The organism is Peribacillus sp. N1 (assembly GCF_054600815.1).
Genome location: NZ_BAAHZO010000006.1, coordinates 115,344 through 173,014 on the forward strand (window position 1 = coordinate 115,344; position 57,671 = coordinate 173,014).

General features: G+C 42.3%; 58 protein-coding genes (2 of these 58 cut by a window edge). 1 reads left to right on the forward strand and 57 read right to left on the reverse strand.

The annotated features are described in order from the left end of the window. The 40 genes from fliG to ACYP5M_RS21515 form a co-directional block, all read right to left on the reverse strand. Positions 1–17 carry the start of a flagellar motor switch protein FliG gene (fliG, locus tag ACYP5M_RS21320; protein ID WP_459735504.1) on the reverse strand. Its footprint begins 1,003 nt before the window's first position, so 17 of the gene's 1,020 nt are visible here — the first part of the coding sequence; its start codon is at positions 15–17; its stop codon lies off the left edge, out of view. A gap of 13 nt (positions 18–30) precedes the next feature. After that, a complete protein-coding gene (fliF, locus tag ACYP5M_RS21325; protein ID WP_434169065.1) occupies positions 31–1,629 on the reverse strand; it encodes a flagellar basal-body MS-ring/collar protein FliF in 1,599 nt (532 codons plus the stop codon). A gap of 93 nt (positions 1,630–1,722) precedes the next feature. Next, positions 1,723–2,031 (reverse strand): flagellar hook-basal body complex protein FliE, encoded by a 309-nt coding sequence (fliE, locus tag ACYP5M_RS21330; RefSeq protein WP_459735505.1) that lies wholly within the window; start codon positions 2,029–2,031, stop codon positions 1,723–1,725. A 23-nt stretch (positions 2,032–2,054) separates the two neighbouring features. Beyond that, entirely contained in the window at positions 2,055–2,513 is a 459-nt protein-coding gene (flgC, locus tag ACYP5M_RS21335) for a flagellar basal body rod protein FlgC (RefSeq protein WP_076366538.1), read from the reverse strand. Next, positions 2,513–2,911, reverse strand: coding sequence for a flagellar basal body rod protein FlgB (gene flgB, locus ACYP5M_RS21340; RefSeq protein ID WP_434169064.1), 399 nt, complete (start codon positions 2,909–2,911; stop codon positions 2,513–2,515). The genes flgC and flgB overlap by 1 nt, the downstream gene beginning before the upstream one ends. Before the next feature lie 755 nt (positions 2,912–3,666). Then, positions 3,667–4,446 carry a GTP-sensing pleiotropic transcriptional regulator CodY gene (gene codY / locus ACYP5M_RS21345; protein ID WP_057278408.1) on the reverse strand — a complete coding sequence of 260 codons (780 nt, stop codon included), beginning with the start codon at positions 4,444–4,446 and terminating at the stop codon, positions 3,667–3,669. Between the two features lie 107 nt (positions 4,447–4,553). Further along, a complete protein-coding gene (hslU, locus tag ACYP5M_RS21350; protein ID WP_048684871.1) occupies positions 4,554–5,963 on the reverse strand; it encodes an HslU--HslV peptidase ATPase subunit in 1,410 nt (469 codons plus the stop codon). A gap of 12 nt (positions 5,964–5,975) precedes the next feature. Beyond that, positions 5,976–6,503 carry an HslVU peptidase proteolytic subunit gene (hslV, locus tag ACYP5M_RS21355; protein ID WP_048684874.1) on the reverse strand — a complete coding sequence of 176 codons (528 nt, stop codon included), beginning with the start codon at positions 6,501–6,503 and terminating at the stop codon, positions 5,976–5,978. A 20-nt stretch (positions 6,504–6,523) separates the two neighbouring features. After that, a complete protein-coding gene (gene xerC, locus ACYP5M_RS21360; RefSeq protein WP_048684877.1) occupies positions 6,524–7,426 on the reverse strand; it encodes a tyrosine recombinase XerC in 903 nt (300 codons plus the stop codon). A gap of 59 nt (positions 7,427–7,485) precedes the next feature. Continuing rightward, entirely contained in the window at positions 7,486–8,793 is a 1,308-nt protein-coding gene (gene trmFO, locus ACYP5M_RS21365; protein WP_101224639.1) for an FADH(2)-oxidizing methylenetetrahydrofolate--tRNA-(uracil(54)-C(5))-methyltransferase TrmFO, read from the reverse strand. A 399-nt stretch (positions 8,794–9,192) separates the two neighbouring features. Further along, positions 9,193–11,268, reverse strand: a complete 2,076-nt coding sequence (gene topA, locus ACYP5M_RS21370) for a type I DNA topoisomerase (protein ID WP_230177515.1) — start codon at positions 11,266–11,268, stop codon at positions 9,193–9,195. Between the two features lie 267 nt (positions 11,269–11,535). Then, a complete protein-coding gene (gene dprA, locus ACYP5M_RS21375; RefSeq protein ID WP_230177517.1) occupies positions 11,536–12,402 on the reverse strand; it encodes a DNA-processing protein DprA in 867 nt (288 codons plus the stop codon). Between the two features lie 118 nt (positions 12,403–12,520). Further along, entirely contained in the window at positions 12,521–13,423 is a 903-nt protein-coding gene (gene sucD / locus ACYP5M_RS21380; protein WP_101224637.1) for a succinate--CoA ligase subunit alpha, read from the reverse strand. Positions 13,424–13,441: 18 nt separating this feature from the next. Then, complete coding sequence (gene sucC, locus ACYP5M_RS21385; protein ID WP_101224636.1) at positions 13,442–14,602, reverse strand: ADP-forming succinate--CoA ligase subunit beta; 1,161 nt, start codon at positions 14,600–14,602, stop codon at positions 13,442–13,444. A gap of 492 nt (positions 14,603–15,094) precedes the next feature. Beyond that, entirely contained in the window at positions 15,095–15,367 is a 273-nt protein-coding gene (locus ACYP5M_RS21390; RefSeq protein WP_397314480.1) for an EscU/YscU/HrcU family type III secretion system export apparatus switch protein, read from the reverse strand. After that, positions 15,364–17,283 carry a hypothetical protein gene (locus ACYP5M_RS21395; RefSeq protein WP_434169063.1) on the reverse strand — a complete coding sequence of 640 codons (1,920 nt, stop codon included), beginning with the start codon at positions 17,281–17,283 and terminating at the stop codon, positions 15,364–15,366. Before ACYP5M_RS21395 ends, ACYP5M_RS21390 begins: the two co-directional genes overlap by 4 nt. A gap of 12 nt (positions 17,284–17,295) precedes the next feature. Next, positions 17,296–18,078 carry a ribonuclease HII gene (locus ACYP5M_RS21400; protein WP_230177691.1) on the reverse strand — a complete coding sequence of 261 codons (783 nt, stop codon included), beginning with the start codon at positions 18,076–18,078 and terminating at the stop codon, positions 17,296–17,298. 140 nt (positions 18,079–18,218) lie between these two features. After that, entirely contained in the window at positions 18,219–19,127 is a 909-nt protein-coding gene (gene ylqF / locus ACYP5M_RS21405) for a ribosome biogenesis GTPase YlqF (RefSeq protein WP_101224634.1), read from the reverse strand. 17 nt (positions 19,128–19,144) lie between these two features. Next, the gene (lepB, locus tag ACYP5M_RS21410) at positions 19,145–19,705 is read right to left on the reverse strand and encodes a signal peptidase I (RefSeq protein ID WP_101224633.1); all 561 of its coding nucleotides are present in this window, start codon (positions 19,703–19,705) and stop codon (positions 19,145–19,147) included. 216 nt (positions 19,706–19,921) lie between these two features. Further along, positions 19,922–20,269: a 50S ribosomal protein L19 gene (gene rplS / locus ACYP5M_RS21415; protein WP_034313702.1), complete on the reverse strand. Its 348-nt coding sequence runs from the start codon at positions 20,267–20,269 to the stop codon at positions 19,922–19,924. 130 nt (positions 20,270–20,399) lie between these two features. Further along, positions 20,400–21,134 carry a tRNA (guanosine(37)-N1)-methyltransferase TrmD gene (gene trmD, locus ACYP5M_RS21420; RefSeq protein ID WP_101224632.1) on the reverse strand — a complete coding sequence of 245 codons (735 nt, stop codon included), beginning with the start codon at positions 21,132–21,134 and terminating at the stop codon, positions 20,400–20,402. After that, positions 21,134–21,652 (reverse strand): ribosome maturation factor RimM, encoded by a 519-nt coding sequence (gene rimM, locus ACYP5M_RS21425; RefSeq protein WP_434169062.1) that lies wholly within the window; start codon positions 21,650–21,652, stop codon positions 21,134–21,136. Before rimM ends, trmD begins: the two co-directional genes overlap by 1 nt. 10 nt (positions 21,653–21,662) lie before the next feature. Beyond that, a complete protein-coding gene (locus tag ACYP5M_RS21430; protein WP_034313711.1) occupies positions 21,663–22,049 on the reverse strand; it encodes a YlqD family protein in 387 nt (128 codons plus the stop codon). A 209-nt stretch (positions 22,050–22,258) separates the two neighbouring features. Beyond that, entirely contained in the window at positions 22,259–22,489 is a 231-nt protein-coding gene (locus ACYP5M_RS21435; protein WP_048684915.1) for a KH domain-containing protein, read from the reverse strand. Positions 22,490–22,502: 13 nt separating this feature from the next. Further along, on the reverse strand, positions 22,503–22,775 hold the full coding sequence (rpsP, locus tag ACYP5M_RS21440; RefSeq protein ID WP_057913437.1) for a 30S ribosomal protein S16: 273 nt from the start codon (positions 22,773–22,775) through the stop codon (positions 22,503–22,505). A gap of 153 nt (positions 22,776–22,928) precedes the next feature. Continuing rightward, positions 22,929–24,269 (reverse strand): signal recognition particle protein, encoded by a 1,341-nt coding sequence (ffh, locus tag ACYP5M_RS21445; RefSeq protein WP_101224630.1) that lies wholly within the window; start codon positions 24,267–24,269, stop codon positions 22,929–22,931. Between the two features lie 11 nt (positions 24,270–24,280). Next, entirely contained in the window at positions 24,281–24,613 is a 333-nt protein-coding gene (locus ACYP5M_RS21450) for a putative DNA-binding protein (protein ID WP_101224629.1), read from the reverse strand. A gap of 217 nt (positions 24,614–24,830) precedes the next feature. Beyond that, positions 24,831–25,853 carry a signal recognition particle-docking protein FtsY gene (ftsY, locus tag ACYP5M_RS21455; protein WP_434169061.1) on the reverse strand — a complete coding sequence of 341 codons (1,023 nt, stop codon included), beginning with the start codon at positions 25,851–25,853 and terminating at the stop codon, positions 24,831–24,833. 27 nt (positions 25,854–25,880) lie between these two features. Further along, the gene (gene smc, locus ACYP5M_RS21460; protein ID WP_452445222.1) at positions 25,881–29,444 is read right to left on the reverse strand and encodes a chromosome segregation protein SMC; all 3,564 of its coding nucleotides are present in this window, start codon (positions 29,442–29,444) and stop codon (positions 25,881–25,883) included. A 24-nt stretch (positions 29,445–29,468) separates the two neighbouring features. Beyond that, entirely contained in the window at positions 29,469–30,209 is a 741-nt protein-coding gene (gene rnc, locus ACYP5M_RS21465) for a ribonuclease III (protein ID WP_101224626.1), read from the reverse strand. Positions 30,210–30,473: 264 nt separating this feature from the next. Further along, positions 30,474–30,707, reverse strand: a complete 234-nt coding sequence (locus ACYP5M_RS21470; protein WP_034313729.1) for an acyl carrier protein — start codon at positions 30,705–30,707, stop codon at positions 30,474–30,476. 57 nt (positions 30,708–30,764) lie between these two features. Then, the gene (fabG, locus tag ACYP5M_RS21475) at positions 30,765–31,508 is read right to left on the reverse strand and encodes a 3-oxoacyl-[acyl-carrier-protein] reductase (protein WP_101224625.1); all 744 of its coding nucleotides are present in this window, start codon (positions 31,506–31,508) and stop codon (positions 30,765–30,767) included. Then, the gene (gene fabD / locus ACYP5M_RS21480) at positions 31,505–32,452 is read right to left on the reverse strand and encodes an ACP S-malonyltransferase (protein ID WP_101224624.1); all 948 of its coding nucleotides are present in this window, start codon (positions 32,450–32,452) and stop codon (positions 31,505–31,507) included. The genes fabG and fabD overlap by 4 nt, the downstream gene beginning before the upstream one ends. A 27-nt stretch (positions 32,453–32,479) precedes the next feature. Next, positions 32,480–33,466 (reverse strand): phosphate acyltransferase PlsX, encoded by a 987-nt coding sequence (gene plsX / locus ACYP5M_RS21485; RefSeq protein WP_434169059.1) that lies wholly within the window; start codon positions 33,464–33,466, stop codon positions 32,480–32,482. A 24-nt stretch (positions 33,467–33,490) separates the two neighbouring features. Continuing rightward, on the reverse strand, positions 33,491–34,048 hold the full coding sequence (fapR, locus tag ACYP5M_RS21490) for a transcription factor FapR (protein WP_034313744.1): 558 nt from the start codon (positions 34,046–34,048) through the stop codon (positions 33,491–33,493). 119 nt (positions 34,049–34,167) lie between these two features. Further along, positions 34,168–36,219 carry an ATP-dependent DNA helicase RecG gene (gene recG, locus ACYP5M_RS21495; protein WP_101224622.1) on the reverse strand — a complete coding sequence of 684 codons (2,052 nt, stop codon included), beginning with the start codon at positions 36,217–36,219 and terminating at the stop codon, positions 34,168–34,170. Further along, positions 36,216–37,100, reverse strand: coding sequence for an L-serine ammonia-lyase, iron-sulfur-dependent, subunit alpha (sdaAA, locus tag ACYP5M_RS21500; protein ID WP_101224621.1), 885 nt, complete (start codon positions 37,098–37,100; stop codon positions 36,216–36,218). The genes recG and sdaAA overlap by 4 nt, the downstream gene beginning before the upstream one ends. A gap of 37 nt (positions 37,101–37,137) precedes the next feature. Then, positions 37,138–37,800 (reverse strand): L-serine ammonia-lyase, iron-sulfur-dependent subunit beta, encoded by a 663-nt coding sequence (gene sdaAB / locus ACYP5M_RS21505; RefSeq protein WP_459735506.1) that lies wholly within the window; start codon positions 37,798–37,800, stop codon positions 37,138–37,140. 207 nt (positions 37,801–38,007) lie between these two features. After that, a complete protein-coding gene (locus ACYP5M_RS21510) occupies positions 38,008–39,678 on the reverse strand; it encodes a DAK2 domain-containing protein (protein WP_434169057.1) in 1,671 nt (556 codons plus the stop codon). An 18-nt stretch (positions 39,679–39,696) separates the two neighbouring features. Continuing rightward, the gene (locus tag ACYP5M_RS21515; RefSeq protein WP_034313762.1) at positions 39,697–40,059 is read right to left on the reverse strand and encodes an Asp23/Gls24 family envelope stress response protein; all 363 of its coding nucleotides are present in this window, start codon (positions 40,057–40,059) and stop codon (positions 39,697–39,699) included. A 252-nt stretch (positions 40,060–40,311) separates the two neighbouring features. On the opposite strand from ACYP5M_RS21515, the gene rpmB reads away from it, so the two are divergent. After that, complete coding sequence (rpmB, locus tag ACYP5M_RS21520; protein ID WP_034313767.1) at positions 40,312–40,500, forward strand: 50S ribosomal protein L28; 189 nt, start codon at positions 40,312–40,314, stop codon at positions 40,498–40,500. A 187-nt stretch (positions 40,501–40,687) separates the two neighbouring features. On the opposite strand, the gene spoVM is transcribed toward rpmB, so the two are convergent. The 17 genes from spoVM to ACYP5M_RS21605 all read right to left on the reverse strand — a co-directional run. After that, positions 40,688–40,768, reverse strand: coding sequence for a stage V sporulation protein SpoVM (gene spoVM / locus ACYP5M_RS21525; protein WP_034313769.1), 81 nt, complete (start codon positions 40,766–40,768; stop codon positions 40,688–40,690). Between the two features lie 122 nt (positions 40,769–40,890). After that, positions 40,891–41,544, reverse strand: coding sequence for a thiamine diphosphokinase (locus ACYP5M_RS21530; protein WP_427574075.1), 654 nt, complete (start codon positions 41,542–41,544; stop codon positions 40,891–40,893). Positions 41,545–41,646: 102 nt separating this feature from the next. Then, on the reverse strand, positions 41,647–42,294 hold the full coding sequence (gene rpe / locus ACYP5M_RS21535) for a ribulose-phosphate 3-epimerase (protein ID WP_101224617.1): 648 nt from the start codon (positions 42,292–42,294) through the stop codon (positions 41,647–41,649). 1 nt (position 42,295) lies between these two features. Then, positions 42,296–43,177: a ribosome small subunit-dependent GTPase A gene (gene rsgA, locus ACYP5M_RS21540; RefSeq protein ID WP_230177534.1), complete on the reverse strand. Its 882-nt coding sequence runs from the start codon at positions 43,175–43,177 to the stop codon at positions 42,296–42,298. Between the two features lie 23 nt (positions 43,178–43,200). Continuing rightward, a complete protein-coding gene (gene pknB / locus ACYP5M_RS21545; RefSeq protein WP_459735507.1) occupies positions 43,201–45,234 on the reverse strand; it encodes a Stk1 family PASTA domain-containing Ser/Thr kinase in 2,034 nt (677 codons plus the stop codon). A 5-nt stretch (positions 45,235–45,239) separates the two neighbouring features. Beyond that, the gene (locus tag ACYP5M_RS21550) at positions 45,240–45,989 is read right to left on the reverse strand and encodes a Stp1/IreP family PP2C-type Ser/Thr phosphatase (protein WP_101224614.1); all 750 of its coding nucleotides are present in this window, start codon (positions 45,987–45,989) and stop codon (positions 45,240–45,242) included. A gap of 4 nt (positions 45,990–45,993) precedes the next feature. Next, positions 45,994–47,088: a dual-specificity RNA methyltransferase RlmN gene (gene rlmN, locus ACYP5M_RS21555; RefSeq protein WP_101224613.1), complete on the reverse strand. Its 1,095-nt coding sequence runs from the start codon at positions 47,086–47,088 to the stop codon at positions 45,994–45,996. Beyond that, positions 47,088–48,440: a 16S rRNA (cytosine(967)-C(5))-methyltransferase RsmB gene (rsmB, locus tag ACYP5M_RS21560; protein ID WP_101224612.1), complete on the reverse strand. Its 1,353-nt coding sequence runs from the start codon at positions 48,438–48,440 to the stop codon at positions 47,088–47,090. The genes rlmN and rsmB overlap by 1 nt, the downstream gene beginning before the upstream one ends. After that, positions 48,427–49,386 carry a methionyl-tRNA formyltransferase gene (gene fmt / locus ACYP5M_RS21565; RefSeq protein ID WP_427574065.1) on the reverse strand — a complete coding sequence of 320 codons (960 nt, stop codon included), beginning with the start codon at positions 49,384–49,386 and terminating at the stop codon, positions 48,427–48,429. Before fmt ends, rsmB begins: the two co-directional genes overlap by 14 nt. Then, on the reverse strand, positions 49,383–49,868 hold the full coding sequence (gene def, locus ACYP5M_RS21570) for a peptide deformylase (protein WP_101224610.1): 486 nt from the start codon (positions 49,866–49,868) through the stop codon (positions 49,383–49,385). The genes fmt and def overlap by 4 nt, the downstream gene beginning before the upstream one ends. Positions 49,869–49,963: 95 nt before the next feature. Next, on the reverse strand, positions 49,964–52,375 hold the full coding sequence (priA, locus tag ACYP5M_RS21575) for a primosomal protein N' (RefSeq protein ID WP_452445227.1): 2,412 nt from the start codon (positions 52,373–52,375) through the stop codon (positions 49,964–49,966). A 6-nt stretch (positions 52,376–52,381) separates the two neighbouring features. Continuing rightward, complete coding sequence (gene coaBC / locus ACYP5M_RS21580) at positions 52,382–53,590, reverse strand: bifunctional phosphopantothenoylcysteine decarboxylase/phosphopantothenate--cysteine ligase CoaBC (protein WP_434169054.1); 1,209 nt, start codon at positions 53,588–53,590, stop codon at positions 52,382–52,384. Between the two features lie 260 nt (positions 53,591–53,850). Continuing rightward, a complete protein-coding gene (rpoZ, locus tag ACYP5M_RS21585; RefSeq protein WP_098371057.1) occupies positions 53,851–54,057 on the reverse strand; it encodes a DNA-directed RNA polymerase subunit omega in 207 nt (68 codons plus the stop codon). Positions 54,058–54,060: 3 nt separating this feature from the next. Beyond that, a complete protein-coding gene (gene gmk, locus ACYP5M_RS21590; RefSeq protein ID WP_034313809.1) occupies positions 54,061–54,675 on the reverse strand; it encodes a guanylate kinase in 615 nt (204 codons plus the stop codon). A 10-nt stretch (positions 54,676–54,685) separates the two neighbouring features. Next, positions 54,686–54,949: an extracellular matrix/biofilm regulator RemA gene (remA, locus tag ACYP5M_RS21595; RefSeq protein WP_034313813.1), complete on the reverse strand. Its 264-nt coding sequence runs from the start codon at positions 54,947–54,949 to the stop codon at positions 54,686–54,688. A 53-nt stretch (positions 54,950–55,002) separates the two neighbouring features. Further along, positions 55,003–55,878, reverse strand: coding sequence for a YicC/YloC family endoribonuclease (locus ACYP5M_RS21600; protein ID WP_459735508.1), 876 nt, complete (start codon positions 55,876–55,878; stop codon positions 55,003–55,005). Positions 55,879–56,033: 155 nt separating this feature from the next. Next, a protein-coding gene (locus ACYP5M_RS21605) for a calcium-translocating P-type ATPase, SERCA-type (RefSeq protein WP_459735541.1) crosses the window boundary here: on the reverse strand, positions 56,034–57,671 show its 3' portion. Its footprint extends 1,041 nt past the window's final position; 1,638 of the gene's 2,679 nt are visible here — the last part of the coding sequence; the start codon falls outside the window, past its right edge — the gene reads right to left on this strand; the stop codon is at positions 56,034–56,036.

Sequence of the window (57,671 nt, forward strand, 5' to 3'; positions counted from 1 at the left end):
TTTTTTCTATCTGTCATTTTCTTAAGCCTCCTAGTCTTCTGCTATCCAGCTTCTTAATAATTTTGCAAATTCATCCGGCTTTTCTTTTGCCAGCTTCTCCAGTTGTTTTCTTTTTAAAGATGCTTCTGTTTCCTTCTCTTTGTTCAGATCCGGAACATCGAATACAACTTCTTCCTCTTCAACCACGTACTCCTCTTCCATTTCAGCTTGCTTTCTGGAACGGAGGAATAAGATTAAGAGAATGATAATGGCAAGTATTAGCACTCCGCCGACTATGTATGCCCATATTGGTAACGAAGGTTTCGTTTCATCTTTTTGCAACTTCATTTTTCCATTAAACGGCTGAACGGAAATCGCAATTTTATTATTAAGCTCCTCGTCCGTCAGCTCTTCCCCTTCAGCTTTTTTCTCGATTGTCGTGCGGATTATCGTACCAAGGATTTGTGTAATATCATCCATACTCTGTTGAGATAAAGAATTTGGTTCGTCAGCTGTGGGCGGTTCGACCATGACCTGAATACCTAAATCTTTGACTTTATATGGGCTTTCGACTATTTCTTTCTTGATTCGATTCACTTCACTATTTATCGTTTCATCCACTTTTTCATAATCACCGGATCCGTTTGTGCCTTCAATATAACTCGATCCCAATGAATCTGAGGAATCCTCACTTTGCGGAACGCCTCCTGCACCTGCTGCGTCCCCGCTATACGATTCGTTGATCCTTTGCGCAGAAATCTCAATTCCAGCCATATTTTCTTCATCGACCGGTTCCACTAAATTCTCTTCCCGATTTTCTTGAGTGAAATCAATGTCTGTCGTGACTGAAACAACCACTTTGTCTCTCCCCATTATCGTTCCAAGCATATTTTGTACCTGTCTTTGAATATCGCGTTCTATTTCTTTTTTTATTTCGTTTTGGGTAGCAAATGCGGATGCGAAAGAAGAATTTTCATTTTCATAATCGAAGTACTCAAACTCTTGGTTCATAATGACGATATTATCTGTAGGGAGATTCGGAACACTTTTTGAGACCAGATGATAAAGGGAATTGATTTGACTTTCTTCAAATTTATAACCGGGTTTCGTATTCAATACAATGGATGCTGACGCTTCCCCAGCTGAATCACTGACAAAAACTCCTTTATCAGGGAGGGTGATCATAACACTGGCATCTTCTACCCCATCAATCTTTTTTATTAAACTTGCCAATTCCGTTTGCATCGAGTCCAGTTTAATGACATTGAATTCATTTTCAGTCATTCCGATACCGGCACTTTGACTAAAAAAGGAATAGTCGATACTGCCTGATTCCGGAATTCCTTCAGCTGCCAGTTCCACTTTAAGTGAATCCAGTTTTTCTTCTGGAACTTTTATGGTCGTCCCATTTTCAGAAACTTCATTCATAATCCCTTGACTGTCTAAATTTTCTTTAATGCTCCCCGTTTCCGAAGGAGTTAAGTTGGAATATAAGGGCACCAGCGTCGTACGCGTGGTTAAAATTGAAACTGCCGTAATGATGATGATAATTAATGCCGCTGAACCAATCATCATGAATTTTTGTTTTTTACTGCGGCTCGTCCAGTAAGCAGTTATTTTGTTTTTATAGTTCACTAGTACTTCATTCATTTAAATCCCCCGGTCAGTCTATGAATTTATGATTGGGGGACTTCTTTTCCCCCTGGTCATTTTTCTCTATATAATGAGGTTAAAAAATGAATGCTATATACTCATTTTCATCATTTCCTGGTAGGCTTCCACAACCTTATTCCGAACCTCTAATGTAGCCTGCATGGTAACACTGGCTTTTTGTGAAGCTATCATCACCGAATGAAGCTCAACATTCTCCCCATTAACCAATTTGGTTGTAAGATCATCAGATGCCACTTGTGTTTCGTTAACTTTATTCATTGATTCTTTTAATACCGACGCAAAATCTTGCTGCGATTCGTATGGTGTATTAGTATTGTTTTGCTCTTTTTTCAGAACATTACTTGCATTGTTCACTGCTGAAAGAGAAATCCCCTCCATATCAACAATCCCCTTTCAAACTTTCATTTCCCGATTTCCAAAGCTTTCATCATCATTCCCTTTGATGCATTTAAAACTGTCACATTTGCTTCGTATGAGCGTGTGACACTCATTAAATCAACCATTTCCCGAAGTGGGTCGACATTTGGCATTTCAACATAACCATCTTCATTGGCATCAGGATGTTCAGGATTGTAATCCAGTTCAAAAGGTGTTTTATCTTTTACTATTCCAGTCACCTTCACTCCATTCCCTACCTCGCTCGTTTTTCCTGATGCTGCGTTTAAGAAACTCGAAAAACCGTTTTCCTTACTTTGCAGCACAACTGATTTTCTTGTATATGGCTTCCATGTTTTTGATTCGGCGTCATATTCCGCCCTGGTAGTATCGGCATTAGCCATATTAGCTGAGATTACATCCATCCTTACCCTTTGACTCGTCAGGCTAGATCCGGTCATGTTTATACTTTGGAAGATTCCCATCACTTACCTCCTCTAATTACATTCTGCAATGATTGAAACTTACCTGAAAGCCTGTCGGTTACTGCATTATAATAAATCTGGTTGGCAGCAAGATCCGTCATTTCCTTATCAACGTCCACGCTATTGCCATTATTGTTATATCGGACATTTTTTTTCTGCGTCACGATGTTAGAAGCATTACTCCCCTCTGATTTGAAGGTGAAATGTCGTTCATCGGTACGATATGACTCCAGGGAAGATTCCAGTTCTCCCTTAAAGGATTGTGTTTTGTCGACTTCTTTAGCTTTATAATTAGGCGTATCCGAATTGGCTATGTTCTGTGAAATGACTTTTTGTTTGGCATTAGAATAATCAAGGGCATTTTCAAGCGATTGAAAAGTATTCGAAAATAATTCCACATCGATCACCTCTTTCTATAATTAACAAATAATTACTTTATCAATAAATTAACCCAGCGCATTTACGTTTTAATTTTAAAGAAACATTATAACTATGTCCATAAACAATACATAGACTTTAGACCTATTATCGTCGAAAATTGTCACAAATTGCTCAAATTTGTCGTTTTTATTAGTAAAATTACAGGGTTAATATGACGTTATATTACATTTTATTATGATATTCTACATATTAACCAAATTTTACTTCTATTAGCTTATATATCATATCGAAAAACAAATCTATATACCTGATACTTTAGAACTAATTTTCAATTTTACTTTAAATTATTTTTTTCATTTTAGTTGATTTAACCCTTTTAAATAAAGGATTCTTAAGAAAAATAAATGATTACTGCATTTTTTCTTTTTTTGAAAAAAAGCGGTTTTTTTAACGTACCGATCCATTCGACAAAATCCCCAACTGACTGTACCCCGTTATCCATAGTATTTTTAAAATCAAAAAGTACATCATCATTCATTTCCATCATATCGACAGTTATAATAATATAATTACCCTTTCAAGAAATATTTAACTATCTTTACTGCTTCTAATAGAAAACATGCCTATATTCACATTTCCATTTAATCCTTAATACCTTTTTTCCTTTCTACACCTGCCATTCACCTGCGTTAGCCTGTTAGTCCCAGAACAGCAACAGATCCAAATATCACAAAAAAAGGCAGCCCTTTTTAAGGACTGCCTTTTTAGTATGTTAATTATTTTTAAGCTTCTCTAATTCAAGTAGGAATTTATCGTTCAATACTTTGATATAAGTACCTTTCATTCCAAGAGAGCGTGATTCAATGACTCCTGCACTTTCCAGTTTCCTTAGTGCATTTACGATAACGGAACGCGTGATACCGACACGGTCTGCAATTTTGGATGCTACAAGCAGACCTTCATTACCTTTAAGCTCCTCAAAGATGTGCTCAATTGCTTCCAATTCACTGTAAGATAACGAGGATATCGCCATTTGAACGACAGCTTTACTACGAGCTTCTTCTTCTATCTCTTCTGATTTTTCACGCAGGATTTCCATACCGACTACAGTCGCACCATATTCAGCCAAAATTAAATCATCATCGTGAAATTTTTCTTGTAATCGGGCAAGTACTAATGTTCCTAAACGTTCTCCCCCACCCATAATCGGTACGATCGTTGTTAATCCAGTTGCGAAAAGCTCTTTATTTTCGACTGGGAAAGCAGTATATTCGCTTTCGATATCAAGGTTCGAAGAGGTTTCAGGAATATTGAAAAGGTTTTTTGTGTACTCTTCAGGGAATTGTTTATCTTCCAACATTTTGTACATGCGTTCGTTTTCAATTTGCTGGCTCACCGCTATGCCAAGTAATTTCCCGCGGCGGCTGACGACGAATACATTCGCTTCGATAACTTCACTTAAACTTTCAGCCATTTCCTTGAAGTTAACTGCTTTACCTGCTGCTTTTTGGAGCATTGCATTGATTTTTCTTGTTTTTGCTAATAAGTTCATTTGATTTGTTCCTCCTAAAAATACCATGGTTCACAATAACTATGAAGTTGTATTTCCGTAATTTTATGTTCATTGCGTAGGCAAATCATTGCCAAATTGTTTCTTAATTAAAGGATAAACTGGCTTAAATCTTTGTTCCGGGCGATAGAACCAAGCTTACCTTCGACATATTGGGGAGTAATTGTAATCTTCTCCATCGTTATTTCCGGAGCTTCAAACGATAAGTCTTCAAGCAACCGTTCCAAAATGGTATGAAGTCTTCTTGCACCAATATTGTCAGTGTTTTGATTTACTTCGAAGGCCACTTCAGCTATCTTACGAACAGCATCGTCAGAAAATTCAATTTCTATACCTTCAGTTTCTAATAAAGCAACATATTGTTTTAACAAGGCGTTATCCGGTTCATGAAGAATCCGTACAAAGTCGTCTACAGTCAGTTTGTTCAATTCAACACGAATCGGGAATCTCCCTTGTAATTCAGGGATTAGGTCGGATGGCTTAGCCATATGAAAGGCCCCTGCAGCAATAAATAGGACATGATCCGTTTTAACTGACCCATATTTAGTCACTACTGTCGAACCTTCAACAATTGGCAGGATATCCCTTTGGACACCCTCTCTTGATACATCCGCTGATGAACTTCCAGATTGCTTACTTGCAATTTTGTCTATTTCATCAATAAAGATAATCCCATTTTGCTCAGCCCCGTATACTGCATCGGAAGTGACCTCATCCATATCAATCAATTTTGCCGCTTCTTCATTTGTTAAAACGGTTCTCGCTTCACTTACTTTCAATTTGCGCTTCTTGCTTTTTTTCGGCATCAAGCTTCCTAAAGCGTCCTGCATGTTCATCCCCATTTGTTCCATTCCCGAACCTTGGAGCATATCAAACATCGAAGCAGCCTGTTCTTCCACTTCGACCGTTATCATTTCACTTTCCAACTCACCATTAGCCAGCTTTTCAGCGACGATTTTTCTTTTTTCCTGCAAACTTAAATCTTCGGAATTTTCTTCCGGGTCCTGTTCGTCTTGATTGTTATTGCCTCCAAAAAAGACTTCAAGAGGATTCTTGAAATTACTCTGTTTTTTAGTGGATGGCACTAATAGCTCTATTAAACGGCGATTTGCATTTTCTTCTGCCCGTTCCTTTACACTGGCCATCTTTTCTTCCTTCACGAGGCGGACGGAAGTCTCCACCAAGTCACGGACCATGGACTCTACATCCCGGCCGACATACCCGACTTCCGTAAATTTCGTTGCTTCAACTTTTACAAAAGGAGCACCTACCAATTTAGCCATTCTCCGAGCTATTTCTGTTTTCCCAACACCTGTCGGTCCAATCATTAATATATTCTTCGGAACGACTTCGTCACGAAGTTGATCCGAGAGAAGGGAACGTCGGTAGCGATTCCGAAGAGCCACTGCCACTGCCCGTTTTGCCTCACGCTGCCCTACGATATACTGATCCAGTTTTTCAACGATTTGCCTCGGTGTTAAATTAGCTTTTTTTGACATTTGCGCTCCTCCTTACAACTCTTCCACGATTATATTCGTATTTGTAAATACACAAATTTCCGCTGCAATTTGTAAAGATGATTGAGCGATTTCCTTTGCCGATAAGTGGTCGCTGGAAAACCGCATTAATGCCCTGCCGGCAGCCAATGCATAATTCCCTCCCGATCCTATGGCGAGAATCCCGTCATCCGGTTCAATTACTTCCCCGGTGCCAGAAACGAGCAGTAAATGGTTCTTATCCATCACGACTAGCATGGCTTCAAGCTTTCTCAATACATTGTCACTTCTCCATTGCTTTGCCATTTCAACGGCAGCGCGCTGAAGATTGCCATTATACTCTTCAAGTTTAGCTTCGAACATCTCAAATAAAGTGAAAGCATCTGCAACGGAACCTGCAAAACCTGCAAGGACATTACCATTAAAGATTTTTCTTACTTTCCTCGCTGTATGCTTCATCACTACTGAATTTCCTAAAGTAACCTGCCCATCACCGGACATGGCACATTCACCTTTATGATGCACTGCAAATATCGTTGTCATAAAGTGTCCCCTTTCAACATTTAAGGCCGCGGATGTGATGCATTGTAGACTTTTTTCAATTGGTCTTTTGTAACATGCGTATACACTTGCGTTGATGAAATTTTTGAATGACCAAGCAATTCCTGAACCGTGCGAATGTCCGCCCCATTATTCAATAGGTGTGTAGCAAACGAATGCCTTAGCATATGGGGATGAAGACTTCCATCTGCGGCTGACTTTTTAATCAATTCATTCAATATATAGCGAACTCCCCTAGGTGTCAGAGGGTCTCCACGAAAATTAACAAATAAATAAACATGCGCCTTGGCGTCAGACGAAGTCAATTCCATCCTGGCTGTACGTATGTATAAATCTATCGCTTCCTGTGCATATCTACCAACCGGAACGTAGCGATCCTTTTTTCCTTTTCCATGGATCAGTACCGTCCCTAAGGAAAGATCGATATCCTGCAGTTTAATATCACAACATTCACTTACGCGAATGCCTGTAGCATACAATAATTCCAGTAAGGCATTGTTCCTTATTCCTATCGGTGAATCTTTCTTTAAAGAAGAAAACAACTGATCCATTTCCTTCTCATAGAGAAAACGTGGCAGTCTTTGATCCTTTTTAGGTAAAGAAGCAAGGGAAAAAGGATTATCCTTCACATCACCTTCACGTAGTAAAAATTTATAAAGGCTCCGCAAACAAGAAGTTTTTCTTGCTACAGTGCGCTTAGAAAGTTTTTTCTCATATAAATTCGTTAAATATAACCGGACATCAAGATATTCAACGGACGTGATGTCCTCAATGCCCTGTTCATTAAGGAACAGAAAAAATTCGTGAATATCACGTTTGTAATTTTCAATGGTGTAATGTGAACTGTTCTTTTCAATTTGTAAATATTCGATGAAGGATGATAATGCCTTTTTTTGATTAATCATGGAAACACCTCGCAAAGGCTAATAAATAGTATCATACTTTAAAACAGCAGGCAAATATTTTACAAATTTTTCACAAAGTTCTGAATTGTGTCTAAAGCGCGTTTAGCATGCGTTTCATTCCGCTCTTTTTTGGATTTGATTCTCACTTCAAGGTCTGGAAGCAATCCAAAGTTGGCATTCATCGGCTGGAAGCTCTTACCATTCGTCGAAGTTATGTACCTTGCCATGCTGCCCATCGTCGTCTCTGCAGGGAAAATGATAGGATCCAATCCTTGGACGATCCTTGCAGCATTGATACCTGCAACCAAGCCCGATGCAGCCGATTCTACATATCCTTCGACGCCAGTCATCTGACCGGCAAAGAATAAATCATCCCGATTCTTGAATTGGTACGTAGGCTTCAAAACATTAGGTGAGTTTATGAAAGTGTTTCGATGCATAACTCCATAACGGACAATTTCCGCATTTTCCAATCCAGGTATGAGCTGCAATACTTCTTTTTGTGGACCCCATTTCAAATGTGTCTGAAAACCAACAATATTGTAAAGTGTTCCTGCCGCATCATCTTGACGCAATTGAACTACAGCAAAAGGACGTTTTCCCGTTTTTGGATCTTCTAAGCCAACTGGCTTCAATGGACCAAATAACATCGTTTTCTTCCCGCGTGATGCCATTACTTCAATGGGCATGCAGCCTTCGAAAAAGATTTCTTTTTCGAATTCTTTAAGTGGAACTGTTTCAGCAGCAATCAAGGCTTCATAAAAGCGGTCAAACTCTTCTTCCGTCATCGGACAGTTCAGATAAGCTGCTTCACCTTTATCATAGCGGGATTTCAAATATACTTTATCCATGTTGATGCTGTCTTTTTCCAGAATTGGTGCGGCAGCATCATAGAAGTACAAGTATTCTTCATCCATGATTTGCTTTAAGCTGTCAGATAGTGACTGACTTGTAAGCGGACCGGTTGCAATGACGGTAGGACCTTCCGGAATTTCCGTCACTTCTTCATTGATGACCGTTACATTTGGATGATTTTTGACCCTTTCCGTAACAAGACCGGCAAATTCATGACGATCAACAGCTAAAGCACCGCCAGCCGGTACAGCACAAGCATCTGCTGCGGACATGATGACCGAATCCAGAATACGCATTTCTTCTTTTAATACACCAACTGCATTTGTTAACGTATTTGCCCGAAGTGAATTGGAACAAACAAGTTCAGCGAATTTATCGGTATGATGGGCTGGCGTTTGTTTTACAGGGCGCATTTCATATAGATCGACTTTAATTCCTCTTTTTGCTAACTGCCACGCCGCTTCACTTCCAGCAAGCCCAGCACCGATTACACTTACTTTTGTTTCTTTCATTTTTCGAACCTCCATGTATAGATATGATAAGACAGGATCATTTATCATTAAAACTGCTTTCATAAAAGTTTCATTTTTAACGATATCTATGTATTTATACCCGAAATACTCATTCCTGCTAAAGATAATTTAAAGAATATGCCAGATAGCGGCATTCTTCCTGAAATCCTTCTAAAAAGGATAGCGGACACAAATAGGAATTATATCTTTAAAAGAATGTACTTGTCCACTGAATTTTACATCACATGGCTTAAATAAAAAAGTTTCAAGCTTTATCCATTTTCTTCTTGGAAGTAAGTCCACATACTATCATGATATCATACTTTCCTGAACATAAAGAAACTCGGCAGATGCCGAGTCAATTTATATTTAGAACAGTAAACGATTTCACGGTCTTTTCTATGCTTGGGGCAATTCTTTGAAATCACAATCCATGCACTGTACCTGGACGCCTTTTTTGAGTTTTTTCTCAACAAGTGTACCTTCACATTTTGGACAACTCCGCGGCAGCGGTTTATCCCAAGATATGAAGTCACATCCAGGATAGGTATCACACCCGTAAAATATGCGGCGTTTTTTACTTTTCCTTTCAATGATGTTTCCTTCTTTACATTTTGGACATTTAACACCGATTTCTTTAACGATTGGCTTTGTGTTACGGCAATCCGGGAAATTACTGCATGCCATGAACTTTCCATAACGCCCCATCTTAAAGACCATCCCATGTCCGCATTCCACGCAATCTTCACCTGCAGGTTCATCTTTGATTTCAATTTTCTCCATCTCGACTTCGGCTTTAGCCAAATGAACTGCAAATTCCTTATAAAATTCATCGATGACCTTTATCCATTCGATACTGCCTTCCTCGACGCTGTCGAATTCCTGTTCCATCTTGGCAGTGAACTCTGCATCAAGAATATCCGGGAAGAATTCGCGTATCAATTCAAGAACGATCTCACCAAGCTCTGTCGGGATGAACCGTTTATTATCCAAGGTAACATAGCCCCGTTTTTGAATCGTATCCAAGGTAGGAGCATATGTAGAAGGACGGCCTATTCCCAGTTCCTCTAGGGTTTTGACAAGACGGGCTTCAGTATATCGGGGCGGAGGCTGTGTGAAATGCTGCTTCGGCTCGATATCTTTTGAAAAGAATTGATCCCCTGTTTTCACATCCGGAAGTGCATTTTCCTTTTCTTCCACCGAGTCATCGGACCCTTCAACATATACCTTCATGAAACCCGGGAATTTAATTTTTGAACCATTTGCCCTGAAGATGACATCCCCGTTATGCAGGTCGATGCTCATCGTATCCATGACCGCCGAAGACATTTGACTAGAAACGAATCGTTCCCAAATCAATTTATAAAGACGGAATTGATCTCTGGATAAGAACTCCTTGACTACACCCGGTTCACGTAATGTGCTTGTTGGCCTGACCGCTTCATGGGCGTCCTGGGCATTGGTCTGTTTTTTCTCTTTGCGCTGTTCAACCTGAACATACTCTTTACCATAATTATTTTGGATGAAGGTATGGACTTCCTCTTTCGCAACATCGGAAATCCGGGTCGAATCGGTTCTCATATAAGTGATTAACCCGACTGTACCTTCCTTGCCAAGCTCGATTCCTTCATAAAGCTGCTGAGCAAGCATCATGGTTTTCTTTGCACGGAAATTCAATTTACGTGCCGCTTCCTGTTGCAGGGAAGAAGTCGTAAAAGGAGCGGCTGGATTGCGCCTTCTTTCTTTTTTAGCTACAGCTCCTATCGTAAATTCGCCGCCATTTAAAGAAGCGAGCACTTTTTTGACGTCCTCTTCGTTATTCAACTCCTTCTTCTCACCGCCAATGCTGAAGAAGGAACCTTCAAATTGTTCTTTTCCTTTTACAAAATCAGCCTTGATTGTCCAATACTCTTCAGGGATAAAATCTTTGATCTCCTTCTCCCGGTCAATGATCATCCGTACAGCAACCGATTGGACCCGTCCCGCGCTTAATCCTTTTTTCACCTTTTTCCACAAAAGCGGACTTATATTGTATCCGACCAAACGATCCAAGACCCTTCTTGCCTGCTGGGCATCAACCAATTTCATATTTATTGGCCTCGGTGATTTAAATGATTCTTTGATAGCCTCTTTCGTGATCTCATTGAAAACCACGCGGCAATCTGAGTTAACGTCAACATCAAGACTGTGAGCCAAGTGCCAGGCAATGGCTTCCCCTTCCCTGTCGGGGTCAGCCGCGAGATATATTTTTTTCGCTTTTTTTGCAGCGGTTTTCAATTCTTTTAAAACCGGGCCTTTGCCGCGGATAGTTATATATTTAGGTTCATATTCATGTTCAACATCGACACCCATTTGACTTTTAGGCAAATCGCGTACATGCCCCATGGAAGCCTTTACTTTATATTTTTTTCCCAAGTAACGTTCTATTGTTTTCGCCTTTGCCGGCGATTCCACAATCACTAAGTATTCTGACATCCAATAAATCCTCCTCAAAGAGGTAATATAAATCTTCACTATTATTAATCATTCAAAATTCATTTGTCAACACCTCTTTACTTTTCAAAGCAGGCTGATTCATTTATTTATAGGTATTTTGACAAGAGGTGCCATTTGCAAAACTTATAACAGTTTTACAATATTTTCAACCTTTTTGTCTAATAATTCAACCCATCCTTTAAAAAAACCACCTTTTTTTCTTTATTTTCCCTTTTGATTCTCCGTCTATCTTCTATATTATATTGTTCAAAACTCTTCCTCGATCTGCCTGGCACTCAAAACAAGTTTGGCACCATCAGAAATCAATTGATTGGTCCCCAGCGATTCAGGGCTCGTAACATTACCAGGAAGCGCAAACACATCCCTGCCGTGTTCCAAAGCAGCTTGTGCCGTAATAAGGGATCCGCTTCTTTCTTTTGCCTCGACCACGAATACTCCTTGTGATAATCCACTGATGATTCGATTCCGAAGCGGAAACATCCAAGGTTCCGCCCTCATTTCCGGTGGAGTCTCAGATATAAGCAAGCCTTTTTTGATGATTTCTTCAGCAAGGGGTACATTGGATTTTGGATATATTTGCATAAGCCCCCCTCCTAAAATCCCAATCGTATCTCCGCATTCGCTTAATGTGATCTTATGTGACTCTGCATCGATTCCAGCCGCCACTCCACTTATGATCACGAACTTTTTCTTTACAAGCGGTAATAGAATCGTTTTTAAGGCCTCCAGACCATACGAGGTTGGCTTACGTGTTCCAACAACACCTAGCGTATTCTTCCTTGTTAAAAGCCTCTTATCGCCTTTAAAATAAAGAACCCACGGAGGATCGAATATTTGCTTCAGCAAAAAAGGGTATTCATCATCGAAGATCGTCAAACAATGAATTTGACTATCTTTGTATATTTTAAGTTTATCGATGGTATTGAGTGAATGTAAATCTTTGAGAAAGAGGTTGAGCTTATTTGAAGGGATAGGGAGCATTTTTGCCCATTCAGCGTGATTCGTCGTGAACAGGGAAGATAATGATGGGTCATTGGACATGATTATTTGGATTGTTTTCCATCCTGCTCCGCGGCAATGATGGAGATGGATTAACTTTTCTTTTTTATTCAATTGGAAACGCCCCTAATCGGATATTTTTTTAAGTAGGTTAATAGTTATGGACTTGGTGTCTCCCGAGGAAATTGGAGGGAAAAAAAGGCCGACCCAAAAAAGGTCGGCCCAGCTTGAATCAATGTGTTTTACAAGGTTCGTAAATATCTTTTTCTTTCAAGACGGAGATCAATGTTTCACCCATTACGGATGGAGTTTCGGCAACTTTAATTCCACATTCGTTCATAACGCGGATTTTCTCGTCGGCAGTCCCTTTTCCTCCTGAGATAATGGCACCAGCATGACCCATGCGTTTACCGGCTGGAGCCGTACGGCCACCAATGAAACCAACAACTGGCTTAGTCATATTTTCCTTCACCCAGATTGCTGCTTCTTCCTCTGCCGTTCCACCGATTTCCCCGATCATGATTACAGCATGTGTTTCCGGATCTTCGTTGAACGCTTTCAAAACATCAATGAAATCCGTTCCGTTAACCGGATCTCCACCGATACCGACAGCCGAAGATTGCCCAATGCCTGCTTGCGATAATTGGTGAACGGCTTCATACGTCAAAGTTCCAGAACGTGAAACTACACCTACATGGCCTTTTTTGTGGATATACCCTGGCATGATACCAATCTTACACTCTTCAGGAGTAATGACACCTGGGCAGTTCGGTCCGATCAAGCGAGTTTTTTTGCCTTCCATGTAGCGCTTAACCTTGACCATATCCAAGACAGGAATATGTTCCGTGATACAAATGACAAGATCAAGTTCTGCGTCCACTGCTTCTAGAATTGCATCGGCAGCAAATGGAGCCGGTACATAGATAACAGATGCATTCGCTCCGGTTTCAGTGACAGCTTCGGAAACTGTATTATATACAGGTACCCCTTCCACTTCTGTTCCACCTTTACCCGGAGTGACTCCTCCAACGATTTTCGTGCCGTATTCCAACATTTGTTTTGTATGAAATAATGCTGTTGCACCAGTGATTCCCTGAACGATCACTTTCGTATCTTTATTAATATAAACGCTCATTATGTTCCCCCCTGCCTATTATCCTACAAGTGATACTATTTTTTGTGCTCCATCTGCCATTGATTCAGCAGACGTAATATTTAAACCTGACTCTTTTAGAATCTTTTTGCCAAGGTCCACATTCGTTCCTTCAAGACGAACAACAAGAGGGACATCCAGGCCTAGCTCTTTAGCAGCAGCCACGACGCCTGTAGCGATGATGTCACATTTCATGATTCCTCCGAAGATATTAACGAAGATGCCTTTAACATTTTGATCGGAAAGGATGATTTTGAAAGCCTCTTTCACTTTTTCCTCAGTGGCGCCGCCACCAACGTCAAGGAAGTTAGCCGGATCTCCCATATAATGTTTAATGATGTCCATCGTCGCCATAGCAAGACCGGCACCATTAACCATGCATCCGATATTTCCGTCAAGCGATATGTAACTAAGGCCATGTTTTGATGCTTCAATCTCTTTCGCATCCTCTTCATCCAAATCACGGTACTCCGCGATGTCTTTATGGCGGTAAATCGCATTATCATCAAAGTTCAATTTAGCATCAAGCGCCATTACATCGCCGTCGCCAGTTACCACTAATGGGTTGATTTCTGCGATTGAGCAATCTTTATCAACGAAAGCTGTATATAAGTTAACCATCAGTTTGGAAGCTTTATTTATAAGTGAAGCCGGAATATTGATATTGAATGCAATCCTCCGTGCCTGGAAACCAGTCAGGCCGACAACCGGATCGATTACTTCTTTGAAAATTTTCTCTGGTGTCTTTTCAGCCACTTCCTCAATTTCAGTTCCGCCTTCTTCAGAAGCCATCAATACGACACTGTCCGTAGCACGGTCAAGGACCAGCCCGATATAATATTCTTTTGTAATGTCGCAGCCTTCTTCGATAAGTAAACGCTTAACTTCCTTTCCTGCAGGACCTGTTTGATGGGTCACCAATGTCTTGCCAAGAATCTCTTCTGCATATGTACGCGCTTCATCAAGATTCTTCGCTACCTTGACTCCGCCGGCTTTCCCGCGGCCACCCGCATGAATTTGAGCTTTGACGACAACAACTTCCGTACCTAACTCCTTCGCTGCTTCCACTGCTTCATCAACAGTAAAGGCAACCCGGCCATTTGGAACGGATACCCCGTATTGTCGCAATATCTCTTTCCCCTGATACTCATGGATATTCATTTCCCATCCTCCTTATCTACTAAAAAACAACTTTGAAATTTAATGCGTGTTTTCTCTACCATATTACAACAAAATTCTCCTTCGTGCATAATTTTCTTTCACATAATTTTTAAAATATTATTATAATATACTTCTATATCCAGGTTAAAAATGGAGAAAACCTTCTTCTCCGTTGTGTTTTTTCCTTATTAAATTCATATATTTTGGATCTGTAAATCTATTTTCAAAAAAGTCATTACCGTTATAAATCTTCTAAAAATGCCTTCATGAAAGCCTTTTCACTATATTAACCCAGAGGTCGATTCATTGATAAATTACTATTACCCTTGTGTTGATTCAAAGGAAAAGCAAAAGGACAAAGCCATGGCCTTGTCCTTTTGCAAATACATTAGTATTTTTTTAATATAATGAAAATTCATCAGTGATTTCCCTAATATTCTACATAAACCAACAGTAATCCATTTAGCGATATCATCTGGATAATTTAGGAAACTACCGATTCATATCCTTGTCAACTTTATAAATGAATGCGAATACCTCTGCAACAGCTCCATACAATTCTTCTGGAATCGTTTGATTTATATCCAATTGACCTAAAAGTGCAGCAAGCGATTCGTCCCTTTGGATTGGTATATCCAGTTTCATCGCCTTTTCCAGAATAATATCAGCGGTTTTACCTTTTCCCTTCGCCAATATGACGGGCGCTTTAGATGTCTTTTGATCATACTTTAAGGCAATCGCTTCTTTTCGTTTATCATTCATCATATTCGAATATCCACTCCACTATACGAACCGGTTTCTGAAAAAGGTATCGGTTTCCCCCCTTGGTCCCGCTCTTTTTCATTCACGGGATTTACAAAGGAAACCCCTGACAATCTGTATTCCATTTTTTCGAGATTCTCTCTCAGGATGTCAAGATATTGACCGGCTGCCTCTTCAAGGACCGCACCATTCCCATTTATGACCGTCACTTTGATGATTCGGTTTTGAACCTGCATGTCGATGACCGTCTCTTTAAGGCGTTCCAATTCTAAATAAAATAGGACACGGCAGTAATCCGGGTCAATTTTGCCATCTTTTGTTTTTCTTCCGCTCCATTGTAAAGTCAGATCCGTTTGAACAGATCCCAGATTGAGTGGAACTGTAAGAAGTAAATTCTGAATCGGTCCATTTTCCTGTGAAAGGATCTGTTGCGCAGTAATCCGATTTAGGATTTGCTCTGCCATCTCCTTCATAGATGCCGGAATTTGTTCATTCAGCAATTTAAGCAGCAGCGGTTTAAGTGTCTCCAAATCCTTCGGGAAATCCGCCATATCTTCTCCAGAAAGGTTAATGAGTGCATGTTCCAGCTGAAGACCAAGGATCTTGGTCATTTCTTTCAGCTGATGTGCAACAGAAGGTCCATCGGTGAAATCGATTGTTTGAAACTCAGCTTCCAATATAAGTGAAAGGACTAGCTTCTCATTATTCCTAGCGTATTGGGCCTCAGGAAGCCTATTAAGCGACTGGAACAATAATTCAGCCGCCTTACCCTTCGACTCAGCTATTTGATCTGTGTCCTTATTCAAGTAGCCTATAAGGTCATTCACTTCCATTTTTCCTCCTAGTGCCTTTTTAGCTGTTGCTTCGGTAAAAGAACTCTGGAGTAAATGAAAGGCATGAGAGGAAAGTTTTTCTGCAGTAATGTTTTTTCTCGGCATCGAGTGGATATCATGTGGCAGTTTTGCCCCCTCGTGTTCATGACCGTTCAATATGCGATTAATAGCAGTATCGATCTCTTCAACTTTTGCAAATGCTCCGCTTTTTGCCTCGGAAAGCAGCTGCAATCCTTGATGTATTTTATCAACCGCTGAATTCTTAGCAATACCTGACCTAGCCTCAGATCCATCAATTAAATTCTCCAGAAAGACAAATTCCGTCATTCCCTTTGGAATGAAACCCGTCTTTTGGAGCAGGGAAAATGCACCGGATTTCATTTCTGGTGTTGAATCGGAATCCAGCCAAGTGGTGACTAGTTTTTGCAAACCGATTTGTTGAAACTGGTTCTGTTTAGCAACGTGTAAGGAGTCCAATACTTCCCTCAGCTTGCCGGCAGTCCTCGTTTCTGCTTCACCATCCTCCAGCTTTTGCTTGAAGCAACTGAGAAGTTTATGGAAAGGTTCACTTTTGGACTGTGTAAATAAAGCATCAAATACATCTTTTACAAAAGGCAGTTGCTGAATGAACATCGTTTTTATTACAGGCAGACCGGCTTCTGCAGCATCAGCAGCTTTTAACCATTGCATGGCGGGCTGAAAAGTATCCTTGGTTATCGGGAGGCGATTTGTCAGGAGATATTCGGCAAGCTTCAATGCGGACGGTTCGGGCGTTATGCCGAGATGAGCGATTAATTTTGCAGCCGTTCCCTTTATGCCGGAATCGTTCAAATCGGGGGAATTTAAAGCTTTTAACACGAGCCGCCCCTCAATTGGGTGCTGCACTTGAAACCAATGCCTTTCTCCTGTCCGAAGCGGGATATCGAGAGTGGCAATCATTTTTTGGTGGCCAATCTGTACCTCGGCCGTTTGGTTAGGAAAAACTTTATTCACCTTCCCGATAAAGATTTGCCCGTTTTTCCAACTAACAATTCCTTTTATTTCAATAGGTGAAGATAACGGTTGACCGATTGTTATGGATTGCACCACTCCCCCCCCTTAATCCTTCGTTCTTGCAGCTATTTCCTTAACTGGTGCAAAACTTCTTCTATGCCAAGGTGTAAGCCCGTGCGTGTCGAGCGCTTCTAAATGTTGGCTTGTCCCGTAACCCATGTGCTTTTCAAAACCATATTCCGGATATTTCTCACCATATTCCTTCATCATTCTATCACGGGTTACTTTCGCTATTATGGAGGCCGCAGAGATGCTAATGCTTCTTGCGTCCCCCTTTATGAGCGAAAGCTGCGGAATCGGCACATCCAGTTCCATTGCATCGATCAACAAATGATCAGGAAGTTCCGACAGATCGTTCAATGCGGCCACCATTGCCTTTTTCGTAGCTTGATATATATTGATTTCATCAATTACTTCGCTATGTACAACACCTACACCTATGGATAGTGCTTCCTTAAAAATCATTTCATAAAACAGTTCCCTTTTTGCCTCTGGAATCTTTTTGGAATCATTAAGCCCAGGCAAATAAAAAGATTCAGGCAAGATGACTGCACTGGTCACAACTGGTCCTGCCAGAGGTCCTCTTCCCACTTCATCGATACCAGCCAGAATGGAAAACCCCTGTTTTCTCAATTGACGCTCAAACTCCGTCATTTCCGTGAAAGCATCCCTTACCTGTTGTTCTTTTTCATAAGCTCTTTGCCATTTGCTTACTAAGTCGGTTACTCCCTTTCGTCCGTCCTCCCGGCATTTCTGTAAAAATAAATCTTCAGGCTCTCTTATTGTCTTTAACTTTGAGGAGATTTCCTTAATGCTCATTTCGGTTATCATCTATATCACCCATCATATTAATTATCGGCAGCCTAGCTCCCTTTCTACAGTTCAAACAAAAATACGGAGCGGAAAAGAGACATCAAAAAGAGTAAGCCTTTTCGACATCCAATACTCCAGCTCCGTATCAATCCTTTTCACTGATTGTCTTCAACAATCAGGTCATTGTTAATGTTATTCGGGATATCATTCTCTTCATAATCCAAAGGGACCTCAAACGTAAGCGGACCCATCTTTTCTGAACGGATTTCACGTACGACCAACTCTGCGGTCTTGTCATAATCGATGAACCCTCCAGATGCTAAACAGCCCCTGAACTTTCCGACCGCATCGAACAATTCGAGTGTTTCCTGCGGAATTACATCCAGATTATAACGGGATTTCAATCTATCCGGATATTCTTTTTCCAAAAAGCGAAGGCCGTATAATGAGACTTCATGCAAGTTTAAAATCGTATCTTTGATCGCACCTGTCAACGCAAGCTTCAAGCCTACTTCTTGATCCTCGAATTTCGGCCAGAGAATCCCCGGCGTGTCGAGCAATTCCAATTCCTTGCCAACTTTTATCCATTGCTGCGCTTTCGTGACGCCAGGCGTATTCCCTGTTTTGGCAATGTTCTTTTTGGCAAGCCGATTGATTAAAGTCGATTTCCCCACGTTCGGAATGCCGACTATCATGGCACGGATCGCTCTCGGCTTTATTCCTCTTGATTCCATCCGCTCATACTTCTCTTTTAAAAGTTTTTTGGAAGCAGCTGTAATCTGGTTTAAACCGTTTCCAGCCTGTGAGTTAATGGCAATCGCCGTTTTCCCCTGCGATTTATAATGTTCAAGCCACATATTCGTTTTTACCGGATCGGCCATATCAGCTTTATTCAAAAGGATGACCCTCGGTTTATGCTGAATGATTTCATCGATCATCGGATTTCGTGAAGATGCCGGTATCCGGGCATCCACAAGTTCAAAGATGATGTCGATCAGTTTTAATTTCTCTGTTACTTCCCGTCTTGCTTTGGCCATATGGCCAGGGAACCACTGTATTGTCAATGGAATGCACCTTCCTACTATTCCGCCAATCGAAAGTCTTCGATCGGCCAATAAACTAATTTAGTTTTTCCTAACACTTTATCGTAAGGAACGACACCTACGCCAAAATGGCGGCTATCCTTACTAAAACGGCGATTATCCCCCAGGACAAATAGGTGGCCTTCAGGCACCGTTTCTTGTTCTATGACATCACTTAATGTAAAAGGTTCCGTCAAGTCCCCGCCATCAATCAATTGTTCTTTATATTCATCCAAGTATGGCTCATCATAAGCTTTTCCATTCACGTAAAGAGTATCATTTTTATATTCGACTTTTTCCCCAGGCAATCCAATGACCCGCTTTATGTAATCCTTGCCTTCTGGAGCTTCGAAAACGATAATGTCGAATCTTTTCGGTTCACCGATCGAATAGGAAATTTTATTAACGATCATGCGGTCCGTATCCTTTAATGTCGGCATCATGGAATTACCGTCCACAACAATAGGAGCCAGAAGGAAATAACGAATCAGCGTCGCCGCTATAACCGCGATTATGACCGCCTTTGTCCATTCCCACAATTCATTTTTCTTTTTCGCCATCCTTACACACCCTTTTTGAAGCATATCAACAATTATTTTAACATGTTGCGGACGCTATAGCGAGCAGGATTCTATATAGTTTTCACCGTAAGTGTATTCATCGTTTCTTAAAGTGCAAAAAGGGAGCCTGATAAACAAGCTCCCTTTTTGCATGATACTGTTTGGTTATTCACCTTATGTGGATCATGGTAAACCCGCATGAAGATATTCGAAGAATTAACGACGAATTTCTTTAATACGTGCTTTTTTACCACGAAGTTCGCGTAGGTAATAAAGTTTCGCACGACGTACTTTACCGTGACGGATAACTTCTAGTTTCGCAATTTTTGGTGTGTGAACAGGGAAAGCACGTTCTACTCCAACGCCGTAAGAGATCTTACGTACTGTGAAAGTTTCACTAACTCCGCCGCCACGACGTTTGATTACAACGCCTTCAAACAACTGGATACGTTCGCGAGTTCCTTCAATAACCTTTACGTGTACACGTACTGTGTCACCAGGTCTGAATGATGGAAGATCTGAGCGAAGTTGTTCTTTTGTGATTTCGTTAATAAGATTTTGCATCGATTTCAACTCCTCCTGGACGCTCTTGCAAATACTTATTGTTTGCAGCGGAACATCGTTATAAGACTGAGCATTTCGCCCAAGTCACAAGGTATATCCTATCATACTATAAACGTCGATGCAATAGAGATCAGTCTTCTTTTTTAATCTCGGACAATAATTTTTCTTCAACTTCCGATAGTTCATAACTATCGAGCAAATCCGGACGCCGAATCCAAGTTCTGCGCAGGGATTCCTTCATCCGCCATTCATCGATTTTTTTATGATTCCCGGATATTAGCGGATCAGGAACTTTCATCCCCCGGAAATCTGCAGGTCTAGTATAATGTGGATGCTCTAACAAACCAGAAGAATAGGAATCAAGAATCGGGGAGTCAACATTTCCAAGAACGCCAGGCAGCAAGCGCACAACGCTGTCAATAATGACCATTGCGCCCAATTCCCCGCCTGTAAGCACAAAGTCGCCTATCGATATTTCATCAGTGACGACATGCTCCCGGATCCGCTCATCATACCCTTCATAATGCCCGCAAATGAAAATGAGATGTTCCTCTTCAGCTAACTCTTCGGCTTTTTTCTGCGTGTAACGCTCTCCCTGGGGGCAAAGCAGGACTACCCTTGGGGTTAGCTCAGCTTGCCCTTTAAGAGCTTCCACGGCATCAAAGATTGGTTGTGCCTTCAATACCATTCCGGCTCCGCCGCCATACGGATAATCATCAACCGTCGAATGCTTATTATCTGCATAATCTCGGAAATTGGTCACCTTATAGCTGACAGCCTGCTTTTCCGCAGCCTTTTTTAAGATTGACGAACCAAATACCCCTTCGAACATTTCTGGAAAAAGCGAAAGCACATCGATTTTCATCAGTCTAAAAGTCCTTCCATCGGTGTAATGATGACCTTTTTAGCGGAAATATCTACTTCTTTAACAATTTGTTCAATATACGGAATCAAAATGTCCTTACTGCCAGCTTTCTTAATGACCCAAACATCATTTGCACCAGGCGTAAGAACCTCAATGATTTCCCCAACTTCAATGCCTTCATCCGTAAATACCGAACAGCCGATGATTTCATGGAAGTAGAACTCACCTTCGTCCAATTTACCAAGCTGTGCTTCCTTGACTTTCAGGACCCCGTTTTTAAAAGCCTCGACTTGTCCGACGTTATAATAGTTCTCGAACGTCAATAGGTTAAAGTTTTTATGGGTGCGATGCGACCTGATGACAAGCGGCAAAGGTTTTTTCTCAGTGTCCCTGAACAAATACAGAGTATTTCCCACTTTGTATCGTTTGTCCGGAAAGTCTGTTGAAGAAATAACACGGACTTCTCCTAAAAGACCATGTGTGTTGACAATTTTACCTACATTAAACCATTTTTCCATTCTTTCACCTCTAACGAATTTCCGAGACGATTCCATCTTTAATGACAATGGTCTTCGTTGCCATGATTTCGTCCCAATCTGCCCCAATTTCCACATCAATGATACTTTGAACTTCCCGTTCCTTCAATTCACTTCCGGCGGGAAGGATCTCCAACTGCTCCATTTGAAATTCAAGCAGTTTAATTTTTTCTTGCCTCTGGTTTATTTCTTTTTCGAAATGAGCACGGAGACTAGCAGGTTGGAGAGTTCTTGTTTTTTCAAGTTTTTTCAGTTCAAAGCGAAGCTGTTCACTCTCTTTTTGAAGCTGAAGGCGTTTTGACTTGTATTTCTCGAGGAGCTGATTCTTGCTGGATTCCGTTAATACTTGGTTAACGATTACATTTTGGAGAATTTTCATTCCAGCACCTCCTATTATCTATGATTTCGTATTTCCTTCTAAAAATATGTATGATGGGGTAATCTTTTTGAAATGGGGGTCATTCTCTTAAGTATAACGTAAATCGGTAAAAGATGCGTCTTAAAAGGCGTAAAGTTTAAAGCCCGAATTTGATCAATTGGGATCTAAGCTTTCTTGAAGTACAAAAAAAGGAGGGGAATTAACCCTCCTTATTCGGAAATCTCCAAATAGATTTTCTTCTGCTGTGAAGATCCTGCTGCATATACCACAGTCCGAATCGCCTTAGCAACACGCCCTTGTTTACCGATCACCTTGCCCATATCCTCTTTATGAACGGAGAGGATATAAACAATCCGGTCGGATTCTTCCTTGGAGGTCACGATGACCTCTTCCGGATAATCCACAAGTGCTGAAACAATCGTTTCAATCAGTGCTTTCATCAACTACCGTCGATTACTTGCTGTTTTTTGCAACATGGAATTTTTCCATGATGCCTTGTGTTGAGAATAAGTTACGAACTGTATCAGATGGTTTAGCTCCATCTTGTAACCATTTAAGAGCAAGCTCTTCGTTGATATCAACTTTTGCTGGTTGAGCCACCGGGTTATAAGTTCCTACCACTTCAATGTAACGTCCGTCACGTGGTGAACGAGAATCTGCAACTACAATACGATAGAAAGGAGATTTTTTAGCTCCCATACGTTTTAAGCGAATTTTTACTGCCATTTTAAATAAGCACCTCCGAATAGTTTCACACAAGATAGTATAATATCAAATGTCTTGCATGTTTGTAAAGGTTTTTTTCTTAACAGGTAAAAAAAGTGTTGAAATACATGGCTTCGACCCGTATTTCACCTTAGTTCCGAGCTGAAATAAACCTTACATGAACGGGAATTTAAATCCCTTTTTCTTTCCTTTTTGCATGTTCGTAACCTGTTTCATCATCTTTTTCATTTCTTCGAATTGCTTCAGTAGACGGTTCACTTCTTGAATCGATCTGCCGCTTCCTTTGGCAATCCGTTTCTTGCGGGATGCATTCATGGTTTCCGGATGTTCCTTTTCATGCGTTGTCATTGATCGGATGATAGCTTCAACATGACCGATTTGTTTTTCATCGATCTGAAGGTTGTCCATCCCTTTCATTTTATTCGCACCTGGAATCATTTTCAGAATATCATCAAGCGGTCCCATATTCCGCACCTGACCGAGCTGATCAAGGAAATCATCAAAGGTAAAAGTGGCTGTACGCATCTTTTTCTCTAATTCTTTCGCTTTTTCTTCATCAACATTGGCCTGTGCTTTTTCGATAAGGGTCAACACATCACCCATGCCGAGGATCCTTGACGCCATCCGTTCTGGATGGAAAGCTTCAAGTGCATCCAATTTTTCACCCATACCGACGAATTTAATAGGCGTGTTGGTGACTGAACGAATTGAAAGTGCCGCACCACCACGTGTATCTCCATCAAGTTTCGTTAATACGGCTCCTGTCAGGCCCAGCTGTTCATTGAAACTTTGGGCTACATTGACCGCATCCTGACCGGTCATCGCATCGACAACCAGGAAGATTTCATCTGGTTTTGTCAACTCTTTGATATCCTTCAGTTCGCCCATCAAGTTTTCATCAACATGAAGGCGACCTGCGGTATCAATCAACACATAATCATGATGTTCTTCCTTAGCTTTTTCAATTGCCTGTTTAGCAATTTCAACAGGACTGACCTGGTCCCCAAGGGAGAAAACAGGCATGCTTAATTGTTTGCCAAGTGTTTCAAGCTGCTTAATCGCCGCCGGACGGTAAATATCAGCCGCAACGAGCAATGGCTTGCGGTTGTATTTTTTCCTTAGAAGATTGGCAAGCTTTCCGGTGGTCGTCGTTTTACCTGCACCTTGAAGACCTACCATCATGATGACAGTCGGTGGTTTCGAGGCAACGGCAATCTTGCTTTGTTCGCCGCCCATCAGCTCCGTCAATTCTTCCTTGACTACCTTTATTACCTGTTGACCGGGGGTTAAGCTTTTCAGCACTTCCTGACCTACCGAACGTTCACTGACACGTTTTACAAAATCCTTCACGACTTTAAAGTTAACATCCGCTTCAAGCAGAGCCAATCGAACTTCACGCATCATTTCTTTAACGTCCGCTTCGTTGACTTTCCCTTTTCCACGGATCTTTTGCATCGTGCTCTGCAGTCGGTCGGCCAATCCTTCAAATGCCATATTGCCGCCTCCTAATCCAACTTCTCAAGCGTTGTGATTGCTTCTAGCAGCTTCTCTTTTGAAAAGGAATCCTTTTCTATGAGTCCCTTCATATTCGCAATCCACTGGTTACGCTCTTGAAATTTTTGAAATAACAACAGCTTTGCTTCATATTCCTCAAGCATCGCTTCTGTTCTTTTTATATTATCATAGACTGCCTGCCTACTGACTTCGTATTCATCGGCAATCTCGCCAAGAGAGTAATCATCCAGATAGTAGAGGGACATATAGCTCTGCTGCTTCTCTGTTAACAACGATTGGTAAAAGTCATACAAATAATTAATCCGCGTTGTCTTTTCAAGCATCTTAGCAAGCCTCCCTGCTGTTAAGTGAAAACCCTTTACAAGTTTATATTGTAAAGCCTTGTTTATTTGATGTCAAGTTAAACTCCTTACCACTTGTTTGCAAAGCATTATTTTTTTCTTTATTCCGCTTTTTTAGACCTTTATGCAATTGTTTCCCTAATTTGCACAGTGAACGAAAAACCAGAAGAGAATTATCTCTTCCGGCTTACAATTTTTCTTAAACCTCTTCTTTATCGATGATATCAGCAAAAAGGCCATAAACATATTTCTCAGCATCGAATTCCTGTAGATCGTCCATTTTTTCACCTAGCCCGACAAATTTAACGGGTATGGCCAATTCATTGCGAATTGCCAAAACAATTCCGCCTTTTGCGGTGCCATCAAGCTTTGTTAAAACAATACCGGAAACATTGGTCGCTTCCTTGAATGTTTTTGCCTGAATGAGGGCATTTTGTCCAGTTGTTGCGTCAAGGGCAAGCAACACCTCATGTGGTGCACCAGGTACTTCACGTTCAATTACACGTTTCACCTTTTCCAATTCCTTCATTAAGTTCACTTTATTCTGTAAGCGACCGGCAGTATCACAGATCAGGATATCCGCTTTTCGTGCCTTGGCGGCCTGAATGGCGTCGAACATGACCGCTGCAGGGTCAGAGCCTTCACCCTGTTTGATTACACTGACGCCGACACGCTCTCCCCAAACCTCAAGCTGTTCAATCGCACCGGCACGGAAGGTATCCCCTGCAGCCAATACGACTGATTTACCTTCCATTTTGAATCTATGGGCAAGTTTACCAATGGTCGTCGTTTTACCTACCCCATTAACCCCTACAAACAAAATGACCGTCAAACCCTCTTCTTGTATATTCAGGCTTGAAGTCGCTTCATCATCACCTTGGTAGATTTCCACTAGCTTTTCGGAAATAACGGACTGTACTTCCCTCGTATCAGAGATATTACGAAGCTTGACTTCCCTTTTCAATTGATCAATCAGTTCCATCACAGTATCAAAGCCTACATCTGCCTGTATCAGGATTTCTTCAAGTTCTTCAAAAAAGTCCTCATCCACTTTCCGATAACGGGCAACAAGTTCATTAACCCTTCCAGTAAAGGAATTCCTCGTCTTTGTCAAACCTTGCTTGAATTTTTCCCCTATGGATACTTCTGCTTCGACTGATTTTTCTTTTTCTTTTTCTTCCTGGGTCGTAAATTTCTCTTTTAGCTTTTTGAAAAAACTCATTGTCCCACTTCCTCTAATTCATGAATTTTAAACTTCAATAAAGTTTTCTGATTCTTCCATCCGGACGGAAACAAGTTTGGAGACGCCTGACTCTTGCATCGTAATGCCATATAGGACATCTGCTTCTTCCATCGTGCCTTTGCGGTGAGTAATCACGATGAACTGCGTTTCCCTGCTGAACTTCCTTAAAAATTGACTGAACCGGACAACATTCGCCTCATCAAGCGCTGCCTCGACTTCATCAAGGATACAGAAAGGCACCGGACGCACTTTTAGAATGGAGAATAAAAGGGCTATGGCTGTCAATGCTCTTTCTCCCCCGGATAAGAGACTCAAATTTTGCAGTTTTTTCCCGGGAGGCTGTGCAATGATATCCACACCTGTATTTAGTAAATCATCCGGATTTGTCAGTTTCAGCTCGGCTCTGCCTCCGCCAAATAAAGCTTTGAAGACTTGTTCGAATTCTTCACGGATCGAATAGAAGGTATCCGCAAAGCGCCGCTTCATTTCATCATCCATTTCATCTATGACCTGGAATAATGTATCCTTCGCCTGTTGAAGGTCTTCCTTTTGACTTAGAAGGAATTCATAGCGTTCAGCTACACGTGCGTATTCATCAATTGCACCTAGATTCACCGTTCCCAGTTCCTCGATTGCAAGCTTGATGAGCTTCACCCTTTTTTGAGCTTCTTCTGCAGGCATCATCAATGGATACTGTTCTTTAGCACCTTCAAAGGAAAGGGTATATTCTTCTCTCAAGTGCTCGAGACGATTTTCCAGTTCGACATCCAGACGAGTTAATTTCACTTCTTCATCCTTTATCACTTCGACAATGCCTCTATAAAGTCGATTTTCTTCTTTTAAGGACAGTTCAAGCGATTCAACTTCCTTTAGAAGCTCGTTTTTTTCCTGTTTTTTTATGGTGATTCCTTCAATTGCCCCATTTTTGTCAAGCAATTTCTGCTGAGCCATATCTTCCAGTGACTCTTCCCCGCTTGAACTGTCTGTCATTTCATTGGTAAGGAGGCCTAAATCATCTTTGTTTTCGGCAAGCCTGCTTGTTTCCTTTGAAAGATCCGATTCAATGCGTTCCATCTTCTCTTTTTGGTTTTGCAGCTGGCCACGCTTAGAGGCAAGCATTACCCTCAGTTCATTCGTTTCTTCAGCAAGGCTCTCCTTTGAGGATTGTTGGGATTGCTTTTGTTCCGTCATTTCGGAAATCAACTTGTCAAGCCCCTCAATTTCCGATTTACATGAGTCCAAAAGTTCTTCCAGCTCTTCAAGTCTTGCTGTTTTTTGCTGCTGTTCTTCTAAATATGAATTTTTATCCAAATCATAAAGATGCAGCCGTTCATTCACATTTCTTTCCTGCAGCTCCACTTCACGGAGTTCACCCTTAAGGGTTTGTTCTTGTAAACGAAGTCTCTCTCCTGTTTTTCTGGTTTGTTCAAGCGTTTGCTCTTGAAGACCCACATCCACTTTGAGCTGTTTGACTTGCTTTTCTAGCTGATTCGTTTTAGCTTCCATGGCAGCAAGTTTTTGTTGGAGCTCTTCCAATTCCGTTTTCCTTGAAAGCAGGGAGGTCGTTTTTTGCTTTAAGGCTCCGCCAGTCATTGAACCGCCTGGATTGACGATATCCCCCTCAAGCGTTACGAAGCGGAAACGGTGCTGCATCATTTTCGCCAGGTCATTTGCGCCTTTCAAATCAGTGGTGATGATCACGGTTCCCAATAGGTTTTCAGCAATCGCTGCATGCCTATCATCATATTGGATCAATGAGGAACCAGTCCCTACAAAAGCGGAATGGCTCTTCAGCATCGATAATTGGTTAGCTGATATCTCTCTTGCCTTTATGACTGATAAAGGTAAGAACGTCGCACGCCCATACCTATTTTTCTTCAAGAATGAAATGGCTTCCCGTGCATGCTCCTCGCGTTCCACGACAACATGCTGCATCGCTCCGCCCAGAGCCGTTTCGATGGCCGTTTCATATTCCTTTGGAACCTTTATCAATTCCGCAACTGCCCCTTCAATGCCTGGAAGGGTTTCTTTCGCTTTCAAAACCTCTTTTACACCCTGAAAGAAGCCTGCATAATCATCTTCCATTTCTTCAAGCAGTTCCTTACGTGATTTTGCCTGTTGAAGGAATTGATAGGCCTTATAAAGGGTGGTTTCTTGTTTTTGATACGTATCTTTTGCCGCATTCAATTTATTCTGCTGATTTCGGAAATAAGTGACATGCTCTTCAAGCTGCTTGGTCATATTGTCCATCAGCTTTGAATATTCCATTTTTTTAGCAGTGATATCCATTCTTTCGGTTAAGAACTTTTCATTTTCCATGTCAAGTTTAGCATTTTTATGTTCCTGCTGTGTTAGCTGCTGGAGCAGGTATTGTTTTTCGTTTTTAGCCGATGCCTGCTTGTTCAACCACTCGATATAGTCACTCTTTTTCGCTTCGATCATCGCTTCGATATCACTATTGAATAGGCCCAGGCTTTTTTGTTTTTCATGTAGAGTTTCAGAAATCCCCTTCACTTCCAAGTTCAGTGCATTCAGGATTTCCGTTTCTCTTTCCTTTTGCAAAGACAGACGCTCGACAGCAGCCTCACCTTCCACAATCGCTTTTTCCAGCTGTGACTTGTTTTGGGCGGCATTCTTTTTCCGTTCTTTCAAAACTTCTTTACGGCCTTCAAGCTTTTCAAGTTCTTCGCTGGCATTCAGGAGAATTTCCTGAAGACCATTGATCGATGTCTCAAGCGTCGCAAGACTATCCCTTAGCTTTTTGAGATGAGCTTCCCTATCATGAAGCTGTCCTGCCATTTGCTGTTCCATTTCATTATGTTTTTCAAGTTCCTGTGATAGGTTTTCCCATTTTTCATAAAGTTCTTCTATTTCAAAAACGGTTAAAGCCACTTCTATTTGCTCAAGCTCGTCTTTCTTCGCCAAAAATTCCTTGGCGAGGGAAGACTGAATTTTTAACGGCTCCACCTGCCCCTCCAATTCATGGAGGATATCATGGACACGGTTTAAGTTATCCTGTGTTTCCGTCAGCTTCGATTCCGCTTTTCGTTTTCTCGTTTTATACTTCAGGACACCGGCTGCTTCTTCAAAAATCACTCGTCTTTCTTCAGCCTTACTGCTAAGGATTTCTTCCACTTTCCCTTGGCTGATGATGGAAAACGCTTCTCTCCCAAGACCAGAATCCATGAAAAGGTCTATGATGTCTTTCAGACGGCAACCTTGATTATTAATGAAAAATTCACTTTCTCCCGATCGATATACACGTCTTGTCACACTGACTTCATGAAAGTCAATCGGCAGGGAATTGGTCTCGTTATCAAGGGTCAATGATACTTCCGCAAAATTCAACGCTTTCCTCGTGTCACTTCCCGAAAAGATGATATCTTCCATTTTTGCTCCACGCAGTGATTTCGCAGACTGCTCTCCAAGTACCCATCGGACTGCATCGGTCACATTACTTTTACCGCTTCCGTTTGGTCCAACCACTGCCGTGACACCAGGTACAAAATCAATCGAAATTTTCTCTGCGAAAGATTTAAATCCTACAACGTCCAAACGTTTGAGGAACATGACCTTTCCCCCTCTACTGTTCAACTATCTTGTTGATTTTTTTTCTTTTAAAACGATCAATGCATGCTCGGCAGCATGCTGCTCCGCTTCTTTTTTGGACTTTCCTATTCCAGAGCCCAGCTCTTCCCCATTCAAGGAGACGGTCGAAACAAACTCCCGATTATGAGCCGGTCCTTTTTCCTGCAAGATCTTATATTGCAGGACACCGATGGCATCACGCTGGATCAGCTCCTGAAGCTGGCTCTTATAATCCATCACATGAGAAAAAGCACCCTCGTCTATCTTCGGAAACACAACATTCGTCAAAAACTGAACAACTGGCTCTAATCCTTGATCAAGGTACAAAGCACCAATATAGGCTTCGAATACATCCGCAAGCATGGCAGGGCGTTCTCTTCCGCCTGTCATTTCTTCCCCTTTTCCGAGCAATACATATTCCCCGTAAGAAAGACTATTGGCAAAAGCAACAAGTGAAGGCTCACATACAATGGCTGCCCTCAGTTTGGTAAGTTCACCTTCGCTCATCATCGGATATTTTTGATATAAGTATTTAGAGATGGTCAGTTCAAGTACAGCGTCTCCCAAAAATTCAAGCCTTTCATTATCTTCATAAGGCTTACGGCGATGCTCATTCACATAAGATGAATGTGTAAAAGCTTGTTTCAATAAATTTTCATCTTTAAAATGAAAACCCAGATTTTCTTGCAACTGTTTAAATTTATTATCCTTGATTGATGGTTTACGATTATTTCCGTTCCTACGCATCACACAAAACCCTCCACAACGGTTCAAAAAGCATATTTTTCCAATATATAAAAAGAAACCTGGCAGGAATTCCTGTCAAGCTTTCCTATGTACCATCATACATTATTATCCGCTTAAAGAAAACCAATGGCAAAAGACCACTGCCATGCAGGCGGTGCTTACCCGCGTACATGCTCATTCCCTTATCTGACGCGGCATCAAACTTCTTTAGCAATAAGAGAAAGCCCCGTTAAAAAACGGAGCTTTTAGTCAAATGACAATTCATTACATAGTGCTTTGTATGTAATTCACAGCATCACCTACTGTGGCGATTTTTTCAGCGTCATCGTCCGAAATTTCCATATCAAACTCGTCTTCGAATTCCATGACTAGTTCAACTACATCCAGGGAATCGGCACCAAGATCTTCTTTGAAAGAAGCTTCAAGTTTTACCTCTGATTCTTCTACGTTCAAACGATCTACAACGATTTTAGTTACTCTTTCTAATACATCTGCCAATGTGTTCACCTCCCCTCAAGACATTATAAATTAATTTCGAAAAAAATCAAAGAAAACTTACATGACCATTCCGCCATCTACATGAAGTGTTTGCCCAGTCATATATTTGCTGGCATCGGAAGCGAGGAAAGACGCCACTGCAGCAATATCTTTAGGGTCACCGAAGCGTGCAAGCGGAATTTGGTCCAGCATGGCTTTTTGGACGTCTTCAGGCAATTCCCCAGTCATATCCGTTGAGATGAAACCTGGGGCAATCGCATTGACCGTAATGCCTCTTGAAGCAAGTTCCTTTGCCGTGGTTTTAGTCAAACCGATCACACCAGCTTTAGCCGCTACATAATTAGCCTGCCCCGCATTTCCGCTGACGCCGACGATCGATGCCATATTGATGATCCTGCCGCTGCGCTGCTTCATCATTTGCCTTGTAACCGCCTTTGTGCATAGGAACACGCCTTTAAGATTCGTATTGATCACAGAATCCCATTCATCTTCTTTCATACGCATCAATAGGTTATCACGTGTGATACCTGCATTATTAACCAGGATATCCACTCTGTCAAACTGTTCGATGACCTCTTTGATCATGCTTGTCACCGATTCACTATTTGCAACATCGCATTGGATGGCAAATGCTTTACGGCCCAATGCCTTGATTTCATCAACCACTTCATTCGCTTTAGCTTCACTGCCGGAATAGTTGATGGCAACGTCTGCTCCCTGACGGGCAAGTTCCAATGCAACTTCCCTCCCAATACCTCGTGAAGCTCCCGTTACAAGTGCTTTTTTACCTTCGAGGATCATGCTTGTACCCCCTTCAATGTTTCAATTGTTTTAGTTAGAGTATCTATATCGGAAACCGAATGAATTTGAACGGAACGATCGATTTTCTTTATCAATCCGCCCAATACTTTCCCCGGGCCCACCTCGATGAACGTATCCACGCCCAATTCAAGCAGATTTTTCACGCTGTCTTCCCAAAGGACCGGTGAATACAGCTGTTCGATTAATTTTTCTTTAATTTCAGCAGGTGCTGTAATGGGCTTAGCCGTTACGTTTGAAATGACAGGAATTTCAGCCTGTTTGAAGCTTACTTCATCGAGGACACCCTGTAACTTTTCTGCTGCCGGTTTCATTAATTCCGAATGGAACGGTCCACTCACTTCAAGAGGAAGAGCACGTTTAGCCCCATTTTCCTTGGCTTTTGCACTTGCAAGTTTAACACCTTCGGAGGTGCCTGAAATGACGATTTGCCCTGGACAATTGATATTGGCCAATTGAACGGATTCACCAGTGGCCGTAATTTCAGAAGTGACTTCAGATAGAGCTTCACGGTCCATTCCCAATATCGCAGCCATTGAGCCTTGGCCATTCGGTACCGCAGCTTCCATGAATTCACCACGTTTACGCACTGTATATACGGCATCTTCAAAAGAAATTGCGCCAGATGCCACTAATGCCGTATATTCACCTAAGCTGTGCCCGGCTGTATAATCTGGTTTGATCCCCGCTTCTTCCAGCTCCTTGACAAAAGCATAACTCGTGGTCAATAAAGCAGGCTGTGCATTATAAGTCACCGTTAATTCTTGTTGTGTGCCATTAAAGATCAATTCGGAAAGTGGGAAATCAAGTTTTTCATCTGCTGATCGAAAAATTTGCTGAGCACGCTCGTTTTCCTGAAATAAGCCATGCCCCATTCCTATTGATTGTGATCCTTGTCCTGGAAAGACAAAAGCAATTTTACCCATATGTTACTCCCCTGCCTCTATGATTTATTATTGTTTTTCTATCGTCTCCGCAATTGTCGATATGACGTCATTTCCAACCATATCGCGAGTCTGGCGTATTGCATTATAGACTGCATTCGCATCTGAAGAACCATGAGCCTTAATGACAGGGGCCTTCAAACCGAAGAGGCCGGCACCGCCATACTCCGAGTAATCCATTTTATTTTTTATGCCTTTTAGTTCAGGCTTTACCATTGCTGCGGCCAGCTTACTCTTTAGGTTGCTCATCAAGGCCGCTTTTACCATTTTAAATACACCCATAGCAGTACCTTCAAGCGTCTTTAACACCATATTTCCCGTGAAGCCGTCGGTCACGACAACATCTGCCGGCCCGCTTAGGAGGTCCCTTGCCTCTACATTGCCTATAAAGGATATCTCCGATGATTGCTGCAGTAACGTAAAGGCTTGCTTAGTCAGTTCATTCCCTTTTTTTTCTTCTGTTCCGATATTAAGTAATCCGACACGGGGCTTTTCGATTCCCCGAACTTTTTGAGCATAAACAGACCCCATTATGGCGAATTGAAGGAGATGCTCCGGTTTCGCATCGGAGTTCGCGCCTACATCCAGTAGTACAAAACCTTTGCCATCGATTGTCGGAAGGGTTGGTGCCAACGCCGGACGTTCAATGCCTTCTATCCTTCCGACCACAAACAAGCCTGCAGCCATTAGCGCCCCTGTATTGCCTGAAGAAATGCATGCATCCGATTCTCCGTCAGCCACTTGCTGTGCAGCCAAGACCATCGAGGCGCTTTTCTTGCGGCGAACCGCACGAACAGGTTCATCGGTGCTTAATATTTTTTCATCAGTATGTATAACCTTTATACGGCCATGTTTCGCTAAGTATTGGTTAATCTCCGATTCATTGCCTATCAAGGTGATTTCCACATCGGAAAAAGCCTCGACAGCTTTCATAGCTCCCAAAACCTGTGCCTTGGGAGCATTATCGCCACCCATTGCATCTATCGTTATCTTCATTTTCTTTCATCCTTTACTAGCAAGTTAAGAGCGATACATTTCGAACTCGCCTTTAAAAACCAGTTCATTACCCACGTAGCTTCTAACCTCCACCACGGAACGATCGTTGGTGTGGTCCACGTTTTTAACCCTAGCTTTAGCTACCACTCTTTCATTTTCCTTTACAGAACGAGTAAATAAAATGGATGCTTTCGCAGTTAATGCCAATTCATCATTTATGACTGCTACAGCCAATGAATTTGCTTGGGCAAAAAGGTGATGTCCCCTCGCAATTCCATTCCGCTTAAAGACATGCTCCTTATTTATATCCAAAATCGAAATTGCATTGTCATCTAAATTAAGATCAATTACTTCCCCGATGATTTCATCCAAAGGCAATGCCCTGATTTCGTCACTGAATTTTTTCTCGGCCACGCTTTTAATACGTTCACGCAGTTCCGGTATCGATAATTCAAGACGGTCAAGCCTAATGGTCTGGACGCTCACCGAATATTTTTCAGCCAGCTCCTCATCCGTTACAAAAGGATTCTGTTTAATCGTTTCGATTAATAATTGCTGGCGTTCCTTCTTATTTCTTCGCATTTGAAGGTCACCATCCGTAGTATTATGACTAGGTACTAATAGTAGTATATATATTTTAAAAACAGATTGCAAGATATTGAGTAAAATCTCACAATCTGCTATTGGTTTTTTGATTCAGTTCAGTCCAGCTTTTCTCCCGTGAATACTCCCGTTCCCGCTAAATAGTTCCGCAGCGGTGCATACTCAGGGGAATGCCAAAAGCTTTGGGAGGCAATCAATTTTGCAGCATCTTCCCTTGCCACTTCCAAAGTCCTGTAATCATGGACCATGTCGGCTACCTTGAACTCGGGAAGGCCGCTTTGTTTTTTACCGAAGAAGTCCCCGGGGCCGCGTAGTTCCAAATCTTTTTCGGAAAGGGCGAATCCATCGTTTGTCTCGGTCATGATTTTCATCCGTTCTTTGCCGACTTCCGTTTTCGGATCAGCCAGCAGGATGCAAAAGGACTGATCGCTTCCCCGTCCAACCCTTCCGCGCAACTGATGCAACTGTGAAAGCCCAAAGCGCTCCGCATCATAAATGACCATTACCGTTGCATTTGGAACATTCACCCCAACCTCGACAACCGTCGTGGAAACAAGGATTTGTGCTTCATTGGCACTAAACTGCTGCATCACTTCGTCTTTTTCATCCGCGGGCAGCCGGCCATGCATAAGTCCAACTTTGTACCTGTTCGCAAAGTATTGAGTCAGCATTGCATGAACATCGAGAACATTCTGTAAAGAATCGAGTTTCTCCGACTCCTCAATCAATGGACAGATAACGTAAGCCTGTCTCCCTTTCTTTAGTTCCTTTTCGACGAATGTTAAGATCCGATCAAGCATTTGGTGTTTTGCCCAATAGGTTTCTATTGCTTTACGCCCGGCAGGCATTTCATCGATCGTCGAGACGTCCATTTCCCCAAACACTGTAATTGCAAGCGTTCGCGGAATCGGGGTAGCCGTCATGAAAAGTACATCTGGATTTGTACCCTTTTCACGAAGGATCCGGCGCTGCTCCACACCGAAACGATGTTGTTCATCCGTTATGACAAGTCCGAGATTTCGAAAATTCACTTCATCCTGTATCAATGCATGTGTTCCTATCAAAAGATCTAGCTCCCCGGATTCCAGCATTTGCAATAGTTCCTTGCGCTTTTTGCCTTTTACCGAACTTGTCAACAATGCGACCTTCACTCCACTTGGTTCCAACATCGCCTTTAGCGATTGAGTATGCTGCTCAGCCAAGATTTCCGTCGGGACCATTAATGCACCTTGGAAACCTGCTGTAATCGTCGCCTTCAGGCATATCGCGGCAACCACCGTTTTTCCAGACCCGACATCCCCTTGAAGCAGGCGATTCATCCTGTAGGGAGATTTCATGTCATTCATTATTTCCTCGACGACCCTATTCTGAGCGTTCGTCAAAGGAAAAGGGAGAGTTCCAACAAAGGCTTCCAGCTGCTCCATGTCAAACTCCTGGCCAATTCCTTTTGACTGCTCCCGCTGCACTTTACGAAGTGCCTGCATTTTAAGTTGAAACAATAAAAATTCTTCATACACAAAACGGCGGCGAGCCTTTTTCACCTCATTGGCCGATTGAGGGAAATGCATGGTACGAAGAGCGTCGTTACGCGGCATCAGCTTGTATGCGGACAATAATTGCGGAGGCAGATTTTCTTCTATCATTGCCCCATATTCAGAAAATGCATTGGAGATAAAACGGCGGAGCCCTTTGACAGTAATGCTGCCCTTCACAGAGTATACCGGTTCGAACTCTTTCTCCCGGCTACGATCGCCAACGTGGCATTCCGAGCCTGTAATGGTTTGGCGATGACGATCCCACTTTCCTGTTACCGTTACGGTTTCGCCTATCGCAAGCTTCGGCTTCAGATATGGCTGGTTAAAAAAAATCACATTTATTAAATATCTCCCAGTTAACACTTTAATCGTAAGCCTGGATTTTTTCTTTCCGAAGTACCCTAATGTAGGCACCGTATGAACTTTGCCTTCTATGGTAACCCGCTCATCATGCTCGACCGTTTCTAAATCCCTCAATCGGTAATCTTCATAGCGATATGGGAGGTGTTCAAGGAGATCCGCGACGGTATGGATCTCCATTTCCCCCAAAGTTGCCGCCGTTTCGGCCCCAATGCCCTTTACTGCTGTTATGGGTTCCTGTAAAGCGGGACTCACTTCTTATTCAGCGGCAAGCCAAAGATTTTGGCTTCCAACTCCCGTCCAGTCGGTGTAGCCGCTAAACCTCCTTGTGCAGTTTCCCTAAGAGCCGATGGCATCGTTTGCCCGATTTTGTACATCGCATCAATCACTTCATCACACGGTATGCGGCTTGTGATCCCCGCTAGCGCCATATCTGCGGCAACCATAGCATTGGCTGCCCCCATGGCATTACGCTTCACACAAGGCACCTCCACAAGCCCAGCAACAGGGTCACACACAAGGCCAAGCATGTTCTTTAATGTGATTGCCATCGCTTCTGCACTTTGTGCAGGTGTCCCTCCTGCCATTTCAACGATGGCTGCCGCCGCCATGCCCGAAGCAGAACCGACTTCAGCCTGACAGCCTCCTGCGGCTCCTGAGATAGAAGCATTATTCGCTACAACGAAACCAAACGCCCCTGCTGTAAATAGAAACTCAATTTTCTGTTCCCGATTCGGCTTTAACTTATTTTGCAAAGCAAAAAGGGTCCCAGGCACAACACCGGCAGATCCGGCAGTAGGTGTCGCACAAATCGTTCCCATGGCTGCGTTCACTTCGTTTGTTGCCACCGCTTTGCTTACCGCATCCAGCAGCAGTTCACCGGATAAGGAATTTCCTGATTTAATGTATGTCTGAAGAAGGACTGCATCCCCTCCCGTCAGGCCGGAAACGGACCGGACACCTTGAAGTCCTTTTTCAACTGCCTGTTCCATTACATCCAGGTTGACTCCCATCTGGCGGATGATTTCTTCACGGCTTTTTCCCGTTACTTCCATTTCCTGTTCTATCATGAGCGTTGAAATTTTTTTTTGCTTTGATTCAGCTAATTCTACTAATTCCGCTACATTACGAAACATGATTTCTTCTCCTTCCTAAGTGGAAACGATTGCCCTATTAATCCACAATCCTCGCTACTTGAGTGATGTCGGGGAGTGCTGTAATTTCAGCGATGATGTGATCCTCCAAGTTTTGGTCAACTTCAATCGTCATCAAGGCCATCTTCCCTTTTTCTTTTCGGGAGACTTCCATCTGGCCAATATTGATTTGATGCTTGGCTAAAATGTTTGAAACATTTGCGATGGCACCGAACCGATCATCATGAACGACGAGTATAGCAGGGTTGTGCCCGGAGAGCCTCAATTTAAACCCGTTCAGTTCGACGATTTCGATTTTTCCCCCGCCTATCGATATCCCGACAAGTTCTAGTTCACCATCATCATCACCAACCGTTATTTTTGCTGTATTGGGATGCTCCGGTACGGCTTCTTCTTCCCGAAAAGTAATTTTCATCTTTTTTTTACGGGCTATTTCCAGCGATTCTTTGATTCTCTCATCAAATGTATCAAAATCAAGTAAGCCTCCTACAATGGCTACATCCGTTCCATGGCCTTTATAGGTTTTTGCAAATGATCCGTAAAAAGAAATGTGGGCCCATTTTGGTTCCCGGTCGAATAAATTCCTGGCAACCCTGCCAATCCTTGCAGCTCCTGCTGTATGGGAACTAGAGGGGCCGATCATAACAGGACCAATTATATCGAATACACTTCTAAATTTCATGACTTGCTCCTCCTTCTATACACTGGGAGTCAGTTTAATAATAAAGCGTGATACATTGTAATTACAATTAAGCTGTCCGTAATCCTTCTTTTCATAAAAAATAAAACTGCATAGCCTAATGACATATGCAGTTTATTGCCTTTTATTTTTTTCAGGACCCTCAAACATTGTGACGATTAAGTCTCCCTCATCTTCATTGATCTCTACTTATTCAATTGAAAAAATGAAAGAATATAAAGGTTGTTTCCCATTATGCACTTCAACTTCAACGTCTTCGAAATTCTCATTACAAAACGCAACAAGACTTTCGACATTTTCAGCAGTGGCATCTTCTCCATATAAAATGGTAAGGATTTCTGAATCTTCGTCAATCATATCGGAAAGAAGATCTTTTGCCGCTTGGGTCATGTCTTTATCCTTCACTTTGATGGTGCCTTCAGCAATTCCCATGAAGTCCCCGGTCTCGATTGCAAGACCGTCAATGTTGGTATCCCGGACAGCATAAGTAATCTGGCCCGTTTTCACATGCGAAAGGGCTTCGATCATCGCTTTTTTATTCTCTTCAGCATCAAGTGAAGGGTTGAAAGCCAGCAATGCAGCCATTCCCTGTGGTACTGTTTTCGTTGGGATGACAGTCACATGATCCCCAAGTACATCTGCAGCCTGATTGGCCGCCATGATGATATTTTTATTGTTAGGCAAGATGATCACATGATCTGCATATGCCTCTTCGACAGCTTTAACGATATCCTCTGTACTAGGATTCATCGTTTGTCCGCCTTCGATGACGGACTTAGCGCCGATGCTTTTGAATAATTCGCTGATGCCAGCACCCATCGCCACTGACACTACAGCGTACTTCTCTTTGGTGGACGGTTTAGTTTGAAGCGGTGTTTTCGTCTCACCTACAATCGCAGTATGCTGTTCACGCATATTATCGATTTTCATTTTTATTAAGCTACCATATTGCTGTCCATAATTCAGGCACGTGCCAGGCTGTTCAGAGTGAATATGTACCTTGACGACTTCATCATCTGAGATGACTAATAAAGAATCTCCGTATTCACTTAAATCATTTCTGAATTTTTCTTCATCAAATGATTTATTGACAAGTTTTTCATTTTCCAATCGGACCATGAATTCCGTGCAGTAGCCATACACGATATCTTCCGTGTTCATATGCCCTTGTACATTCATGTGATGTTCGGCATTGATCATGTCATCCATGCTTGGGCCATTTGCAGGTCGGACTGGAAGTGCCTCACCTTTCAGCTCAGCAAGGAAACCTTCATAAACGAATACCAACCCTTGCCCGCCGCTATCAACGACTCCCACTTCTTTTAAGACTGGAAGAAGATCCGGTGTACGTTTTAATGAGGCATTGGCCTCCGTAACGATTTCTTCCATCACCTGAATAAGGTCTATATGCTTTGATGCTGATGAAACCGCTTGCTTGGCTGCATCTTTTGCAACCGTTAAAATGGTTCCTTCAACAGGTTTCATAACGGCTTTATAAGCTGTCTGAACCCCCGCTTCAAAAGCTTGGGCAAATTCTTCACTATTGATTTCCGATTTATGTTCAATCGCTTTAGCAAAACCGCGGAACAGTTGCGAAAGGATAACTCCCGAATTGCCGCGTGCTCCCATTAGCAGTCCTCTTGAAAGTGAGGCACCCACTTTCCCGATGTGTTCCTGGACGTTATTTTGCACTTCCTTCGCACCCGAAGTCATCGATAAATTCATATTCGTTCCTGTATCCCCATCTGGAACAGGGAAAACATTCAACGCATCAACCATTTGGGCATTAGCCGCTAAATGGTTGGCACCTTGAATGATCATTTCTGCAAAGCGCTTTCCGTTCAAACTTGTAATTGACACAAAACTTTCCTCCTATACTTAAGGGTTCGTCACACGAACTCCCTGTACAAAAATGTTGACGGAATCAACAGCTAATCCTACAGTTTTGTCCAGGGTGTACTTTACCTTTGATTGCACATTATGTGCAACTTCCGAGATTTTCGTTCCATAACTTACGATAATATACATATCGATATGAACTTCTTCCTCTTCTTGTCGGACAATTACACCTTTAGTAAAGTTTTCTTTTCTTAAAATTTCGGCAATGCCGTCTTTAAATTGTTTTTTGGAAGACATTCCTATAATTCCGTAGCAATCCACGGCTGCGCCGCCTGCTACAGTAGCGATAACCTCATTAGAGATATCAATTTGTCCATACTTCGTTTGTAATTCGATAGACATTTTCTTTTCCCTCCCAAAAATCAAATCAACTAAAGACATTTTACTATAATGTCTATGGTTTTAAAAGTAAATGTCTTACGGTACTATATATAATTCAATTTTGAAGTATGTATGTCAAGGTTTTTTTCTTGAAAGTAATTAACTGAAGTATTGCATTCTAACGGTAGGTATGATAAATTATTAAAGTATTTTACAAAGACTTAAGACGACTGCGAAAAACTTAAGCTTGTTGTAGTTAGGAGGGAATTTGACATGGCACGTAAATGTGTAATCACTGGAAGAAGAACTCGTTCTGGTAACAGCCGCTCTCACGCAATGAACGCTAGCAAGCGTACATGGGGCGCTAACCTTCAAAAAGTACGTATTTTAGTTGACGGTAAACCTAAACGTGTATACGTTTCTGCAAGAGCTCTTAAATCGGGCAAAGTAGAACGCGTATAATGTTACGGCATCCTCTTAGGATGCCTTTTTACTTGTAATGGCCAGTATTTAATGGGGATGGTTTCAATTCGTTGATCAGGTCTTTCCTGCATCAAGGAGGGAGCCTTCACCCATTAATGGATGGCCGCCCCTTTTTACCGAAAAAATAACACCTCCCTTAATTTGAGAGGTGTCATGGAGATAAGTATCAGCCTTTTTTAAACGCTCCGAGCATAGCCCTTACCAAACTGCCCAGAACTTTTGGCAATTTAATCGTATAAAATTTCATCATGCCCCTCCTCTTTGCATCCCACAATTAAAGATGAAGTGGAATTTTTCTATTACAACATAAGCTTTTAAGCGGATATAGGATGATCGTAATTATATCCGAATCTGCTCTAAGCATGAATTTTAATCACTGCTTCTTATCACCATTAATATGCCTTTCTCAAATGAAACATTCCCAGATTCGGAAATTAGTTCATTGCTGATGCAAAGCGTCGAACCTATTTCCAAGCTTGCATCATCCAGCGGGTATTTGAAACCCGAAAGTGTAATGCCGGTGACTTCAGCCGTTACGGGGAGCAATGACAAGTATTTCTTATCTTTCAAAGCAGTGACCTCATATGAACCTGCTGTCTTTACCGTGAATATATTTTGCCGATCGACTATGTATATATCCATATCGCCATGATGAGGGAGGACACTTTCTTTTTGGAGCAGCTGGATATTCCCAAGAAAATGGTCCATTCTTCCCCCTGTTGCGCCCAGAATGTGAATTTCACTTGGCTTTTGCCCTATTGCCCATTTAAATGCGATCTCTAAATCCGTTTCATCCTTTTCCGAAGAATATAGATTGATTTGTTCCAGTCTTTGCTCAATTTTCCTGTATTCACCTTCCGAAACTGAGTCAAAATCCCCAAAACCGAATCTAGGTTCGATACCTTTTTCAAGCAAAGACCATACTCCCCTGTCAACCCCGACCCAAAGGTCAGTCTTCTCCTTATACCATGTCAGATCCGGCCAAAAACATTCCGGGCCTCCAGCCATAATACTAATAATCATCGAAATCATCCTTTTCTTTACATATTCATATCAAAGATCCCTATGTTTGATTGATAAAAAAAGCCGATCACCATCATACGAATATGATAGTGTCGGCTTATATCACTTTCCCCGAATCTTTTGAATCGCTGCGTTTCGATCTTCTTGATTATATATTGCCGAGCCAGCCACAAGGATTGTCGCCCCTTGTTCAATACATAGTTTAGCCGTTTCTTCATTTACTCCACCATCAATCTCTATTTCCAGATTTTGATTATACATTTCCGCCATCGCCTTCACTTCGGCAATTTTGGGAAGAACGGATTTAATGAACTTCTGTCCGCCAAAACCAGGATTGACCGTCATCAACAATACCATGTCAATATCTTCGATTATAGGTTGGATCAATGAAGCTGGAGTGGCTGGATTAAGCACCACGCCTGCCTTTACACCAAAAGATTTAATCAATTGGATCGTCCGATGCAAGTGTGTGCATGCCTCTACATGAACAGTTATATAATCGGCTCCTGCTTTCGCAAAGGCCTCGATATAACGATCTGGTTGTTCGATCATTAAATGAACATCAAGCGGAAGCTTTGTTATGGGACGGATAGCATCGACAATTAGTGAGCCTATCGTTATATTCGGCACGAAATGCCCATCCATGACATCTACATGGATTAAATCCGCTCCGCCCCTTTCCACATCAAGAATTTCTTCTCCCAATTTTGCAAAGTCAGCTGATAAAATGGATGGTGCGATTTTAACCATTTTAATACCTCGGCTTTCTATCTCTGATTTCTTCTAGGAATTGCATATAATGTTCATATCGATAACGTGGAATTTCCCCGGCATCAACCGCTTCCTTCACTGCACACTTTGGTTCTTTATCGTGCAGGCAGGCCCTGAATTTACAGTCTTCCCCATGCTTATGCATTTCCGGGAAGCAATAGGATAACCTTTCAGCTTCCATTTCCATGAATTCAAGTGAACTGAACCCTGGAGTATCCGCGACAAGTCCAGAGCCGATATGAATCAATTCAACGTGGCGGGTGGTATGCTTCCCACGTCCCAAGTGTGAAGAAATATCATCCGTCTTTAAAGCCAATTCAGGATTGATTGCATTCAGCAAAGACGATTTCCCAACACCTGACTGCCCGGCAAATACACTGGTTTTTCCTTCTAAATACGGCACTAGTTCTTCAATTCCTCCAGCGGTAACAGAAGATGTTTCCAGGACAGTATAGCCAAGTTTCTGATAGTCCTTGATATACTGAGACAATTTCTTTTGGTTTTCAGCTGTAACCAAGTCCAGTTTCGTCACCACGATAATCGGTTCAATTTCGTTATCTTCAATCAGTACGAGGAATCGATCAAGCAATGCCGGACTGAAATCAGGTTCTACTGCCGAAAAGACAAGGATTGCCTGGTCTACATTCGAGATTTGCGGACGTATCAATTCATTCTTTCGCGGTTTTATTTCGGTCACGGTCCCGTCCGTTTTATTTTCCGCTTCAAAAACAACATAATCACCCACGAGCGGGGTTACCTTATTCTTCCTGAACAGGCCCCTTCCACGGCATTGATAGACCTCTTCACCATCAAGGACATAATAAAATCCACTTAATGCTTTGATAATTTTTCCTTCGGGCATAACCACACTCCTAATTAATAAAATTATTCTGGATATGAGACGGATTCGTCAATGATGACCTGATTGTCCCGCATGACTTTATATCCTGCTTTCTTATCTGGGGTAACCATTAATTCGATCGTTCTCTTCGCATCTTGCAATATATAGAATGTTTCTTGTGGCTCCGTCATGCTATTGTCGATATCCTCGATGAAAATTTGTATTTTTTGTGTTTTGCCTGGCTCAACAGGATCATACTCGATTTTGATTTCCTCCGTTACACTCTTGGGAGGGATTTCTTCTTTCCCTTTTGAAATGACCACTTTCACAGTACTGCCCTTTTCCACCTTCGTAGCAGGTTCCGGTGACTGGGAAATGACAAGCCCCTCCGCTACGGAATCATCATAGATTTCTTCTTCGACATCGATCTTTATACCACTTTCACTGGAATAATCATCCAGGCCAGCTTTATTGAATCCAGTTAAGTTCTTCAAGCTCAGGAGATCTGCCCCTTTACTGACCGTTAGCTCAAGCTCCGTTTCGGATGGTACGACCTCAGTGGCACCCGAGGGCGTTTGTTCAATGATCGTGCCGGCTGCACTGTCATCATATTTTTCGGTCACGCTTATGTTTTTGAATCCCATTTTCTCAAGCAGGGATTTAACATCAGAGTAGTCTCGACCTTCATAGCTTGACAATGAAATCGTCTCTTTACCAATGCTTTGATAAATATCGATCACTGCACCTTCCTTGACCGTCTTACCTTCCTTAGGGTTGGTTTTGATCACAAGACCAGCTTCAACCTCTTCATCTTCAATCTCGATCGTATCTCCAACCTTCAAATCCAATTCAAGCAATTCAGTAATGGCATCATCCAATTCTTCCCCTTTAAGGTCTGGGATCGTCACTTCCTTCGAGACAAGGAGGGGGGGTACAACAGTGACAGATAAAACAGCAAGCAGGGCGAGAACTAAAAAGGTGGTCACCAGGATTGCAGGCATGTTTCCTCGTTTTTTACCTTTATGATCCGACTTGTTTTTTTGTTTTTTCTGTTTCTTTTGTTTCTTCTGTTTCTTTTTCGATTTACTCTCTGCTTCAGAATCAGTTTCCTCATCATCCACATAAACTAAAGTGTTTTTTTCAGGACCCCTTATGATTGTCTCATCGACGCTGGAAAGCTGATCGTCCGTTATGACGGGGATGGCTTTTGTTGCATCATGATCTTCGGGAATGGCAAAAGGCAGTTCATTTGAACGCTCAGGATTAAGCGACGTCCGTATATCATCTTCCATCGAGTCTACGCTCTCATAGCGGTAATATGAATCTTTGGCTGTCGCTTTCAAGATAATATTTTCCACACTCTGGGGTATTTCAGAGTTCCAGCGTTTTGGCGACGGAGTTTCCGATTGTAAATGTTTAAGAGCAATCGACACGGCTGATTCACCCGAAAATGGCAATCTTCCCGTCAACAATTCAAACATGACGATGCCAAGTGAATAAATGTCCGACTTCTTATTGGCCATACCGCCTCTGGCCTGTTCAGGAGATAAATAATGAACCGAGCCCAAGACTGCGTTGGTCTGCGTTATGTTTGTTGCACTTAGTGCCAATGCTATGCCGAAGTCCGTAATCTTGACAGTTCCTTCTTTATCAATCAAAATGTTCTGTGGCTTGATATCACGATGAATGATCCCATTATGATGGGCATGGGAAATCGCTGCCGTAATTTGCCTCATGATATCCAAGGCCTCATCAACTGGAATTGGATAATATTTTTGTATGTATTGCTTAAGTGTAAATCCGTCAACGTATTCCATTACAATATAATAGATGGAATCTTCTTCACCAACATCATAAATGCTTACGATATTGGGATGGGCCAAACTGGTTGCCGATTGGGCTTCCCGATTGAAGCGCTTGATGAACTCTTCATCATTATTAAAATCCATGCGAAGGATTTTCAATGCGACATCCCTATCTAAGATCATATCCCTTGCTAGGTAAACATTCGCCATACCGCCGCCGCCTACCATCTCGAGCAGCTTATAACGGCCGTTGATTCTTCTACCAATCAACATTCAATTCACCTGCTTTCACTTTCTTCAGTAAATTGAACAAGCACAAGTGTGATATTATCTTCCCCACCATAGTGATTGGCCTTATCTATTAATGAATTCGCCTTTTCTTCAAGTGACTGTCCATTGGTTACCGTTTCTTCCAGTTCCTGTTCACTCACTTTATTCGTCAATCCATCCGAGCAAAGCAACAGTAAATCATTTTCTTCGAAGATGACCGTCATAATGTCCATTTCCACTTGCATTTCTGTCCCCAAGGCTCGTAATAAAACATTTTTCCGTGGATGGTTTTCGGCATCTTCCTTCGAAATCTGACCGGAACGGACCAATTCGTTAACGAGTGAATGATCTTCCGTGACCTGCTTAAAACCGCTCTCATTATACAAATAACACCGGCTGTCCCCGATGTTGGCAATCGTAGCAAACTTGTCGGTGCAAATGGCTGCAACAATGGTGGTACCCATGCCCTTACATTCCGTATTCGCTTCTGCATGTTCAAAAAGCAACTGATTGACCGAGAAGATTTGCTGCTTCAGCCAATCCTCGGCCTCATTTGCCGTTTCGATTCCGGTTGATGCTTCCCAGCCCTTTTTCAGAAGGTCTATCGTCATTGCACTGGCTACATCCCCGGCGCGGTGGCCGCCCATGCCATCTGCAACGATGGCAAGGCGTACGCCTTCCGAGTTCTTAAAGATTCCGCCATTATCTTCATTATGCTGGCGGACTTTTCCACGGTCTGTCCTAAATATTGCCCTCATAGGGTCACCTCGTCTCTTCTTTGCGCTCCTTGGCCCGAAGCTGGCCGCAGGCTGCGTCAATATCACTGCCTTGTTCCCTTCGGATCGTTACATTAATGCCGCGCTTCTTCAATGTTTTTTCAAACTCAAAAATTTGGTCCCGAGGTGTTCGTACATAGTTGCGTTCAGGCACATAGTTAACCGGTATTAAGTTGACATGGCATTTTATCCCTTTTATTAAAGCTGCTAATTCTTCAGCGTGCTCCACTGTATCATTCTCGCCACCGAATAGACCATATTCAAAACTTACACGGCGACCTGTTTTTTCTGTATAATACTTGATTGCTTCGATCAAGTCTGGAAGTTTGTATGCCTTATTGATCGGCATCAATTTACTTCTCAATTCCGTATTCGGTGCATGAAGGGAAACAGCAAAGTTTATTTGCATGCTTTCTTCGGCAAACTTATAGATCTTAGGAATGATCCCACTTGTGGAAACGGTAATATGACGTGCCCCGATGTTCAAGCCCTTTTCATGGTTTATATTCTTCAAGAATGACATCATATTATCGTAGTTATCAAACGGTTCACCTATACCCATGATTACGACAGAACTAACACGTTCTTCCGATTCGTCAAGTGCTTGCTGAACTTTTACGACTTGGGCAACTATTTCCCCTGATTCAAGATTCCGCTTTAAACCGCCTAATGTCGACGCACAGAATGTACAGCCAATTCTACATCCTACCTGTGTTGTCACGCAAATGGAGTTTCCATATTCATGGCGCATCAGCACCGTTTCTATCGAATAACCATCTTGGAGTTCAAATAAAAACTTCATCGTTCCGTCATTGGACGTTTGCTGAATCAAAGTTTTCAAAGTTGTGAAGGTGAATTGCGCTTCCAGCTTATCCCGTAATGATTTCGAAAGGTTGGACATATCTTCAAAACTGGAGACACGTTTTTTATAAAGCCAGTCATATACTTGATCGGCCCGGAATGCCTTTTCTCCATTTTGAACAAGCCAATCTTTAATTTGGTGTAGCTCCAATGAGTAAATCGATGGTTTTTCTGGTGTCGTATCTTTTCTTACTCTAGATGATTTAGTGATTTCTGCCATTACAGCACCTTCTTTCTAAAACTCGCAATAAAGAATCCGTCACTGCTAAAATATTGCGGAAAAACTTGCAGCGTATGACCCTCGATGAATGGCTGAACGCTTTCAGGCATTCTTGCGGACAAGGTTGCATCGCTTTCAAAATCCGGGTGGCTTTCCAAAAATGCTGCAGCGACTTTGTCATTTTCTTCTTTATCCACCGTACAGGTACTATATACTAACCGTCCGCCTTGCTTAACAAGCGGGGCAGCCGATTCCAATAATTGTTTTTGTATACTTGAGAGTTTCATTATATCATCTTTTGTTTTAGTGTACTTTACATCAGGCTTCCGGCGCATGACTCCCAACCCGGAACATGGTGCATCGATCAGGACCCTGTCAAAACCTTCCTTATTGAAGTGTTCTTGCACTTTTCTGCTATCAAGGGCCATTGTCTTAATATTGTTTCTGAGCTTTAGGCGCTCCGCCTGCTCTTTAATGAGCTTGACCTTATGCTCATGAAGGTCGAGAGCATATACTTGTCCAGTGGTCAAGCCTTCTGCGATATGGGTCGTTTTCCCTCCAGGTGCGGCACAGCAATCGAGTACAGCATCATTTTCATTCGCACCCAATGCATGGGCAACAAGCATTGAACTCTCGTCCTGAATCGATAAATAACCCAATTTATAGCTTTCCGAATGAGCAAGATTCCCTTTGTAGCTGACAATTGCTTCGGGAATGACTTCACTTGCTTCAACATCATATCCTTCTTCCGTTAATATGCTGATCAGTTCACGGCGTGAAATCTTTTTTAAATTAACCCGACCCGTCTGTAATGGTGCAGTTAAATTGATTTCACACATTTCCTTGGTTTTTTCATAGCCAAATTGCTCTACCCAACGCTTTACAAGCCAAATTGGATGACTTACTTCTATGGAAAGCCGTTCCAGATCATCTTTAATTTCATCTAAAGAAGGAACACCATTCCTTTGGATGTTACGGAGGACGCCATTGACCATTGAAGATGTACCCTTGTGTCCGCGTTTTTTGGAAATTTCGACAGCCTCGAAAATGATTGCATGATCAGGCACTTTATCTAAATAGACCATTTGATAAACGGAAAGCCTAAGTAAATTAATGACCCAGCTTTGCGTTTTTTTAGGCTGTTTAATATATGGGCTCAAATAATAATCCAAAGTCATCTTACGCTGTATGGTACCGTAACTTATTTCTGTAAGCAAACCGCTGTCCACGACGGATAACTGGTGCTTTTTAATCAAGTTGTTCAATAATAGGTTACTGTAGGATTGGTTTTTCTCTACAGATTCCAAAATATCGAGAGCGATTTCACGTACTCCCTTTTTAGTTTGCTTCATTCTGTTCTCCTAACTTCATGCCTGCTTTAATGAACGATCCGGCTCCGCGCAAGTAATCTTTCGCCGGCATTTTTTTCTTTCCTGAAGGCTGCAGTTCTGTAACCAGTATTGCCGTCTCATTGCCTGTCGAAACGATGAAACCATCATTTTGTACATCAATGACCGTGCCCGGCGCAGCCTGATTGCCATCTTCCAGTTTCTTTACCTGCCAAATCTTCAAAATGGACCCTTCTAAGGTTGTATAAGCAACAGGCCAAGGATTCAGGCCGCGTACATGGTTATAGATGTCTTCTCCTGATTTCGACCAGTCGATTCTTTCCTCTGACCGCTTGATGTTAGGTGCAAAAGACGCTCTAGCCTCATCCTGCTTGATCGGCTGTAACTCCTCATTAATAAGTTTCGGAAGTGTCTCTGCAAGTAAATCCGACCCTATCTTGCTTAATTTATCATGCAGCGTTCCGACATTATCTTGTTCTTCGATAGCAACTTCCGCCTGAGTCAATATATCACCGGCATCCAATTTTTCCGCCATATACATGATGGTTATCCCAGTCTTTTCTTTCCCCTGTAAAATGGAATAATGAATGGGCGCCCCACCACGCAGTTCTGGAAGCAGGGAGGCATGTACATTAATACATCCGTACTTAGGGGCATCCAGCAATTCATTCGGAAGGATTTGTCCGAAAGCCGCCGTCACCACCAAGTCAGCATTCAAGGAGATGATCTTTTCAAGTTCTTCTTTTTCACGGATTTTTTCGGGCTGATAAACGGGAATCCCATGCTTTTCGGCTTCGACCTTAACTGGAGGCGGCGTCAGCACTTTTTTGCGGCCTACTGGACGATCGGGCTGTGTGACAACAGCGATCACATCATACCCTTCATCAATGATTCTTTTCAATACCGGCACTGAAAAGTCCGGTGTACCCATAAATATTATTTTCGTCATTCTTCTCCATACCTTTCTAACTCTTCTTCCGAAATATACCGGGAAACCTTACTTGTAAATAAAACTCCTTGCAGATGGTCGATTTCGTGCTGAAGGGCCCTTGCAAGGAAATCTTCCGCTTCTATCTCGAAAAAAGATCCTTTTCGGTCTTGTGCCCGGACTTTGACACGGTATGGACGCGTTACTTCGCCATATAAACTCGGGAAGCTCAAGCATCCTTCAACACCTGTCTGTTCGCCTTCCATTTCCAGCACTTCCGGATTAATCAGTTCGATTGCACCTGATCCTTCCTCTATTTCAACGACGGCCACTTGCTTTTTCACGCCAACCTGAGGTGCTGCAAGTCCAACGCCATCCGCCTCCACCATCGTTTCATACATGTTATTTAACAGCTTTGCCAACTTTTTATCAAAACTTGTTACTTTATCGCATTTTTGTTGTAAAATTTTTTCAGGAAACAAGACAATCGGTAAAATAGCCAAAATTAATGGTAACCTCCTAGATATGAAAAACAGCACTTCATTATATAAAAACGCAAGCTGTGACAGCTCGCGGTAATCATCCATCTCTTAAACAATTACATCATGATCTGTGGATTTAAATCTATTGAAATCTGCAGCTGATTCTGAGCGGTTTCTTTTTGGTAATGCTCCAAAAGTGTGCGTAAATGCTGATTCAGGTCCGGCTCTCGTTTGTATTTTATCAGACATTGGTAGCGATATCTATTGTTGATTCGACTAATGGGGGAAGCAACCGGACCTAGTACGATAGAATCCCGATTCAATCGTGAGCCTAAATAATTCGTGATCTTCTCAGTGACACTCACTGTCTTCATTAAATCTTCATGTGAAACGGTAATAAGGACAACATAATAATACGGAGGGTAATGACTTTGCCTCCTTAGATGCATCTCCCGTTCATAAAAAGCATCATAATCCTGAAAGGCAGAAAGCTCGATGCTGTAGTGCTCAGGTGTATAGGTTTGGATGACCACTTCTCCCGGAAGCTGATGACGTCCTGCCCTTCCGCTGACCTGTGTCAGCAGCTGGAATGTCTTTTCCGAAGAACGGAAATCAGGCAGATGCAGCATCGTATCAGCTGAAAGGACTCCAACAAGGGTGATATTAGGAAAATCAAGGCCCTTGGCAATCATTTGGGTGCCTAACAATATATCGGCCTTCCCTTCACCAAAGGCATTCAGCAACCGCTCATGTGAACCCTTCTTACTCGTCGTGTCAACATCCATCCGTATGACCCGTGCTTCAGGGAGGATTTTCGCAAGCTCTTCTTCAACCTTTTGAGTGCCTGTACCGAAGAACCTTATATGTTCACTTTCACATTCAGGGCATGCAGAAGGCATTCCCTCTTCAAAGCCGCAATAATGGCATTTCATTATATCATTAAAGCGATGATATGTGAGTGAAATGTCACAATTAGGGCAGTTGATGACCAATCCGCAGCTTCGGCACATCACAAAGGAAGAATGTCCCCTTTTATTTAGCATCAGAACTGTTTGCTCCCCCTTCTCAAGCCGGTCTTTCAGCTTGGTAAAGAGCAGCTCCGAAAACATGGAACGATTTCCGGTTCTTAGTTCTTCTCGCATATCTACAATATCCACTGCTGGCAACGCACTTTTATTCATCCTCTGGCTAAGTGTCAATAATTTATAGACATTTTTCTTGGCTCGCGCAAAAGATTCAAGTGTAGGTGTCGCGCTGCCAAGAATAACCGGACACCTATATGATTTTGCTCTTTCAATGGCTACGTCCCTGGCGTGGTACCTTGGCGTTTCTTCTTGCTTATAGCTGGATTCATGCTCTTCATCAATGATGACCAGCCCCAGGTTTTCAAAAGGAGCAAACACAGCGGAACGCGCGCCCACCACCACTTTTACTTCTTTACGGTGAATTTTCCGCCATTCATCATATTTTTCACCTACGGATAAACCGCTATGCATGACAGCTACCTGCTCCCCAAACCTTTCCTTAAACCTCTTCACCGTCTGTGGAGTTAAGGAGATTTCAGGTACAAGCATGATGGCTTCCTTCCCTTTTTCAATGACAGATGCAATAGCCTGTAGATACACTTCCGTCTTCCCGCTTCCGGTTACACCATATAAAAGGAAAACATCATGTTCATCATGGTGTATTTTCTCTTGGATAGGCTTCAACGCAGTTGTTTGTTCAGCTGTAAGTGTAAAGGGAGTGGATTTTTCGAAAACACGGTTTTCATAAGGATCACGGTATATTTCTTGATCCATTTCCGCCAAGGCCCCTTTTGACACTAGGGATTTGACGGTACCGCTTGATGTGTTCATCAATTCAAGCAATTCTTTTAACGGAATGGGTTCTTGATGTTCAATAAAGTATTGAAGGAGTTCCTGTTGTTTTTTTGCATTGCTTGACATGGCTGATGCCATTTCTTTCAGTTCCTCAGGGGAAAGTAAAGATTTTATGACACGGACTGTCTTCTTATTAAGTCGGTTTTTCACATTATATACGAGCTCAAGATTGCCATTTTGCATTTCCTTTTGGAAAAGTGAAGCGTTCTCCCCTTCAATCACGTCTTTCCAAGATATTGAATCATTTTTCCCGAAAAGGTTTTGAATGAATGGAGGCAGCTGATCCTTTTTATCTTCAACGACTTTGATCACTTTTTCATACTTTGCTTTCATCGCTGCCGGAAGCATGGCCTGTAGCGCTGAAATTTTAAAACACATCGCCTCTTTGGTCAACCAGTCACCCAGCTGAAGCAATTCATCATTAAGGATGGGCTCCAAATCCATTGGTTCTTTTATATTGCGTAATTTCGCAAAGTCGCTTTTAGCTTTTAAGCCTGTGACGAATCCCTGAACCATTCTTGGACCGAACGGGACGATGACCCGCATTCCGGGTTTGATGACTTGGCTCCACTTTTCAGGTATGCGATAGTCGAATTCTCGATCCGTTTGTTTAGCAGGTACATCCACGATGACGGATGCTATATCCATATGACATCATTCCTTTTGCATGCGAGATACTTCTGCCAGGATGCTTTTAGCTATATCCGCTTTACTCATTTTTGGAAGTTCGGTCGAATTTCCATCTTTATTGTAGATAGTCACGATGTTCGTATCCGTTCCAAATCCTGCCCCTGGGGCGGTAACATTATTGGCAACGATCATATCTGCATTCTTTTTGGCTAATTTCCCTCTTGCGTATTCTTCAACATTGTTCGTTTCAGCCGCAAAGCCTACCAAGAACTGATGAGTTTTATTTTCACCGAGTTCCATGAGGATATCCTTGGTCCGTTCAAATTCCATCACATTTTCCCCTGGCTGCTTTTTCATCTTTTGATCATGATAAATCTTCGGTTTATAGTCCGCCACTGCAGCGGTCATGATTACGACGTCACTGGAATCGAACTGATCGAATACCGCATCATACATATCTGCTGCTGATACCACTGGTATTACTTTGGCCTTGGAGGGCGGTGACAAGTTCACTGGGCCAGTGATTAATGTCACCTCAGCGCCCATTTCAATTGCCTTTTCGGCTAGGGCATAGCCCATTTTGCCGCTGGAATGATTCGTTACGTAACGCACGGGATCGATTGCTTCGCGAGTCGGTCCTGCCGTTATCAAATATTTCTTTCCTCTAAGAGGCTGTTGGTGTGATTTACGTTCATCGAAATATCGATTAAGATGTTCCACGATTGTTTCCGGTTCCTCCAATCGCCCTTTCCCTACATACCCGCAGGCCAAATACCCTTCACCCGGTTCAATGAATTGATATCCAAACGAACGAAGTGTCTCCATATTTTTCTGAACCGCTGGGTGGGCGTACATGTGCACGTTCATTGCCGGCGCAACCCAGACAGGCGCTTCCGTTGCCAGAAGTGTGGTCGTAATCATATCATCCGCGATTCCATTGGCTACCTTTCCGATGACATTCGCTGTAGCTGGAGCCAACAGGATGATATCTGCCCAATCAGCCAAGTCGATGTGGGCAATGACTGATGAATCCTTCTCATCAAAAGTATCTGTATACACATCATTTCTCGAAAGTGCTTGAAAGGTGAGCGGCGTCACGAATTCACGTGCCGATTCACTCATGATCACTTTAACATGTGCACCTTCCTGAGTTAATTTACTTGTCAGGGCAGCAGCCTTATATACAGCAATCCCGCCGGTGACACAAAGAAGTACTTTTTTATCGATAAGCATGCAAATTTCCCCTAACTATACATTCTATTTTCTTCTAATTATGACGGAAAACCGAAGAAATTTCATTTGAAATGCGCAATAACATATGGATTTTCCTAAAAATCCCATATCTCTGCCTGCTTCATCAATGACTTCCGGACTTTATTAAAACCAAAACAAACAGGCCTGACACCTTGGCCGCAGGAAGGAAGCAATTTCCAAATGTAACGCTCCTGTTTGCTTTAGGGTGTCAGGCCCGATAGGTCAAGCTATGTGTTCTTTTAGTTTTCCTCGTAAGAATTGTCGTAAGTCAATTTACCGGAATGAATCTCTTCAAGGGCACGACCTACTGATTTATGGGAAACCGGTTTCGTTACGAGGCAATTATCTTTAATTTGCATTTCCCTGGCACGCTTAGCTGCCACTGATACAAGTGAGTATTTTGAATCGATTTTAAGTAATAGAGAATCAATTGATGGATATAACATAATTTATTCCGCCTCCAGCATTTTTTTATATAAAACAGCAACTCTTTCCCGACGGCAATGCTCGGCTATTACAATTGCATTAATTCTAGCACATGCGGCATCCACATGATCATTTTCAACAACATAATCATACAGATCCATAAGTTCTATTTCTTCCTTGGCCACTTTCATCCGTCCTTTTATCGCTTCCTCCGTCTCGGTTCCGCGAGTAACGATGCGGCTTTCGAGTTCGGTCAAACTCGGAGGAGCAAGGAAAATGAAAAGTCCTTCAGGGAATTTCTCCCGGACCTGTTTAGCTCCTTGAACTTCAATTTCCAGAAATACATCTTTTCCGGAATCGATTGTTTCACGGACATAATCCACGGGTGTTCCATAATAATTACCGACGAACTCAGCATATTCCAGCAATTTGCCTTCCTCGATCAGTGCTTCGAATTCCTCGCGTTTTTTGAAGAAATAATCCACTCCGTCCACTTCACCATGGCGAGGCAGCCGTGTGGTCATCGAAATCGAATATTCGAATGCCGTTCCTGGCTGAGAAAAAATCGCCTTTCTTACAGTTCCTTTACCAACACCGGATGGACCGGACAAAACGATTAATAATCCTTTTTCTCTCATATTGTTTCAGTTACCCCTCTTCTACGCTGTCATCTCTATCTTGAAGCCGTGCGGCAACCGTTTCCGGTTGAACGGCAGATAAGATAACATGGTCGCTGTCTGTAATTATAACGGCCCTAGTCCTTCTACCATATGTAGCATCTATTAAGGATCCGCGGTCTCGGGCATCTTGGATGATCCTTTTGATCGGAGCCGATTCAGGGCTCACGATGGATACGATCCGGTTTGCGGAAACGATATTCCCAAAACCAATATTAATGAGCTTAATTGACATTTTTGTCCCCCATTCATACCTATTGTCACCTTGTTAGGTTCATCATAAACCGACTACTCGATATTTTGAACCTGTTCTTTTAATTTTTCAAGCAGACTTTTCATTTCCACCACTTCTTTGGTAATGGCCGAATCATTTGCCTTTGATCCAATCGTATTGACTTCCCTATTCATTTCCTGGACAAGGAAGTCGAGTTTCCTTCCAATTGGTTCACTATGGGTAAGCGTCCTTGAAAATTGCTGTACATGGCTATCGAGTCTGGTCAGTTCTTCATTTATATCACATTTATCTGCAAAAATGGCCGCTTCTGTCACAATGCGGCTATCTTCGATCAATCCTTCAGTCAACTCTGCCAGTTTGATTTCCAAGCGGGCTTTATGTTTTTCGACGACTGAAGGTGCATGCATTTTGACCCCTGCTACAATCTCACCAAACTTTTCAAGCTGGCGTTTCATGTCCAAGGCCAGTTCCTGACCTTCCAGATTCCGCATTGTTTTCAGATTTTCCAATGCCCCCGTGACAGCCTTCAATAACAGGGATTCCAAATCGGCAGGAACCGCAGGTACTTCCTCCGTTATGAAAATCGATTCAAGTTGCAGCATATCCTGTAATGTAATGGAACTTTCCAGATTGTATTTTCCCTTGACTTCTTCCATCAACCCCACATACTGATCAGCAAGATCCCAATCGATCTTCACCTTTTTGGAAACCAGGCTCTCACCTTCAACTGTAATGAAGATTTCCACCCGTCCCCTTCTTATGTATTGGTTCGCCTTCTTCTTCACCTTTTCTTCCAAAACCAAAAGCTGGCGCGGCATTCGAATCGTATATTCACAAAAACGATGGTTCACGGTCTTAATTTCAGCAAAAACCTTGACCTGTTCGTTTTCCGCTTCTTCTCTTCCATAGCCCGTCATACTGGTAACCATGGTTCCACATCCTATCAAACATAATGTAGTAATTTAGCCTTTAATATTCATTATATATTAGCTACAGCACGAAAACTTTAGCTCACAAATAAAATACTACAAAAATAAAAAGGCAATAGAGCAAGACTCTACCACCTTAAAGATTATATCATATATCATTGTGCTTTTCTTGCTAAAAAGGTTCCAGCCAGTAAAAAAGTTGGAATGGATGCCATTCCTATTACTAATAGCCAATCCCTTCCCGAAATCGGTACCGTATGAAAGATTGTTTGTAAAGGCTGCACATACATGACGGCTACCATCAATAATAGGGAGGATAATACCGCCCCCACTAGATAAAGGTTACCGAATGGATTTCTCGAGAAGATCGAACGTTCACTTCGGCAATCGAATACATGTATAAGCTGAGCCAATACCAAGGTAGCGAACGCAATCGTTTGTGCATATGCAAGGTTTTCGGGATTTGCACGATATACAACATAAAATGCGATCAATGTTGAAATCCCGATCAGAAAACCGCGTGAAATGATCTTCCAGCCAAGCCCTCTTCCAAAAACACCTTCATTGGCATTTCTTGGATTTCTTTTCATTACATCTTCTTCGGCGGCATCCAGACCCAACGCCATCGCGGGCAGTCCGTCAGTCACAAGGTTCACGAATAAGATCTGGATTGGTATCAAAGGTAAAGGCAATGCACATAGCATCGCAAAAAACATGACCAAGATCTCCCCCACATTGGAAGCAAGCAGATAACGGATGAACTTCCTGATGTTTTCATAAATATTCCTGCCTTCTTTGATGGCCGATTTAATTGTAGCAAAATTATCATCAACCAATATCAAGGAAGAAGCTTCCTTCGCGACATCAGTACCCGTGATGCCCATGGATATACCAATATCCGCTGATTTTATTGCAGGGGCATCATTGACTCCATCCCCTGTCATTGCAACGACATGTCCTTTATTTTGCAAGGCTTTTACGATTTTCAACTTATGTTCCGGGGAAACGCGGGCAAATACCGAAACACTTTCAACAACTTCCTCAAGTTCCCCGACATCCATGTCCGCCAATTGCCGTCCTTCAAGTACACGGTCTTTTCCTTTTAAAATACCAAGTTCTTTAGCTATTGCCTTTGCGGTTATTACATGGTCGCCAGTAATCATGACAGTTTTGATCCCGGCATCCCTGCATTCCTTAACAGCCTGCTTCACCTCCGGACGCGGGGGATCGATCATGCCCTGCAGCCCCATGAAGGTCAAATTGCGCTCAGCTTCGGTTTCATGAAGCAAAATCGTTCCTTTCGGAAGGGGTTTATATCCAACGGCAATCATTCGAAGTGCCTGTGAGGCAAGCTCATTCATATCCTGCTGTACCCTTTCCTTACTCTCCCGATTTAATATTTCCGACCTGCCTTCCCAAAGAATCGTATCGGACTGGGCGATCAATACGTCAGGGGCCCCTTTTGCAATTACAAAATGATTATCCTTATCATCCTTCACTATGACACTCATCATTTTGCGGCTCGAGTCAAATGGAAACTCCTTCACTATCGTAAACCCCTTAGACAGGTGTTCCCTTGTCAACCCTGCTTTCATTGCCGCGACCAACATCGCCCCTTCTGTCGGATCACCGTCTAAAATATATTGTTTACCATTCTCCTTTAACTCAGCTTTGTTACAGAGCATGCCGAATGTAATTATTTGCAGCAATGCATTATGGTTTCTCGGGGCAACTGAAACTCCCTCTAAAGAAAACTCTCCGACAGGTTTATAACCAGTACCGCTGACATCCCA

What these genes read in the sequence shown, in the direction of transcription:
- fliF (WP_434169065.1), bottom strand. Translation starts at nt 1,629, where the DNA reads ATGAATGAAGTACTAGTGAACTATAAAAACAAAATAACTGCTTACTGG.
- fliE (WP_459735505.1), bottom strand. Translation starts at nt 2,031, where the DNA reads ATGGAGGGGATTTCTCTTTCAGCAGTGAACAATGCAAGTAATGTTCTG.
- flgC (WP_076366538.1), bottom strand. Translation starts at nt 2,513, where the DNA reads ATGGGAATCTTCCAAAGTATAAACATGACCGGATCTAGCCTGACGAGT.
- codY (WP_057278408.1), bottom strand. Translation starts at nt 4,446, where the DNA reads ATGAACTTATTAGCAAAAACAAGAAAAATCAATGCAATGCTCCAAAAA.
- hslU (WP_048684871.1), bottom strand. Translation starts at nt 5,963, where the DNA reads ATGTCAAAAAAAGCTAATTTAACACCGAGGCAAATCGTTGAAAAACTG.
- hslV (WP_048684874.1), bottom strand. Translation starts at nt 6,503, where the DNA reads ATGACAACGATATTTGCAGTGCATCATAAAGGTGAATGTGCCATGTCC.
- xerC (WP_048684877.1), bottom strand. Translation starts at nt 7,426, where the DNA reads ATGATTAATCAAAAAAAGGCATTATCATCCTTCATCGAATATTTACAA.
- trmFO (WP_101224639.1), bottom strand. Translation starts at nt 8,793, where the DNA reads ATGAAAGAAACAAAAGTAAGTGTAATCGGTGCTGGGCTTGCTGGAAGT.
- topA (WP_230177515.1), bottom strand. Translation starts at nt 11,268, where the DNA reads ATGTCAGAATACTTAGTGATTGTGGAATCGCCGGCAAAGGCGAAAACA.
- sucD (WP_101224637.1), bottom strand. Translation starts at nt 13,423, where the DNA reads ATGAGCGTTTATATTAATAAAGATACGAAAGTGATCGTTCAGGGAATC.
- sucC (WP_101224636.1), bottom strand. Translation starts at nt 14,602, where the DNA reads ATGAATATCCATGAGTATCAGGGGAAAGAGATATTGCGACAATACGGG.
- ACYP5M_RS21390 (WP_397314480.1), bottom strand. Translation starts at nt 15,367, where the DNA reads ATGATGAATGATAAACGAAAAGAAGCGATTGCCTTAAAGTATGATCAA.
- lepB (WP_101224633.1), bottom strand. Translation starts at nt 19,705, where the DNA reads ATGGCGAAAAAGAAAAATGAATTGTGGGAATGGACAAAGGCGGTCATA.
- rplS (WP_034313702.1), bottom strand. Translation starts at nt 20,269, where the DNA reads ATGCAAAATCTTATTAACGAAATCACAAAAGAACAACTTCGCTCAGAT.
- trmD (WP_101224632.1), bottom strand. Translation starts at nt 21,134, where the DNA reads ATGAAAATCGATGTGCTTTCGCTTTTTCCAGAAATGTTCGAAGGGGTA.
- rimM (WP_434169062.1), bottom strand. Translation starts at nt 21,652, where the DNA reads ATGGAAAAATGGTTTAATGTAGGTAAAATTGTCAACACACATGGTCTT.
- ACYP5M_RS21430 (WP_034313711.1), bottom strand. Translation starts at nt 22,049, where the DNA reads ATGAAAATTCTCCAAAATGTAATCGTTAACCAAGTATTAACGGAATCC.
- ACYP5M_RS21435 (WP_048684915.1), bottom strand. Translation starts at nt 22,489, where the DNA reads ATGAAAGCACTGATTGAAACGATTGTTTCAGCACTTGTGGATTATCCG.
- rpsP (WP_057913437.1), bottom strand. Translation starts at nt 22,775, where the DNA reads ATGGCAGTAAAAATTCGCTTAAAACGTATGGGAGCTAAAAAATCTCCT.
- ffh (WP_101224630.1), bottom strand. Translation starts at nt 24,269, where the DNA reads ATGGCATTTGAAGGATTGGCCGACCGACTGCAGAGCACGATGCAAAAG.
- ACYP5M_RS21450 (WP_101224629.1), bottom strand. Translation starts at nt 24,613, where the DNA reads ATGCTTGAAAAGACAACGCGGATTAATTATTTGTATGACTTTTACCAA.
- ftsY (WP_434169061.1), bottom strand. Translation starts at nt 25,853, where the DNA reads ATGAGTTTTTTCAAAAAGCTAAAAGAGAAATTTACGACCCAGGAAGAA.
- smc (WP_452445222.1), bottom strand. Translation starts at nt 29,444, where the DNA reads ATGTTCCTCAAACGTTTGGACGTTGTAGGATTTAAATCTTTCGCAGAG.
- rnc (WP_101224626.1), bottom strand. Translation starts at nt 30,209, where the DNA reads ATGCGTAGGAACGGAAATAATCGTAAACCATCAATCAAGGATAATAAA.
- fabG (WP_101224625.1), bottom strand. Translation starts at nt 31,508, where the DNA reads ATGATCCTCGAAGGTAAAAAAGCACTTGTAACGGGAGCTTCACGAGGT.
- fabD (WP_101224624.1), bottom strand. Translation starts at nt 32,452, where the DNA reads ATGGGTAAAATTGCTTTTGTCTTTCCAGGACAAGGATCACAATCAATA.
- plsX (WP_434169059.1), bottom strand. Translation starts at nt 33,466, where the DNA reads ATGAAGATAACGATAGATGCAATGGGTGGCGATAATGCTCCCAAGGCA.
- fapR (WP_034313744.1), bottom strand. Translation starts at nt 34,048, where the DNA reads ATGCGAAGAAATAAGAAGGAACGCCAGCAATTATTAATCGAAACGATT.
- sdaAA (WP_101224621.1), bottom strand. Translation starts at nt 37,100, where the DNA reads ATGTTTCGTAATGTAGCGGAATTAGTAGAATTAGCTGAATCAAAGCAA.
- sdaAB (WP_459735506.1), bottom strand. Translation starts at nt 37,800, where the DNA reads ATGAAATTTAGAAGTGTATTCGATATAATTGGTCCTGTTATGATCGGC.
- ACYP5M_RS21515 (WP_034313762.1), bottom strand. Translation starts at nt 40,059, where the DNA reads ATGTCTATCGAATTACAAACGAAGTATGGACAAATTGATATCTCTAAT.
- rpmB (WP_034313767.1), top strand. Translation starts at nt 40,312, where the DNA reads ATGGCACGTAAATGTGTAATCACTGGAAGAAGAACTCGTTCTGGTAAC.
- spoVM (WP_034313769.1), bottom strand. Translation starts at nt 40,768, where the DNA reads ATGAAATTTTATACGATTAAATTGCCAAAAGTTCTGGGCAGTTTGGTA.
- ACYP5M_RS21530 (WP_427574075.1), bottom strand. Translation starts at nt 41,544, where the DNA reads ATGATTATTAGTATTATGGCTGGAGGCCCGGAATGTTTTTGGCCGGAT.
- rpe (WP_101224617.1), bottom strand. Translation starts at nt 42,294, where the DNA reads ATGGTTAAAATCGCACCATCCATTTTATCAGCTGACTTTGCAAAATTG.
- rsgA (WP_230177534.1), bottom strand. Translation starts at nt 43,177, where the DNA reads ATGCCCGAAGGAAAAATTATCAAAGCATTAAGTGGATTTTATTATGTC.
- pknB (WP_459735507.1), bottom strand. Translation starts at nt 45,234, where the DNA reads ATGTTGATTGGTAGAAGAATCAACGGCCGTTATAAGCTGCTCGAGATG.
- ACYP5M_RS21550 (WP_101224614.1), bottom strand. Translation starts at nt 45,989, where the DNA reads ATGAGGGCAATATTTAGGACAGACCGTGGAAAAGTCCGCCAGCATAAT.
- rlmN (WP_101224613.1), bottom strand. Translation starts at nt 47,088, where the DNA reads ATGGCAGAAATCACTAAATCATCTAGAGTAAGAAAAGATACGACACCA.
- rsmB (WP_101224612.1), bottom strand. Translation starts at nt 48,440, where the DNA reads ATGAAGCAAACTAAAAAGGGAGTACGTGAAATCGCTCTCGATATTTTG.
- fmt (WP_427574065.1), bottom strand. Translation starts at nt 49,386, where the DNA reads ATGACGAAAATAATATTTATGGGTACACCGGACTTTTCAGTGCCGGTA.
- priA (WP_452445227.1), bottom strand. Translation starts at nt 52,375, where the DNA reads ATGGATATAGCATCCGTCATCGTGGATGTACCTGCTAAACAAACGGAT.
- coaBC (WP_434169054.1), bottom strand. Translation starts at nt 53,590, where the DNA reads ATGCTTATCGATAAAAAAGTACTTCTTTGTGTCACCGGCGGGATTGCT.
- rpoZ (WP_098371057.1), bottom strand. Translation starts at nt 54,057, where the DNA reads ATGTTATATCCATCAATTGATTCTCTATTACTTAAAATCGATTCAAAA.
- gmk (WP_034313809.1), bottom strand. Translation starts at nt 54,675, where the DNA reads ATGAGAGAAAAAGGATTATTAATCGTTTTGTCCGGTCCATCCGGTGTT.
- remA (WP_034313813.1), bottom strand. Translation starts at nt 54,949, where the DNA reads ATGTCAATTAAGCTCATTAATATTGGTTTTGGGAATATCGTTTCCGCA.
- ACYP5M_RS21600 (WP_459735508.1), bottom strand. Translation starts at nt 55,878, where the DNA reads ATGGTTACCAGTATGACGGGCTATGGAAGAGAAGAAGCGGAAAACGAA.